The sequence below is a fragment of the Pseudomonas sp. GM79 genome (assembly GCF_000282495.1).
Lineage (GTDB): Bacteria > Pseudomonadota > Gammaproteobacteria > Pseudomonadales > Pseudomonadaceae > Aquipseudomonas.
The window spans coordinates 1-42,394 of sequence record NZ_AKJE01000027.1; the positions used below are offsets into that span (position 1 = coordinate 1).

The following is a 42,394-nucleotide window of genomic DNA, read 5'->3' on the forward strand; positions in this document are numbered from 1 at the left end:
CCAGCAAGATTGCCAGCGCCAGCTGTGCGGCGACACCAAGTCCCGAACTTGAGTATTTGAAGCTCTTGTGGATTTCTTCCACCCGACGCCAGTCGACATCGCCTCGCTGTTCGGCCTCTTTCAACCAGGCCAGTTTAGGATCAGCCGCTACCATGGAGTCGATGGTCTGGCTAACGCTCTTCTGATCGATTTGCTTGATATCGATCTTGAGACCGTTCACCGCCTTGATCACCAACGCGCCATTGGCCACCAACTCACTTTGACGCAATGTTTCATCAGTATTGCCTTTGCCCTTCATCGAGTTCCAGGCAGCATTGCTGTTGCTCTTGGTGTGGCTCTCGTCATGCAGGTCCTTGACTGCTTCAAACGTGATGGAACCACCACTGTCCAGCGTGATGTCTTTTCCGCTCTCAAGCTTGGCCACCTGATAGCGCTGATCCCCGCCGCTGACCAGCGTCAAGTTGCCGCCTGCGGCGATTTCACTGCCGATGTTTTTCACATCGGTGACTTCATCGCGTTTGGTTTTCTTCGCGCCGAAGGAGCCCTTTTTCTTCATGTCGTACAGCGAATAGTCTCTGTCTTGCGCCGCAAGAATATCGAGGTTGTCACCCGCCACCAGGTACGCCTCGTCGCCTGCGGTAATGCGACTGGAGATCACGGCGAGATTCTCACCGGCACTCAACTTCACGTTACCGCCGGCGGTGACACCCGACATAACCTGGCTGACGTGGTCTTCCTGTCTGGTGAGCTTTTTGCTCTTGGACAGGGAGTGCTCTTCATCCGCCGCCGAGCTAATGGTCATGTTGTCGGTTGCCGTCATGGCGATGTTGCGCTTGGCGTCGATCTCGCTGGCGATGACGTTGATATCACGCTTGGCATCGGCCGACAGGTCACGTCCTGCGCTGATCTGGGCGCCCAGTTGAGTGATGTCGCTGCTGTTGTGTCTGCTGTCCTTGAACACGCTGTTGGTGACCTGTGTCGAGGACACATTGAGGTCTCGCCCTGCATTCAGGCTCATGTCCCGACCACTCTGCATGACACCACCGACAATGTTGATGTCTTGACCCGCCTTCACGGTGAGGTCGTTGGCGGCCTCGATGCGAGCAGCGTTGTCGGCGTAATCGTGATGCTGGGTGCCAAAGCGGGTAGAGCTGTCCGACGATGTGATGGTCCGTTCGTTGAGCACATCACCTCTGGTCGCCGTCACACTCACATCACGACCCGCAAGAATCCCGCCCGACTTGTTGATAACGTCATTCCCCGCCAACACATCCAGACGATTACCCGCCTGAATCAACCCGCTGTTGACCAAGTCCTTGCCCGCCGTCGCCGACAGGTTATTGGTGGCGCGCAGCGTGCCGACGTTGTCGAGGTTCTGACCGGCGATCAGCGTTACGTCGTTGCCCGCAATCAGCGCACCGGTAGGGCCGAGACGGCCTTCGGCTTGTGCCAGATACAGCACCGGCACCAGCACTTTTTCGCCGTTCACTTCGTGCTCTTCGAGCCAGACGATGTCGTGGGTCAGTGCCGCGACTTGTTGCGAGGTGAGGCTGACACCCACCGACAGATTGAGGGCGTCCTTGCTGGCGATGGCGTTGTTCATCAGGTACTTGAACAGGCCTTCGTCGGTGGTCTGGCCGTTAATGTAGCGTTGGCCGGTGCGAGCGACGACTGCTTGCTGGATCAGGCGCTGTTCGTAGAGACCGTCACCCAGTCGTTTGGCGCTGGTGTCCGGGTCGTAGCCGAGGTTGCTCAGCAGGTAGTCCGAACTCATGAACTGCTTGAGGTTGGTGAGTACCGGGTTGGTTTCGATCAGGTATTTGTGGCCGTTGGCCGGCGCTTTCACGTCCGGCAGGCCGGTGACACGAGTCACGGGACGAATGCCGATCGTGGACTTGGTATCGTTGCCCAGTCCGCCTCTGCGCGGACCGGCCGACTTCACGGAAACGTCGAGTGTGCTAGCGCCGCTCGCAGTCGCCGTCGATGTGTGGCTAACCGGGTCTATGGCGGGATCACTGCTGGTGAGGATCGCCGGGGTGTTTACCAGCAAACTGCGCGGACCACCGCTGACAGCGGCGACCGCGTGTCCTTGCGTGACGACGTTTTCACTGCCCACAGTCCAACCCGGCGGCTGCAGCGTGCCCGCATCCGGCGCCAGATCACTCGTGTCCTGAGTGCTCAGACGAAACAGGCCGTTCTCCCCGGTGGGAAGGCTAAAGCCCGGTAATGTCAGCGGGTTGACTTGTTGCTGGGCGAGATCGGGCGGCAGTTGACTATTGAGCCTTATGACAGTGGTGCCGGCACCGCTTGCCTTGGTATCCGCGACTTTATTGGTGCCGCCGGTGGAACCGTAGTCCTGGTGGATGACACTGTTCTGCAGATCCTGGGTAGCCGTGATTGAAACGTTGCCGCCCGCCTGGATAACGGCATTGCGCCCGGCGGTGACGCTTCCACCATCACGCGCCGTTTCAATGTCACTGACCAGGGTGTAGTTCTGCAGGCCGGTCGGCAGTTCCACCAGGTTGTTGCGGTCGTATTGGGATTGCGGGCTGGTATCGCCGTAGGAATAACCCGAGAGGGTATTGGTCACCACCTTATTCGTCACGGTGTCCTTGACCACGACTACTTCGATCCTGCCACCCTCCCGGCCACCCTCCGGGCGGGAGCTAGACGAAGCAGTACCTAAACTAAAACCTCCAGAACCGTCGATGTAGTAGAGGTTCGGGAAATCCGGGTTGTTACGCTGGTTGTATGCCACCACCTGCGGCATGAAGCGATTGACCGTTCCGTCGGTGACCCGGCCGGACCGATAGGTACGTGTGCGCTCGATGCTGCCGCTGACCGTACCAATGTTCTTCAGGTTGTTGGCATTGATGGTGATGTTGCCGGTCGCACTGACAGTGCTTTTGCTATTGAGGAAATTGCCACCGTTGAAGACGAAGTCACCGCCTGCGGTCAACAAGGCGGATGCCGTGGTGTCGCTGTCCTGTCCGCCTTCGAAGACTTCCCGGGCGATGTAATTGACGTCGTAGTGGTCGCCACTGCAATCGCCGCACTGAACGGCCAGGAAACCGGAAACCAGAGTACGCGTCAGGGCAAAGTTCTGCGTACCGTCGTCCCCCGAAGTACGGTTGGTGAAGGACCCGGCGTTGAGTGTGAACTTGCCACCACTCTCCATAGAGCCGGAGATGTTCGACACTTGGTTGGCCTGGGCTGCTGCGCCGTATCCTTTGACGACGACATCACGCAGACCGTACAGGTCGCCATTCTGGTTGGTGAAGTTGCCAACGCCCAATGTCATGTTGGCGCCGCTGAAAATCAGCCCGCGATCATTGAGCAGCGACGGAGTATTGAGGTTGAGGTTTTGAGCGGCCCCCAGCGTTCCGTAGTTGGCTAGGCTGCCAGCTTCGACGGTCAGATCGGTGTTGGAAGTCAGGCGCCCGGCGTTGGTCAGCTGTCCGCCGATCTTGACTATGGAATCACCACCACCAGCAATGCTTGAGGCAGCACTAAGGCTCAACTGCGCCGCGGTCAGGGAAAGAGCGCCAACGCTCGACATCCGCCCGTTGCCGCTGTAACTGCCGCCCAACTGCATATCCACCACGCCATCACTGGCGATCAGGCCATCGTTGGTCCAGTTACCACCACGAGCTTGCAGGTAGTCAGAGGCCAGCAGCTTGCCACTGGCGGTCTGACTGAAATTACCGACGTTGACGTTCAAACGCCCGGCCTGGATGACGCTGGAGTTGGTCCAGGTATCGGCATTCAGATCCAGGGTGCCGGCGGTGGTGATGCCGCCTCCGGCGCCAATGACGTTGGCGGTGGAGATATCAAATCGGCCACGACCAACGTGATTGAGTTGGCCACCGGCATTCAGAAAGCTGCCAACTGCCAAGGTCAGATCGGTGTTGGCGGTCTCGAGTACGCCATTACGGTTATCCAGCAGGCCGCCGATCTGGAAGCTGGTCTTACCGGTAGTGCCCAGAGAGCGGAGCCGGCCAGTCTGGTTATCGACACTGGCAGCTTTTACCGTCAGCGTGGTGTCGCTTTCAACGATACCGGCACGGTTGCCTAGGGCGCCGCTGAGGCTGAGGTCGATGCGGTTACCGGCAATCTGACCGTTACCGTTGTCCAGACTGGTGCCGATCACGCCGGCCAGGCCCTTGGCATAGAACACGCCGTTGCGGTTGTCGAACGCGGCGGTGGTAATGCTTGCGTCGGTGGCTTGCGCCGAAATCCGCCCGCCGTTGTTGTCCAGGCCGGCCAGTGCCGACAGCGTCAGGCCCTGGGCTTGAATGATCCCGCCCTGGCGGTTGTTGTTAAGGTCGTAGCCGTTGCGCAACACGCCGACGGCTCGCGCTTCGAGGGCACCTTTGATACTCGACAGCACCCCACCGCGGTTGTCGATGTTGGCGGCTTTGACCATCACCAAGCCGTTCTCGGCAATAACTTTGCCGCTCTGGTTATCGAGGTCGCCGCTGATGTCGAGGGTCAGGCCGTTCTTGGTCTGAATCGTACCTTTGCCGTTGGCCAGGCTGGCGGCTTGCAAGTTCAGGCCGGCGTTCTGGCTGTAGATCAAACCGTTGACGTCGTTGCGTACCGCGCCGCTGGCGGTGATCTGCAAGGCGTCCTTGGCTGCGAGGGTGCCGTTGTTGCTGTTGTCCAGCGAACCGGTCAAGAGGGTCAGGGTGCTTTGACTGGCGAGTTGGCCGTTCTGGTTGGCGAGGTCGGTAACGCCCTTGATCAGCACCGGTCCGGCGCCGACCAGTTTGCCGCTGGTGTTGGTCAATGCACCGAGCAGATCCAGCGTCACCGCGCCATTACCGGCGATGCTCCCGCCCGTATTGTCCAGGCCGGTGGCCGTGGCATTGATTGCCTTTTGCGCGTTGATCGTACCGCCCGCGTTGGTCAACGCGCCGGCGGTGATGTCCAGTGCGGCGCCGCTGTCGATCAGGCCGCCCTGGTTGTTGTTGAGGGACTCACCCAGGGTCAGGGTCTGCCCTGCCGCACTGCTGAGGATGCCTTTGTTACTGTTATCCAGACTCTTTGATTTGACGCTCAGGCTGCCCTGGCTGACCAGTGCTCCGGCATTGCTGTTGAGCAAGGCGCCCTTGAGGTCCACGGCAACATCACCGTTGCTGCTCGAGAGTGTGCCGCTGTCGCGGTTATCGAGGCTATCGCCGTTGACGGTCAGGCCCTGCCAGCCGGAAATCAGCCCCTTCTGGTTGATCAGACTGGTGCCGTTGACCGTCAGTAGCTGGCTGCTGATCAGCTTGCCGGCGCTGTTATCCAGGGCACGGGTAATCACATCGAAACCGAGGTTGCTGGAGATTTCGCCGTTCCGGTTGTTGAGATCACGCAGGTGCTTGAGGGTCAGTGGTCCCTTGGCCGTGAGCAGGCCGTTGCGATTGTCCAAGTCGCCATTGGCCAATTCCACGGTGACGGCTTTGTCGCCGAGCAGGCGGCCGCCGTCCTGGGTCAGGGACGTCAGGGTCAGGTCGATGTCGCCCTTGGCCGAGACTTCGCCGTCGTTGCTAGAGTCCAGGTTGGTGGCGGTCAGGGTCAGTTTGCCCTGGCTGTTGATCAACCCGCTATCGCGGTTGTTCAGCGCCATGGCATCGAGGATGACAGCGCTGACGCCAAGCACCGTGCCGCTCTGGTTATTGAATTCGGCGCTACCGATTTTGAGTAGCTGAGCTGCGTTGATCAGGCCCTTGGCATCGTTGCGCAACACACCGTCGACGGTCAGTTCCAGATCACCGCGACTAGTCAGGCTGCCGCCGCTGTTGTTCAGGCTGGCGGCGTGCACGTCGAGGGACGCAGCGCCGATCAGGCCTTTGACGTTGTCCAGCGCGTTGGCGATGCGCAGGGTCAGGCCTTGATTACTCAGCAATTTGCCGTTGCTGTTGTCCAGGTTTTGAGAGGTCAGCGTGAAGGCTTCGGCGCTGGATATTTCACCGCCCTGGTTGTTGACGCCCTTGAGTTGTTTGAGCAGCAAGGCACCGGGAGCATTGATCAGGCCGTTCTGGTTATTCAGTTGGCCGTTGTTCAGGTCCAGGGTGAGGCTGCTGTTGCTGAACAACTTGCCACCCTGCTGATCCAGCCCGGTGACCGAAGCGGTCAAGGCGCCCTGACTGCCGATACGGCCGTCGTCCTGGTTGGTAACCTGGCCCGCTATGAGGTTCAGGGTACTGGCGCTGTTGAGTCGGCCGCCCTGGCTGTTATCGAACGCGCCGGTGGTGACCTTCACCGCGCCTTTGCCGCTGATGCTGCCTTGCTGACGGTTGTCGAGACTGGCGCTGATGAGCGTGAGCGCGCCATCGGTAACCAGTTCACCGCCCTGGTTGCTGACGCTGTCATCACTGGTGAGCATTAGATCGGCCGCGCTGGAAAGACTGCCCTGGGTATTGGTCAACTGCGTGGTTTTGACGGTCAATGCACCTTCGCTGCTGACCTGGCCCAGGCTGTTGTCCAAGGCGCCGGTCAGGTTCAAGTGCATGTTCTGCACGCTGAGCAGGTTGCCGCCGCTGTTATCCAGCGAACGTCCTTGCAGGTTCAACTGGGTCGTGGCGCTGAGCAAGCCTTTGTTGCGGTTGAGCAACTGGTCCACCGTGAGGGTCAGCGCCTGACCGGTGAAAACCTGGCCGCCGTCGCTGTTGTCGAGTTTTGTACCGGTGACCGACAAATCGGCGTTGGTGCTGACTTCACCGCCACGGTTATCGAGGTCATCGACCGTCAGGGTCATGGCTTTGGTGGAACCCAGCAGACCTTTTTCGCGGTTGTCGAGGGTGTCGGCGGTCAGCTTGAGCACACCGGTGGTGATCAATTTGCCTTTCTGGTTATTCAGGGTCTTGACCTGAACGGTGGCGTCGGCCTTGCCGGCAATGTCGCCGCCAAAGTTGTCGAGGGTGTCGGCGGTGAGCAACAGTTCACCGTCAGCGATGACCGCACCTTTCTGGTTATCCAGCGTGTGGTCAGTGGTCAGCTTCAGCCGGTCGTGACTGCTGATCAAGCCTTCAGTATTGTTGAGACTGTCGCTGTGGCTATCGAGGGATGCTGCGGAAATCACACCCTTGAGGTTGTTCAAGGCTTGGGCGATGCGCAGAGTCAGCCCCTGATCGCTCAGTAACTTGCCATTGCTGTTGTCCAGGCTCTGAGCGGTCAGTGTGAAGGCTTGAGCGCTGGAGACTTCACCGTTCTGGTTGTTGACGTCCTTGAGGTTTTTCAACATCAGCAACGGCGCATTGATCAGACCGCTCTGGTTGTTCAGTTGGCCGTTGTTCAGGTCCAGGCTCAGGCTGGTTTGGCTGAACAGCTCACCGCCCTGTTGGTTGAGCCCTGTGACCGAGGCGGTCAACGCTTGCTGGCTGGCAATTCGTCCTGTTGCGTTGTTGACCTGCTTGGCGGTGAGGTCCAGGGTGGCGCCGCTGGTGAGGCGACCGCCCTGACTGTTATCAACGTTGCCAGTGATGACGTGGGTGGCGTCTTTACCGGATATCAGGCCTTTCTGGCTGTTATCCAGGCTGACGCTGTCGAGGGTCAAGGTGTTGTCGGTGCTGATCGAGCCGCCCAGATTGAGCAAGCCGCCACGACTGGTCACGGACAACGCACCGGCACTGCCCAGGCTACCGGCACTGTTGTCGAAGCTGCCCGCATCGAGGGTCAACGTTCCTTCGCTGCTGATTAGCCCCTGACCATTCAGCAAGGCATCGTCGAGGGTAATCACCAACCCCTTGAGGCTGTCGAAGGTGCCGCTGGTGTTATCCAGAGTGGTACCGGTCAGCGTCGTCGCGCCCTTGGCGACGATCAGCCCCTTGTTCTGGTTGATCAGTTTGGCAACGACCATTTGCAGATCAATAGCGGCCAGAATTTTCCCGCCGTCACTGTTGTCCAGGCGCTGACCTTTGATGTTCAGCAACAAGCTGCTGGAGAGCTCACCTGCACGGTTGTCGATGTCGTCGACTTTAAGCGTCAGCGCTTTGGTGGTGCCGATCAGACCGCCATTGCGGTTATCGAGGGTCGCACCGGTCAGACTCAGATTGCCTTGGGCGACCAATGCTCCGCCTTGTTGTTGCAGCAGGCCAATGGTGGCGGTGAGGTCACTTTGGCTGGAGATCCGCCCCGCCGCGTTTTGCACTTCATCGGCGTTGAGGGTGACCGGGCCGATTGCACTGAGCAAGCCGCCACTGTTGTCCAGGCGAGTACCGTCATAGGCGATACCGGACTTGCCACTGATCAAGCCTTTGTCACGGTTATCCAGTTGGCCAACTTGCAGCTTCAACTGTTTGTCGGCCTGGATCACCCCGCCGCGATTGTCGGCAGAATTGCCGGTTATGGTCAGCGTGTCTTGACCGCTAACGTTGCCACCACGGTTGTCGAGGCTGCCTGTGCGCACATCGATGATGCCCTTGGCACTGATTTCACCGGTGTTCTGGTTATCCAGCAAACCGGTGATGCGCGCGGTGAGGCTGCCGTCACTGACCACACCGCCGCCGTCGCGGTTGTCGAGGCTGGCGGCTTTGAGATCCACGCTCTTGCCCGAACCCAATACACCATCGCGGTTATCCAGAGCGCCGCTGAGGTCGATGTTCAAACCCAGGTCACCCAGGACCTGACCGCTGCGGTTGTTCAGTGTGGTTGCAGTGATGTTGGCGGTTTGCCCGGCGCTCAGCGTGCCATTCTGGTTGCCCAGGGTCTGGCTGGTATTGACCGTCAGGTTGCGGCTGGCCACCACACTCTTGCCGGTGTTGTTGAGGTTCTGCGCGCTCAGGCTCACATCACCGCTGGCGTTGCGGCTGGTGTCGGCGTTGACCCCGGCCTCGATGACGCCGTTGTTGGTCAGAACACCGCCGGCGCTCAGTGTAATGCTGTCGCGGGCCGCAAAGGTTTGCTGGTTGGTCAGGTTGCCTTGGGTTTGCACGTTCAGCGCCGTACCGGCATAGACCGGGCCGCGCGCATCGATGCTGGCGGCTTTGACGTTGACTGCGCCGTTCGTGGAGGAGGTGTCGACCAGGCTCAAGTGGCCGTTGGCATCGAGCTGGATGTCGCCACCGCTGGCGATCAGTTTGCCATCGAGTTTCACCCCGACCCCGGCCTCGGTGCCCACCAGTTTGATCGCCCCGGCGTACATGCCACCCAACGCCGAAGAGTCGATGGCCAGTTGCGGTTTGGCGCTGCCGTCATCGGCACGGGCGGTGGCGTTGAGGCTGTCGGCGTTGACGTCGTTGCGGCCGGCGACGATGGTCAGGTTCCTGGCCTGAATCTCGGCGTTGATCTTGGCGCTGCGGGTGATGATTTCGAAGCGGTCGACGTTGTTGGCGTTGAGCCCGGCACCATCAATGGCAACGCTGCCCTGATCGACCTGAAAACGATCGAGACGACCGTTGTCCAGCACCGGTTTGCCGGTAGTCAACGTGACTCGTGGGGTATTGATGAAGCCGCAGCCGTTGCAGCTGATGCCGTAGGGGTTCGCCACAATGACCCGCGCCGACTGCCCCGCCACTTCGGTGTAACCGCGCAACTGGCTGGGGCTGCCGCCGACCACTTCGTTGAGGATGGTTTGCGCCGCGACCCGGTTGGTCAGGTTGGGGTTGCCGACGATGATCCCGCCCAGTTGCGTCGCGCCGGTCTGGTTGGCGACGTTGTTGAGGATCACGCCCTGGGTGCCGACGTTGTAATCGTGAAACTGGTTATGCGACAGGCCCGTGCCATTGGGCGTGGCGATGTTGACGATCGGCACCCCGTTGCCCGCCTGCCCAAGGCTGGTACCCGGCGAAGCCACCACAATCCCGTCCGCCTGGGCCCACATCGGCTGCCAGAACATGACGTTGGCCAACAGGAACGCCAATCCGCGCTTGGGCATGCCCCAGAAGTGCTCACGGTTTTTGACCGCAGCAGAGGGCTGGCCAGCGAGGAAGGCGTAGTGGCGAACGTCCATGTCAAAAGGTCTCGTTTTGATCGGCAAGAATGGAATGAACAATTCACAGACACAGCCGTCCCGACACGGCAAATGCTGGGGGCGTTTGCAGAGCGAATACGTCAAAGGGGATAAATGCGCGCTTGGGTCAGAAGGTCCCAGGCGTGGCACAAACGACCATTGCATCAGCATGCGAATGGTCTATTCGGTCCCTCGAAACGGCGAAGTGATATCAATGTGATAGCACAATGTTAAGTTGCCATCATTCTGGCGTCAATAAGCCGTTCCAGGTGTTTTTTGGTGGACGCTCTAGCGCGCGGGTTTGAGTCCATTACCTGAACTTTCCGGGTGGAGAAACCCTCCACTCAATAACGCCGTGACATTGATAAATGAGGCCCCGCTCATGAAAACCATCCTGCTGAAACTGACCCTCGCCGCCAGCCTCGCCTGTGCCCTCCCCGTTTGGGCCTGCCCGCCCGACGAAGCCACCGCCAAGCGCGAACAACTGGCCAAGGAGATCGCCAAGATCACGGAGCAGAACCCGGCCAAGGCCAAGGAAATCAATGACGAGTTGAAGAAGATGGACCTGGAGACGGCCAGTAAGGATTTGCCGGACAAGTGCCAGTTGATTGATCAGCGTCTCAAGGAGTTGCAGTCGGCGGAGAAGAAAGCCGAGAGCTGAACGGCGAGATCAAAAGATCGCAGCCTTCGGCAGCTCCTACATGGGTTTTAGCGCGCAGCTGTAAGAGCTGCTGCGATTTTTTGACGTAAAAAAACCCGGACACTGTCCGGGTTTTTTATGGGAACGCTACAGCGCTTTATTCAGCCGCTGGCGCTTCCGGCTTGCGGCGTTTCAAAGGCGCCATGCCGTCCTTGCTGACCAGCGACAGGGCGTCGGTCTTCGGGCGGTTGGCGATCTTGCGCTTGGTCGGGGCCTTGGCGCCGGTTTTCTTCTTGTCGCCTTTGGCGTCGACCTTTTTCTTCTTCACGCCAACGGCTTTGCCCGAGGCCTTGACCTTTTTCGGTCCGCCGTAGGTGCCTTTGACTTCCTTGATGGTGCGGCGCTCGAAGCTCTGCTTGAGGTAGCGCTCGATGCTCGACATCAGGTTCCAGTCGCCATGGCAGATCAGCGAGATGGCCAGGCCATCGTTGCCGGCGCGACCGGTGCGACCGATGCGGTGAACGTATTCGTCGCCGCTGCGTGGCATGTCGAAGTTGATCACCAGATCCAGGCCTTCCACGTCGAGGCCACGGGCAGCGACGTCGGTGGCCACGAGGATCTTCACGCCGCCCTGCTTCAGACGGTCGATGGCCAGTTTGCGGTCTTTCTGGTCTTTGTCACCGTGCAGCACGAACGCTTTGTATTCCTGCGCCACCAGACGGCCGTAAATACGGTCGGCCATGGCCCGGGTGTTGGTGAACACGATGGCCTTCTGATAGGTCTCGTTGGCCAGCAGCCAGTTCACGATCTGTTCTTTGTGCTGATTGTGGTCGGCGGTGATGATCTGTTGACGAGTGGTGGCGTTCAGATCGCTGACGTTGTTCAGCTGCAAGTGTTCAGGGTTGTTCAGGACCTTGGCGACCATCTCGCGCAGGCCCGAACCGCCAGTGGTGGCGGAGAACAGCATGGTCTGCTGACGGTTGGTGCACTCTTCCACCAGACGCTGCACGTCTTCGGCAAAGCCCATGTCGAGCATGCGGTCGGCTTCGTCGAGCACCAGCACTTCGACTTCTTTGAGGTCGAGGTTGCCGGCGTTCAGTTGCTCGATCATCCGGCCCGGCGTACCGATCAGGATGTCCGGCACCTTGCGCAGCATCGCGGCCTGGACCTTGAAATCTTCACCGCCGGTGATCAGGCCGGACTTGATGAAGGTGAACTGAGCGAAGCGCTCGACTTCCTTGATGGTCTGCTGGGCCAGCTCGCGGGTCGGCAGCAGGATCAGGGTCTTGATGCTGACGCGGACTTTGGCCGGGCCGATCAAGCGGTTGAGGATCGGCAAAACGAATGCAGCGGTTTTGCCGCTACCGGTTTGCGCCGTCACCCGCAGGTCACGCCCTTGGAGCGCCAGCGGAATAGCCGCTGCTTGCACAGGCGTTGGCTCGACAAATTTAAGCTCGGCCACGGCTTTGAGCAGGCGTTCGTGCAGGGCGAATTGGGAAAACACGGGTGCTACCTCGAAGAAATACAAAAAAACAGCTGCATAGGGTAACGGTTTCGAGCGCGAAGGCCGAGTTTCTTTATACAAACGGCTGCAAACAGTGGTTTTTTTGTTGCCTGTTTTGCCTCAAAACGTCATCCGGAACGTCTTAAATGCTCTAATCGCCCCGTCGCGTCCTACAGAAGAACCGTTTTCACCCATGGATATCAAACAGCTCTGGCTCAACGCCCAAGACCTCTGGGGTGCTCTCGATCAGCACCCGCTCCTGCATTCCACGCTCGCGCTGATGTTGCTGCTGGTGGTGGCGCTGGTACTCGGACGAGTGGCGCGTTACCTCATTCTTCATGCGACCAAAATCCTCGGTCGCCAGCCGTCGCTGCACTGGATCACCGATTTTCGCCATAACAAAGTGTTTCATCGCCTCGCGCAGATGACGCCTTCGCTGGTGATCCAGTTCGGTCTGCACCTGGTGCCGGAGCTGAGCAAAACCGCCCTTAACTTCCTTGGCAATGTGGCGCTGTCGTTCACCATTCTGTTCCTGGTGCTGGCCGTCAGCGCATTGCTCAATGCCCTGCTGGACATTTATGCCCGCACCGAACACGCCCGCACCCGCTCGATCAAGGGCTACGTGCAACTGGCGAAAATGGTGTTGTTCGTGTTTGGCGCGATCATCATCGTCGCCACGCTGATCGACCGGTCGCCGCTGTTGCTGCTGTCGGGTCTGGGCGCCATGTCGGCGGTGATTCTGTTGGTCTACAAAGACACCCTGCTGTCGTTCGTCGCCAGCGTGCAACTGACCAGCAACGACATGCTGCGGGTCGGCGACTGGATCGAGATGCCACAAGTCGGTGCCGACGGTGACGTGGTGGACATCACCTTGCACACGGTCAAGGTGCAGAATTTCGACAAGACGATTGTGTCGATCCCGACCTGGCGCCTGATGTCCGAGTCGTTCAAGAACTGGCGCGGCATGCAGCAGTCCGGTGGCCGCCGGATCAAGCGCAGCCTGTTCATCGACGCCAGCGGCGTGCGGTTTATTCGCGATGACGAAGAGCTGAAGCTGTCCCAGGTGCATCTGCTGACCGACTACATCAACCGCAAACAGGCGGAACTCAAGGCCTGGAACGAAGCTCAGGGCAACGTCGCAGCGATGTCGGCCAACCGTCGACGGATGACCAACATCGGCACCTTTCGCGCCTATGCGCTGGCCTATCTGAAGAGTCACACGGAAATCCAGCCGAACATGACCTGCATGGTTCGCCAGATGCAGACCACCGCTCAGGGCATTCCGCTGGAAATCTACTGCTTCACCCGCACCACCGTGTGGGCCGATTACGAGCGGATTCAGGGGGATATTTTCGATTACCTGCTGGCGGTACTGCCGGAGTTTGGTTTGAGCCTTTATCAGCAGCCGAGCGGTGGGGATTTGCGGTCGGGGTTGCTCCCGGCGGTGTTGGGCGCGAGTCACATTCCCGAGCCGGAAAAACACATCATGTAGCACCACATATCCCTTTGTGGGAGCGGGCTTGCTCGCGAAGGCGGAGTGTCAGCCGACATCTATGTTGAATGTCATACCGCATTCGCGAGCAAGCCCGCTCCCACAAGGGATTAGTGTGCAACCGCCGGCCGGCGTACACCCAACCGACTAATCCACACCGCCATCAGAATCACCGACCCACCAAACAACAACCGCCCCAGCTCTTCATGCTGATTCCAGATCAACAAGTTGATCAGCAACCCCACCGGCACATGCAGGTTGTTCATCACCGCCAACGTTCCGCCGTTCACCAGGCACGCGCCCTTGTTCCACCAGTACAGACCCAGCGCGGTCGAGACCAGGCCGAGGAACAGCAGCACGCCCCATTGCAGCGGCGCTTCGGGCAGGAAGTTCTGTTTGCCGAACAACAGAAACGCCGGCAACGCCACCGCCAACGCGCCCAGATAGAAGTAGCCGAAGCGTCGGTAATGCGGCAGATCACTCGGATGGCGGGCCACCAGATGTTTGTAGAGCACCTGCCCGGCGGCGTAGGTGAAGTTGGCGAGTTGCAGCAGCAGGAAACCCATGAAGAAATCCGGGTTGATCCGGTCATAACGAATCACCGCCGCGCCCGCCACTGCCACCAGTGCAGCAATCAAGGCCCACGGATTGAAGCGGCGGTTCAGCGCGTCTTCGATCAGGGTCACGTGCAGCGGCGTGAGGATGGTGAACAGCAACACCTCCGGCACCGTCAGTACCCGGAAGCTCAAATACAAACAGACGTAAGTCACGCCGAACTGCAACGCGCCGATCAGCAACATCCCACGCATGAACGCCGGCTCGACCTGACGCCAGCGCGTCAGCGGAATGAACACCAGCCCCGCCAGCAGCACCCGCACCAGCACCGCGAAGTAACTGTCGACATGACCGGCCAGGTATTCGCCGATCAAGCTGAAGGAAAACGCCTGGATCAGCGTGACAAAAAGTAGATAGCCCATGGTCGCCTCATTTCGAATGACGGCGACGATAGCGGGTTTTGCTCGTCATCGCGACAGTCAGCCAACACACAAAACCCTGTGGGAGCGGGCTTGCTCGCGAATGCGGTGGGTCAGGCAACATTAATGTCGACTGACATGCCCTCTTCGCGAGCAAGCCCGCTCCCACAGGGGGCTGTGTGCCCGCTTATCAAATCGCAGGCAAAAAAAAGCCCGATCTCGCTAATGCGTTCAATCGGGCTAGAGCACTCAGGAGCAACAAGTGCAAAGGGAGGTTCGATGCGCGTGCAGGCTTGAAGGGTTGCGCCAGGTCACTAGACCATCCAGCGATTATCTGGCGATTAACGGCTCAGGCGACCAGGGAAAGCTTGGCGTTGGCCTGGTTCAGGCCTTTCTCCTGGAAGTCACCGCCCAGGTTCATGCCTTCGGCGTGAATGAACGTGACGTCGTGGATGCCGATGAAGCCCATGACCTGGCGCAGGTACGGTTCCTGGTGATCCGCGGTGCTGCCGGCGTAGATCCCGCCGCGAGCGGTCAGCACATAGGCGCGCTTGCCGCTGAGCAGTCCTTGCGGGCCGGTTTCGGTGTACTTGAAGGTCACACCGGCACGCAGCACGTGGTCGAGCCAGGCTTTGAGGGTGCTCGGAATGGCGAAGTTGTACATCGGCGCAGCCATTACCAGTACGTCGGCGGCCAGCAGTTCATCAGTCAGCAGGTTGGAGCGTTCCAGCGAGGCCTGCTCGATCTCGTTGCGTTGTTCGGCAGGCTTCATCCAGCCGCCCAGCAAGTTGATGTCCAGGTGTGGCACCGGGGTTGTAGCAAGGTCACGGACGGTGATCTGGTCGGCCGGGTGTGCGGCTTTCCATTGGCTGATGAAGGTCTGGGTCAGCTGGCGGGAAACCGAGTCTTGCTGACGGGCGCTGCTTTCGATGATCAGAACGCGGGACATGGGATGTAGCCTCCATCTGAGAATGCTGTAGGTCGATGGAGTGAAGGTTAAACAGAGTCATATCGATGAAAAAGCGCAAATAACTGCTATAAATCATCGATAAATTCGTTTATAAGCGGTGCATGCCCTGTGGGAGCGGGCTTGCTCGCGAAGGCATTGTGTCAGTCGAAACCACTGCTGGCTGACACACCGCTTTCGCGAGCAAGCCCGCTCCCACAGGGTTGTAAAGTCATTTCGGGGTGCAGGTCAGGTTGATACGCATCTTGATGATGGAGCGGGTGAACTTGGCGGTGGCGTTTTTGTGTTTACCGGCAGGCACTTCGATTGTGCGGTTACGCGGCGCTTCCGGGCCATTGTTGAAAACCACCTTGCAGATCGCATCGGTGCTGCCGTAGTTGTTCACCTGAATGGAGGCGATATCGGCATCTGTATCAAAGGCGTTGTAGTCGATGCTCAAGCCGTTCAATTGCTTTTGAACGTCGATCGGATACGCAATCGCCGTCAGTGGCAGCAGCGCCAACACCGCACAACCCGCCATCACACTACAAAGTTTTTTCATTCAGCAGCCTCCAATAAGGACTGCCAGCTTAGGACAAGAGGAGCTCAACATGAAAGCGCCCCGCGTGACCCTTGATCAATGGCGAACATTGCAGGCCGTGGTCGATCACGGCGGTTTCGCCCAGGCCGCCGAAGCGCTGCACCGCTCGCAATCGTCGGTCAGCTACACCGTAGCGCGCATGCAGGACCAACTCGGTGTGCCATTGCTACGCATCGACGGCCGCAAAGCGGTGCTCACCGAAGCCGGCGGCGTGCTGCTGCGCCGTTCCCGGCAACTGGTGAAACAGGCCAGCCAACTGGAAGACCTGGCCCATCACATGGAGCAAGGCTGGGAAGCGGAAGTGCGGCTGGTGGTCGACGCAGCCTACCCCAGCGCCCGCCTCGTTCGCGCCCTGACCGCGTTCATGCCACAAAGCCGTGGCTGCCGGGTGCGCCTGCGCGAAGAAGTGTTGTCGGGTGTCGAGGAAGTGTTGCTCGAAGGCGTGGCCGATCTGGCCATCACCGGTTTCAGCATTCCCGGTTATCTGGGCGCAGAATTGAGCGACGTCGAATTTATCGCGGTCGCCCACCCCGAGCATTCCTTGCATCGCTTGAACCGCGAACTGAACTTCCAGGACCTGGAAAGCCAGATGCAAGTGGTGATCCGCGACTCCGGCCGCCAGCAACCACGAGACGTCGGCTGGCTCGGCGCCGAACAGCGCTGGACCGTCGGCAGCCTGGCCACCGCCGCGACCTTCGTCAGCAGCGGCCTGGGCTTCGCCTGGCTGCCCCGGCACATGATCGAGCGCGAACTCAAGGAAGGTACGCTCAAAGTGCTACCGTTGGACCAAGGTGGCAGCCGCAACCCGAGCTTCTATCTGTATTCAAACAAGGACAAACCCTTGGGCCCGGCGACGCAGATTCTCATCGAACTGCTGCGCACCTTTGATACCGCGCCGCTGGATGCACCTTTCGCCGCCCCTGAACAAGCCTGACATGGAGTGTACGTATGGCCTATTTCGAACATGAAGGTTGTAACCTGCACTATGAGGAATATGGCCACGGCACGCCGTTGCTATTGGTTCACGGGTTGGGCTCCAGCACCCTGGACTGGGAAATGCAGATCCCGGCGCTGTCAGCCCGCTACCGGGTGATCGTCCCGGACGTACGCGGCCACGGGCGCTCCGATAAACCCCGCGAGCGTTACAGCATCGCCGGGTTCAGCGCCGACCTGATCGCTCTCATTGAACACTTGCACCTCGGCCCGACACATTATGTAGGGCTTTCCATGGGTGGCATCATCGGCTTTCAACTGGCGGTGGATCAGCCGCAATTGCTCAAAAGTCTATGCATCGTCAATAGCCAGCCGCAAGTCAAAATGCAAAAGCCCAGTGACTATTGGTGGCTAATCAAACGCTGGAGCATGGCCCGACTGCTGAGCATGGAAACAATCGGCAAAGCCTTGGGGCGCATGCTGTTTCCCAACCCCGACCAAGCCGATTTGCGGCAAAAAATTGCCGTGCGCTGGGCAAAGAACCACAAACATGCTTATCTCGCCAGCTTCGATGCCCTCATAGGCTGGGGGGTTCAGGAACGACTTTCGCGAGTCACCTGTCCAACCCTCATCGTTAGCGCAGACCACGATTACACACCGGTCTCGGTGAAGGAAACTTACGTAAAACTGCTGCCCGATGCGCGGCTGGTGGTGATCGCCGATTCGCGCCACGCCACCCCGCTGGATCAACCCGAACGCTTCAACCAAACGCTGCTCGAGTTTCTCACCGCAGTCGACACCACCACTCAGGATCACTGACTTATGCTGAAAAAAATCGCCCTCGTCGCCGGCTCCGTTCTGTTTGCCGCCAACCTGATGGCCGCCACGCCCGCCAAGGCGCCGCACGTGCTGCTGGAAACCACCAATGGCCAGATCGAAATCGAACTGGACCCGGTCAAGGCGCCGATCAGTACCAAGAACTTCCTTGAGTACGTCGACAGCGGCTTCTACAACAACACGATTTTTCACCGTGTAATTCCTGGCTTTATGGTCCAGGGCGGCGGTTTCACTCAACAGATGCAGCAAAAAGAAACCAAGGCGCCGATCAAGAACGAATCCAAAAACGGCCTGCATAACGTGCGTGGCACGCTGTCCATGGCCCGTACTTCCGTCCCGGATTCGGCCACCAGCCAGTTCTTCATCAACGTCAAAGACAACGACTTCCTGGACCAGGGCGACGGCTATGCCGTGTTCGGTAAAGTCGTTAAAGGGATGGACGTCGTCGATGTCATCGTCAACTCCCAGACCACCACCAAAAGCGGCATGAAAGACGTGCCGGCCGACCCTGTCTTCATCAAGTCGGCCAAGCGCATCGACTGAGAGTAAGCTGGACAGGGAGTCTTGAGCGGCCGCCGGTTCTGCCGGCGCCGCTCATATCGTTTAAAGGAGAGCCCGTGCGCGGGCGGAGAACTGATGCTTTATCGTCGTTTTGAAAAACTGATCGACATTTTCCGCGATGCACCGACGGCGGCTCCGCCGGATCGGGTTCTCCCCTTCTATACCTATTACCTGAAGCAGGTCTGGCCGAGTTTCGCCGTCCTGCTGATCGTCGGCCTGTTCGGCGCGCTGATCGAAGTGGCGCTGTTCAGCTACCTGAGCCGCATCATCGACCTCGCCCAAGGCACGCCCAACGTCGATTTTTTCAAGGAACACGGCATCGAACTGGCCTGGATGGCGGTGGTGGCGTTGGTCCTGCGCCCGATATTCGTCGGCTTGCATGACTTGCTGGTACACCAGACCTTGAGCCCCAGCCTGACCAGCCTGATCCGCTGGCAAAACCACAGTTATGTGCTCAAACAGAGCCTCAATTTCTTCCAGAACGACTTCGCCGGACGCATCGCCCAACGCATCATGCAGACCGGCAACTCGTTGCGCGATTCGGCTGTGCAAGCGGTGGACGCGCTATGGCACGTGCTGATCTACGCGATCAGTTCACTGGTGCTGTTCGCCGAAGCCGACTGGCGCCTGATGATCCCGCTGCTGACCTGGATCGCCGCCTTCATCGGCGCCCTCTACTACTTCGTGCCGCGGGTCAAGGAACGCTCGGTGGTGTCCTCCGATGCGCGCTCCAAACTCATGGGACGGATCGTCGATGGCTACACCAACATCACCACCCTGAAGCTGTTCGCCCACACCAATTTCGAGCAGCAATACGCCCGCGAAGCGATCAAGGAACAAACCGAAAAAGCCCAACTGGCTGGCCGTGTGGTGACCAGCATGGACGTGGCCATCACCAGCATGAACGGCCTGCTGATCGTCAGCACCACCGGCCTCGCGCTGTGGCTGTGGACGCAGTCGTTGATCTCAGTGGGTGCAATTGCCTTGGCCACGGGTCTGGTGATCCGCATCGTCAACATGTCTGGCTGGATCATGTGGGTGGTCACGGGCATTTTCGAAAACATCGGCATGGTTCAGGACGGTTTGCAGACCATTTCCCAGCCAGTCAGCATCACCGACCACGAGCAGGCCAAGCCTTTGAAGGTGGCGCGTGGCGAGGTGCGTTTCGATCACGTCGATTTCCACTACGGCAAGAAAAGCGGGGTCATCGGCGACCTCAACCTGACGATCAAACCCGGTGAGAAAATCGGTCTGATCGGCCCGTCCGGTGCCGGCAAATCGACGTTGGTCAATCTGCTGCTGCGCCTCTATGACGTTCAGGGTGGGCGGATTCTCATCGATGGCCAGAACATCGCCGAAGTTGGCCAGGAAAGCCTGCGTGAACGCATCGGCATGATCACCCAGGACACTTCGCTGCTGCACCGCTCGATCCGCGATAATTTGCTGTACGGCAAACCCGACGCCACCGATGTCGAACTCTGGGAGGCGGTGCACAAGGCCCGGGCCGACGAGTTCATCCCGCTGTTGTCGGACTCTGAAGGCCGCACCGGTTTTGATGCTCATGTCGGGGAACGCGGTGTGAAGCTCTCCGGCGGCCAGCGTCAGCGGATTGCCATCGCCAGGGTGCTGCTCAAGGACGCGCCAATCCTGATCATGGACGAAGCCACCTCGGCTCTGGACTCGGAAGTCGAAGCGGCGATTCAGGAAAGCCTCGAAACCCTGATGCAAGGCAAGACGGTGATCGCCATCGCCCACCGCCTCTCGACCATCGCGCGAATGGACCGCTTGGTGGTGCTGGAAAACGGCAAGATCGCCGAAACCGGCAGCCACGCCGAACTGCTGGCCCATGGCGGCTTGTATGCGCGGTTGTGGCAGCACCAGACCGGCGGGTTTGTCGGGATCGATTGAGGCAACACGACCCTGTGGGAGCGGGCTTGCTCGCGAATGCGGTGGGTCAGTCAGCATCAATATCGACTGACACGCCCTCTTCGCGAGCAAGCCCGCTCCCACACTGGATCTCCAGCGCGGGTTACAGCGTCAACACCATCTCATGCCACGCCATCCCGCCATGGTCCGACGCAGAGGGCTTGATGTAGGCAAAACCAAACCCGGCATAGAGTGGAATATGCCGCTCTTTGCACATCAGGTGGATACTGGCCTTGTTCAGTGCGCGCATGCGCTGGATGAATTCACCCATCAAGCGTTTCGCCAAACCCTGCCCTTGATAATCCGGATGCACCACCACCGACATGATCACCACGTGCGGGCCAGCGGGGTCGTGGCCGATCAGCTCCTTGAACGCCTCGTCCGACATCTCCACCTCAAATGCAGCACCGGAATTGATGAAACCGGCTACGACGCCATCCACTTCGGCGACGATGAAGCCCTCGGGCCAGGTGGCAATGCGGGTGGCAATTTTCTCGCGGGTAGCGGCTTCATCGCCTTCATAGGCAACGGTTTCGATGGCATAGCAACGGTCCAGGTCAGCGGGACTGACGTGGCGGATGACGGTGTTCATGGCAGCTCGGAATCAGCGGGGAAAGGTTGGGATCATAAATCAATAAGGTGTTGATATCGATCAGAGCGGCGGATCGCCGATCCGCCGCTCAACCCGCTCATTACACTTTTAGCGGCAGCCAGATTTCCAGCACGCCAGTGTTGAGTTTGGGGTTGAAATCATCGCTGTAGCGTTCGAACTCCGGAGCGTCCGCCGCTTCATGACCGGACTTCGGCAGCCAGGTTTTCCAGATGTATTGAAAGGTCTGGGGCAAGGCATCCAGAGAGCCCTTGTGTTCGAAGACTGCATACTTCTGAGGCTGAACTTCGATCCAGCGGTACTTCTCGGGCAGGTCGTCGAGCTTGCTGATCTCGACGCCGGCGATGTATTCGAAACCACCCTTGCCATCCGCATTGCAGCAGATGCCGTAAGTTACTTCGCTTTTCTGACCGGGAATTTTGCCCATCTCGGGAATGAATTTTTCCCACAGCTTGGGAATCTGCTTTGGGGCCGTCTCTTGGGTAAATCGTCCGCCAAACCCTGCGATGAGCATGAAGTGCCCGTTTTCGAAGCGTGGTTCAGCGATTTCGACGCTTTTTTGCTCATCCATGACTCAACTCCTGGTACAAAAGGTGGGTTCGGCTGGGAGTATAGAAGCCAAACCCGATTCGCCCAGTTACAGTGCGTGCAACTGTTCGACGGCGCCTGGACCGATGAACTCGTTATAACCCGATAGGATCACATAGACCGCGAAATAGCAGAAAATCGCTGCCGATGCCATGTAGGAATAACGCAGCAATTTGTCACCGAGCAATTTGCCGCCGTGACTTGCAGCGAAGCACAGGCCGACACACCAGAGCACCCCGGCGCACAAGAAACCGCCAAGAAACAGCGCCGAGCTGACCGTGCCACCACCACCGGAACGGGCGATCAGTGTTCCGCCTACCGCGGCGAACCAGAGAATGGCACTGGGGGACGACATGGCGAGGAAAATCCCGCGAAAAAACTCCTTGCGGTGGGAGTTGTGACCGACTTCCGGGGTTTGCGCCAACAGCGCTTCATGGTGAATCGCCGAATAAATCATCTTCGCCGCGAAATACAGCAGCAGCGCCGAGCCGCCGATCCACAGCACCCAACGCACGGTTTCGTATTGCAGCAATACGGTCATCCCGGCCAATGCCAGCACGGCGTAAATCAGGTCGCCGACACACGTCCCCAGCCCCAGGGCAAAGCCTTGGAAATAGCCGCGCTGCATCGCCAGCGTAATCATCGCGATATTGGCCACACCGATGTCCAGGCACAGCGAAAGGCTCAGCAAAAAGCCGCTGGTAAATTCCATCAACCGATTTCCTTCGCAAAAATTGTTTACATAGACGCTGGACAGTCTGCCACAGCTGCCCTTACATTCCGCACAGGCCACCGCAGTGGCCAGCGTCGCTCGGACGGTTCCGGGCGCTTACGTTATCCGAGGCAACAATGGCCGAACAAGGTTCGCCGCGCCGCTTTGCGCGCATAGATCGACTCCCCCCTTACGTTTTCAACATCACTGCCGAGCTGAAGATGGCCGCCCGTCGTCGTGGCGAAGACATCATCGACTTGAGCATGGGCAACCCCGACGGCGCCACGCCGCCGCACATTGTCGAAAAACTCGTCACGGTTGCCCAGCGTGAAGACACTCACGGCTATTCCACGTCCAAAGGGATTCCGCGCCTGCGCCGGGCGATCTCCAATTGGTACAAGGATCGCTACGAAGTCGACATCGACCCGGAAACCGAAGCCATCGTCACCATCGGCTCCAAGGAAGGTCTGGCGCATTTGATGCTGGCCACCCTCGATCAGGGCGACACCGTGCTGGTGCCGAACCCCAGCTACCCGATTCACATCTACGGTGCCGTGATTGCCGGTGCCCAGGTGCGATCGGTGCCGCTGATTCCTGGCGTGGATTTCTTCGCAGAGCTGGAACGGGCGATTCGCGGCTCGATCCCGAAACCGAAAATGATGATCCTCGGCTTCCCGTCCAACCCCACCGCCCAGTGCGTGGAGCTGGATTTCTTCGAGCGGGTGATCGCCCTCGCCAAGCAGTACGATGTTTTGGTGGTGCACGACCTGGCCTACGCCGACATCGTCTACGACGGCTGGAAAGCCCCGTCGATCATGCAAGTGCCCGGCGCCAAGGACATCGCGGTGGAGTTTTTCACCCTGTCCAAGAGCTACAACATGGCCGGCTGGCGCATCGGTTTCATGGTCGGCAACCCTGAACTGGTCAACGCTCTGGCGCGGATCAAGAGCTACCACGATTACGGCACGTTCACCCCGCTGCAGGTCGCGGCCATCGCGGCGCTGGAAGGCGATCAGCAATGCGTCAAAGACATTGCCGATCAATATCGGCAGCGTCGCAACGTGCTGGTCAAAGGCCTGCATGAACTGGGCTGGATGGTCGAAAACCCGAAAGCATCGATGTATGTCTGGGCCAAGATTCCCGAGGCTTACGCACACATGGGTTCGCTGGAATTCGCCAAGAAACTGCTGGCCGAAGCCAAGGTCTGTGTCTCGCCAGGCGTGGGATTTGGCGAGTACGGGGATGATCATGTGCGCTTCGCGCTGATCGAAAACCAGGACCGGATTCGTCAGGCCGTGCGCGGGATTCGCGGGATGTTCCGGGCGGATGGGTTAGTTCAGAAAACCAACAGCTAATACAAAACAGGGATTTCGACTCATCACCCACAAAAAAACCGCATTGCTGCGGTTTTTTTGTGTTTGCCAATCGTGTCAGACGAACAACGACAACAGCAGGATGAAGCCCAGGCCCACCACGGACAGGATGGTTTCCATCGCGGTCCAGGTCTTGAAGGTTTCCGCCACGGTCATGTTGAAGTACTGCTTCACCAGCCAGAAACCGGCGTCGTTGACGTGGGACAGGATCAACGAACCGGCACCGGTGGCCAGTACCAGCAGCTCACGGTTCACGCCCGGAATCATCCCCACCACCGGCACCACGATGCCCGCGCCAGTAATGGTCGCCACGGTCGCTGAACCGGTCGCGATGCGAATCACCGCCGCCACCAGCCAGGCCAGCAGGATCGGCGAGATCTGTGCGTTCACCGCCATGTGGCCGATCACATCACCCACACCGCTGGTCACCAGCATCTGCTTGAAGCCACCACCGGCACCGATGATCAGAATGATCGCGGCGGTCGGCGCAAGGCTTGCATCGAGCCATTTCATCATTTGGCTGGAACCGATGCCCTGCTTGTAGCCGAAGGTATACAGCGACAGCAGCAATGCCAGCAGCAACGCCGAAATCGGGTGACCGATCAGGTCCATGAAAGTGCGGAAGATGTTGCCATCGGGCAGCACCACGTCGGCAAATGTCTTGAGCAGCATCAGGAACACCGGCAGCAGCACGGTCACCAGAGTGATGCCGAAGCTCGGCAGTTCAGCCGAATCCGTTTCGCGCGATAGTTGATCCACCAGCTCCTGGTTCGGATGACCGGGAATGTGCTTGGCAATGAACGTACCGAAGATCGGGCCAGCGATGATGGCCGTTGGAAGCGCAACGATCAGGCCGTACAGAATGGTTTTACCGATGTCAGCACCGAACACACCGATGGCCAGCAGCGGACCCGGGTGCGGCGGCACCAGGCCGTGTACCGCGGACAGACCAGCCAGTAGCGGGATACCGATCTTGATGATCGACACGCCAGTGCGACGGGCCACGATGAACACCAGCGGAATCAGCAGCACGAAGCCGATTTCGAAGAACAGCGGAATGCCGACCAGGAACGCGGCGAACATCATGGCCCACTGCACCTTGTCCTTGCCGAAGGCGCGGATCAACGTCTGCGCAATCTGATCCGCACCGCCTGATTCGGCCATCATTTTGCCGAGCATCGTGCCCAGCGCCAGGATGATGCCGACGAAACCGAGTACCCCACCGAAGCCATCCTGGAACGCCTTGATGATGGTGCCGATCGGCATGCCGGACGTCAGCCCGAGGAAGGCGGCGGCGATGATCAGTGCGAGGAATGGGTGCAACTTGAACTTGGTGATCAGGACGATAAGCCCGATCACTGTGACCACTGCGTCTAGCAGCAGGAATGACTCGTGGGACATGCCAAACATGGGGGGTGTCTCCGTTGTTTGTTGTTGTTATGAAAGCGGTTATTCAAAAGCCGTCAGGACAGCGCTATCTCTTGGAGCAAAACTCAACTGGCGAGTTTCAAGCCATGATCGAGCCACCATGCATGAGCCTGCTTCGCCAACTCATCGACGCTGTGGCTGGACGCATCCAGAGCCAGGGTCAGGGGCTCACCAACGGGCGATTCAAGTGTGGCGAACTGGCTGTCGATCAAGGTCGACGGCATGAAGTGGCCCGGCCGATGAGACACACGATCGGCGGCGACTTCGGGGGTCAGCTCAAGGAAAACGAAGCCCAGGCCCGGCAAGGCACTGCGCAAGCGTTCGCGGTAACTGTGTTTGAGGGCCGAACAGGTCAGCACCGGGCGCTCGCCTTTGGCATCGACGCGGCGCAGTTCATCGCACAGGCTGTCGAGCCAGCCGGCACGGTCTTCATCGTTCAGGGGGATACCCGCGCTCATCTTTTCGATATTGGCGGCAGGGTGGAAAGTGTCGCCTTCAATGGCGGTCGCGCCGCTAAGCTGGCACAGGGACTGGCTGACGCAGGTCTTGCCGCAACCGGCAACGCCCATGATGACCAGGGCGGTGATGGGATGATTCATGTAACACCTCAGCGCGCAGACAGCGCTACCTTTGCTACGTAAGACTCAAGTGCAAAAGCAGAAGTTGCCGACGCCTTCTTGTCATTTTTGTGGGTTGCAGCATGTTCGTTCTCGAGGCCAAAAAGCGAGGATCAGGCAAACCTCGTTCACGCATTTGCAGCTGCATCGAGACAGCGCTACCTTAGTGCCTTGAATTTTGTTTGGCAAGCCGTCCGATGAATACCCCTAAAAACGATAAAAATACTCGCACCACTGGCCGCCCTACCCTCAACGAAGTCGCGCGCCTGGCCGGTGTCAGCCCGATTACAGCGTCCCGCGCGCTGCGCGGCGTCAGCACGGTGGCCACCGAACTGGTGGAGAAAGTCCAGAAAGCCGCCCTCGACCTGAACTACGTGGTCAACCCCGCCGCCCGCGCCCTGGCCTCGGCCCAGAGCCATTCCGTCGTGGTTTTGGTGCCGTCATTGTCCAACCTGCTGTTCATCGACACGCTGGAAGCCATTCATCAGGTTTTGCGACCAAAGGGCTTCGAAGTGCTGATCGGCAACTTCCATTACTCACGTGATGAAGAAGAAAACCTGCTGCGCAATTACATGGCTTACCAGCCTCGCGGCCTGCTGCTGACCGGTTTCGACCGCACCGAAAGTTCGCGGCGAATGATCGAGGCCAGCAACATTCCCTGCGTCTACATGATGGAACTGGACAGCGCGGCGGGGCTCAATTGCGTCGGCTTTTCGCAAGTCGCTGCCGGCGAAACCGCTGCCGGGCATTTGCTGTCACGCGGTCGCAAACGCCTGGCCTACATCGGCGCGCAACTCGATCAACGAACGCTACTGCGTGGCGAAGGTTTCCGTCGCGCGCTGCAAAAGGCCGGTTTGTATGATCCGGCCCTGGAAGTGCTGACCCCACGAGCCTCGTCAGTGGGTCTGGGCGGCGAATTGTTCCTGCAACTGCTCGCTACCCATCCGGACGTCGATGCGATTTTCTTCGGTAACGACGACCTGGCCCAGGGCGCGTTGCTCGAAGCGTTGCGCAATGGAATCAAGATCCCCGAGCGCGTGGCGATCCTCGGCTTCAACGACCTGCCGGCATCGGAGCACATGGTGCCGCGCCTGAGCAGCATCAGCACCCCGCGCGAAGCCATTGGCCGTCGCTCCGCGGAGCTGATGCTGACCTTGCTGGCCGGCAATTCAGTGACCAAACCGGTGCAGGATATGGGGTTTGAATTGAAGGTGCGCGAGAGCACCTGATGCACGACCATTCCCATGCTCCGCGTGCTAGATTCCCGATACCTGGAACAGCAAACGGAGAAGCTCAATGGGACATACGCTGAAGATTTTGGGTCGGGCCTCGTCAATCAACGTCAGAAAAGTCCTGTGGACCTGCGACGAACTGGGCGTTTCCTACGAACGCGAAGACTGGGGCAGCGGTTTCGCATCGACCCAGAGCCCGGAATTTCTCCAGCTCAACCCCAATGCACAAGTGCCGGTCCTCATCGACGAAGCCGGCGTGCTGTGGGAGTCCAATACCATTTGCCGGTACCTGGCCGGCAAACACCAGAACACTGACCTGTTGCCCATCGAACCGGCGGCGCGCGCTCGCGTGGAGCAGTGGATGGACTGGCAAGCCACCGAACTCAACCCGTCGTGGGGCTACGCATTTTTTGCGCTGGTCAGGCAATTGCCGAACTTCCAGGACTCGCAGCGGATTGCTGATGGCGTTCGCGGCTGGAACGCGAAGATGGGCATCCTCGAACAGCAACTCGCGGCGACCGGTGCATATGTCGCCGGGCTGCAGTTCACACTGGCCGATATCCTCATCGGATTGTCGGTCAACCGCTGGCGGATGACCCCGATGGAACGCCCGAACTACCCCGCCGTCGACGCCTATTGCCAACGGCTGGCGTTGCGGCCGGGGTTCATGGAACACGCCTGTAACGGCGTGCCTTGATTTCCCCCCCGGCCCAGTTCAAGCGCGAAACCTGTGGGAGCGGGCTTGCCCGCGATAGCGGAATGTCAGTCAACGAATGTGTTGAATGTGACGCCGCCATCGCGGGCAAGCCCGCTCCCACATGGATTGCGGTCTGCAAGCATCCCTAACAACGCCTGCACCGCTGCCGAAGGTGCGTTGTCGGGCGCGACCACCAAGGCAAACTCCCGCTCGATGGCGCGGTTTCAGGTACGGATTGATCAGCGGACAAGCGTGAAAGCGGCGTTGGCTGCGGAGTTGGCGTAAGGCTTGAAATCATTCGCGAGCAAGCCCGCTCCCACAGGAGATCTCGTGTGAACACAACATTTTGCGAACACCAAAAATCAGATGTGGGAGCGGGCTTGCTCGCGAAGGCGGCAGTTCAAACACTACAGAAACATCAGACAAAAATTACAAACTCTCACTCACCTTCGTAGCCACCTCCCCCGGCACCCAGGCCTTCCACACCTGCGGCTGATCGCGCAAAAACGCTTCGGCCACCTGACGCGGTTGCTGGCGTTTTTCGCTCATCTGCCCGAGGGTCTGGTTCAGCAGATTGATCGGCAAATCGACCTTTTCGAAGAACGCCACCAGGTCCGGGTACTGCGCCTTGAACGGTGCCGACACACCGATGGCCAGGCTGGCCGGCATCGAACGTGTGCCCTTGGGGTTCGGGTTGTTGGCATCGGCCAGGGTCTTCCAGGCTTGCGCATCGAACGGCGGCTCTTCGAGTTTCACCAGCTTGAAGCGGCCCAGCAGTGGCGTCGGCGACCAGTAGTAAAACAGCACCGGTTTGCCACGGCGGATCGATGAAGCGACCTCGGCATCCAGCGCCGCGCCGGAACCGGTGCGGAAGTTGACGTAGCTCGCAGTCAGGTCATAGGCCTTGAGTTTCTGGCTGTTGACGATCTCCGACGTCCAACCGGTCGGGCTGTTGAGGAAGCGTCCGCGGCTAGGGTCTTCGGGGTCGCGGAACACGTCCTTGTAGCGCGCCAGGTCGGCGACGGATTTCAGCTCCGACGCCAAAGGTTTAATGCCGCGTTCCGGGTCGCCCTTGATCACATATTCCGGCACCCACCAACCTTCGGTGGCGCCTTTGACCGTGTCGCCCAAACCAAACACTTTGCCCTCCGATGCCGCCTTGACCCAGGCCGGACTGCGCCCCGCCCACTCTTCGCCGATCACTTGAATATCGTTCTTGGCCAACGCGGCTTCGAGGCTGACGGTACTGCCCGGCAAAGTGTCAGTCGGGTAGCCGTAACCTTTCTCGACGATCAACCGCAGGATCTCGGTGATCAGGCTGCCACTTTCCCAGGTGATGTCACCAAAGTGGATGGGCGTGGTTTTTTCTGCGGCCGGAACGTGCCCAGCCACAAGGCTCAGGGCCAGCAGCGAACTGCCGAGCAGGGTTTTGATCGATCTCATGCGGACCTCTGGGTCAGGGGTGGTCGGTTCAAGGGTTCGTTGGCGCTGTGCTGGGCGCACAGTGCCTGGGAGCGGGTCATGTAGACGCTGACCGAACGCTGGGAAATGCCCAGTTCGGCGGCGATTTGTGGGTAGGTCAGGCCATCGATTCGCGACAACAGGAAGGCTGCCCTGACCTTGCCCGGAAGGCGCGCGAGGGTCCGATCAAGGCGCGTCAGGGTCTGGGAAAACTGCGCCAGGTCTTCAGGCGATGGCCCTCCGAGCGGGTCAATCGGCGATAGCTGATCGAGGTGCTGGCGTTCCAGGTCGCGACGACGCCACAGCTGATAAATCAACCGATGGGCAATGGTGGTGAGCAAGGCGCGAGGTTCGCGAATGGGCGTCAGAGCTGGCGATTCGAGCAACTGCACGAAGGTCTCGGCAGCAATGTCTTCGACGCTGGGACTGGCCCCCAGATATCGGCGCAGCCGTGTGCACAGCCAGGCGTAGTGGGCGCGGAACAATCCGCCCACATCGTTGCGATGGGAAAGGTCGGCGCCGGACATAGAGGCTCCATGGGTTAGGGGTCGCTGAATGTCCGGTGATCCGGTGGCGCGATCCTAGCAAGGAGGCTTATTCATTAATAATACTTAAAATGAATTTTTATATTCCATAAATGAATTTAAATAAGCGGCGTCTGATACATAGCTATCGCGGGCAAGCCACGCTCCCACAAGTCCACCGAAATCCTGTGGGAGCGTGGCTTGCCCGCGATTGATGGGATTGTTGGCACAAGCCTCAAGCCTCAGCGCAACCGCCCGTACCCCAATGCTTCGGCCTCCTGCTGATAATCGAGAATGACCTGATAGTCGCTTTCGGTGGCCGGCAACACTTCTTGCAGGCCGAGGATTTCCGCGACCTCGGGCAGCTCCTTCAACGTCTGATTCATCACCCGTCGAAGCTGTTCAGCCTGCTCATCGGTGGTGCCAGCGGCTGCGATGTAGGGCAACGTCGGGCTGAACGCCGTGCGCGCCAACACGCGCAGGCCTTCGACCTCTGCCTGGGCATGCTGCGCCAGATAGGCGAAGGTCACGCTGTCGATGGCGGCCAGGTCTGCCAGGTCATCACGCAGCCAACGCAGGCTTTCGCGGTGGCTGCCGCTAATGGCGACGGTGGCAAAAAACTGCCCGTCGCGGTGCAGTGGCGCCAATCGGTGACGCAACAGGTTCATGCCACTGTTGGAGTCTTCGCCGTTGATCACACCGCGACTGCCCCGCAAGGCCGACAAGGTCCATCGCGGATCATCGGCACGCGTCAATAACAGGCTGCAATGGTTACCGCCATTGCTGTCTGGAAGTTCGTAACGAGGACGACCGATAACCCGGACACGACCGCGTAAAGCCGTCATCAAGGGATAGCCGCAAGTCTGGGTCAGCAGCAGGTGCGGGGACAGCCAGAGGTCCATCAGCGACAGCCCTTCGGCATCGAGGCGAGTGCTGCCGAGCTGTTCGAGAATCCGCACCAGCCAACGCTCGTTGGCCTGGCGAATCGACTCGGGAGCGACGTACATCAGTAGTTCAGCGAGGTGTTGTGTCATTGAATCTTCCCATGCAACAAAAATCCCCTGTGGGAGCGGGCTTGCTCGCGAAGGGGTCATATCAGTCAATATTGATGTTGAATGACACACCGCCTTCGCGAGCAAGCCCGCTCCCACAGGGGAACTCATTCGCAATCAGTGAAACGGATGCCGTGGGCTGTCGATCGCCCTCACCCCATGCTCGCGCATCAACTGAACATAACCCTGCACCAGAAACCCGCCACTGCGCGCCAGCCATTGCTCGCGGCGCGCACGATAGGCCCGTGGCAGGTCGTACCAGGGCAGGCCCGGCAAGTCGTGGTGCACCAGGTGCAAGTTGAGGTTCAGGAATAGCCAACGCCACGGCCATGCCGCTTCATTGATGACGGTGCGTTGCTCGGGTTGCACGTGGGGACGGTGTTCATAGTAGGAGCGGATCATCGCAATCGACAGCGCCGGCACGCTGATCAGCAACAGGTAATGCCAGACCGGCAGCACGCTGTAGCGGGCGATGAACGTCAGCATCAGCAGCGTCAGCGCACCGTGGGTAAGCCACATCAACCAGGCTTGGCGCTCACCCGCTTTTAGCCGTTGCAACTCTTCCCGGGCCAGCGCCAACAAGGCCAGTGGCGCACCGAGGACAAAGCGCCCGAGCACGGTTTTGTTCAGCCAGTGCAGGCCCTTTTCGAACAGAGAACTGCGCTGCCACTGTTCAGCGCTCAGGTAACGGCTTTCCGGATCGCGACCGGGAACGGTCAGGTCTTCATCGCGATGATGCAACAAATGACTGTCGCGGTACAGGGTGTAGGGATACCAGACCGCGAACGGCGCATAACCGAGGATTTTGTTCAGCGTTTGCCAACGGGTGGGATGGCCGTGCAGCAATTCGTGCTGCACCGACAACCACAACACCAACAGTGGAATCAGCAACAACGCGCTCCACCAAAGCCCCAATCGAGCGCTGCCCAGGACAATGCTGAACCAGCCGACATACACGCCGACCAACAGCAGCCAGGTCGGCCACTCGGTGCGAGCGGTCAAGCGTTGGCGCAGGGTTTCGATTTCTTCACGGTGTGCAGCATCAAAATAATGGGGCATGGCTTTGCTCAGATCGGGAACCAGTCCCCCTCTGTGCAATGGCGCAGGGATTTCTTGCAGATTATCTGGTTATTTCGATAGGCCTGAAAAACAAGGAGCCCGAGGACTCGGGCTCCGTTGACGCGGGATCAGTGGCCGAACACGCCCACCTTCTTGGCCTTCTTGTCCGCACGTTTTTCATCGGCGGTTTTAGCCGGTTTCTTCTTTGCCGCTTTCTTTGAATCCATGCCTTTGGCCATGATACATACTCCACTCATACGGGACGTATGATCAGGTATACACCTATCGCGGCGCCCGCGTTCTTTTATAATCACCCGCTTTGCGCACTGACAGTCCAGGCCCATGCCCAACACCCAGTACACCTTGCTCGACGAGCCGTTATGGCCGTTGATGAACAAGTTTTACCGCGCCCACCAATCGTCGATGAAAGCAGTCCGCGACGCTCAATTGTGGGTCGCAAAACGCGAAGAGATCATTGCGGCGTTATGTTTGCGGCCAGTGGCCGGCGGGCATTGGCTGACCGGGCTGTTCGTCGACCCGCGCTGTCGCGAGCAAGGGATCGCCGCGACGTTGATCGCCCACGCCATCAAGCACCTCGAAGAACCCGTCTGGTTGTTCTGCCATCCGGATCTGCGTGGTTTTTATGAGCGTCGAGGTTTTACCTTCGACCCGCCCCTGCCCTACGCCATGGCTGAACGGTTGAGCCGTTATGCGCGGAGCAAACCGATGATTGCGATGGGGCTGGAACCGAAGCACTAGAGACTTGTGAAGATTAAATGTGGGAGCGGGCTTGCTCGCGAAAGCAGTGTGTCAATCGACAGAGATGTCGGATGTGCCGGCCCCTTCGCGAGCAAGCCCGCTCCCACATTGGTTTTGAGGTGTTTTCGAATCAGTCGTCCGCCGCAGGATCGAGATCCGGGAACATCACCTCGGTAAAGCCGAATTTGCTGAAATCACTGATGCGCGACGGGTATAGCCGGCCGATCAGGTGATCGCATTCATGCTGCACCACCCGCGCATGAAATCCCGAGGCAATGCGTACGATCGGCTCGCCCTTGGGATCGAAGCCTTCATAACGAATCTGCTGATAACGATCCACCGCACCCCGCAGGCCCGGCACCGACAGGCAGCCTTCAAACCCCTCTTCAAGGGTCGGACTCAATGGAGTGATCAGTGGGTTGATCAGAATCGTCTGCGGCACCGCTTCGGCGTCCGGGTAGCGTTCGCTGTGTTCGAAACCAAAGATCACCAGTTGCAGGTCGACACCGATCTGCGGCGCGGCCAGGCCAACTCCGCCGACGCTTTCCATGGTCTGGAACATGTCGTCGATCAATTGCCACAACTCAGGGCTGTCGAACATTTCTGTCGGCACCGGTGGGGCAATGCGCAGCAGGCGTTCATCGCCCATTTTCAGAATTTCACGGATCATTTCAGGGCTTCGTCAGTGGTCGGCTTGATTGAGTGGTCCCGTCCCAATCCCGAAACGTGATGTTTGGGTTCTTCGGGCACTTTTTCGCCAGGTTTCTTGCCTTCGGATGACATGTGCTCGATCACTGCGTTCATTTCCGCGCCGAGCAACAGCACTGCGGCGGAAATATAGAAGTACAGCAGCAACACGATGATCGCGCCGATACTGCCATACATGGCGTTGTAATTGGCGAAAGCTTTGACATAGAGACCAAAGCCCAGCGAAGCGATGATCCAGACCACCACAGACAACACCGCACCTGGGGTGATAAAGCGAAACTCTTGTTTGACGTCAGGCATGACGTAGTAAATCAGCGCCACCGCCATCATCAACAGAACCACGATCACCGGCCAGCGAACGATGGTCCACACGGTCACGATAAAATCTTCGAGGCCCACTTGTGAGGCAATCCAACCCATCACCTGCGGCCCAAGCACCATCAGCGCGGCGGCAATCAGCAACATGCCGGCGATGCCAACGGTGTAGAAAATCGACAGCGGAAAACGTTTCCAGACCGGACGGCGTTCGACCACGTCGTACGCGGCGTTCATCGCGCTCATCATCAGCCGCACACCGGCAGATGCGGTCCACAGGGCGATCACGATACCCACCGAGAGCAAGCCGCCCTTGGATTGCTGGAGCTGGTCGATCACCGGGTTCACCTGTTCCAGCGCCTGGGGTGGCAGGACCAGTTCCGATTGCAGGCGCAGCCAGGAGAAGAAGTCCGGCAAGTGCAGAAAACCGATCAGGGCGATCAGGAACAGGATGAAAGGGAACAGCGAGAACAGCATTTGATAGGCCAGCGCCGAGGCATAGGTCGACATCTCATCGTCGATGAACTCGGTGACCGTGCGCATCATCACCCGATGCAGGGGCAAACCTTTCATGGTTGGAAAAAACATTAGCGTCTCCTTTCGCCGCAAAAAGGTTGAAGTCATGGCGACTCAGGGGCCGTTTTCTACAACAAAGTAGCCTACTTGGCGACTTTGAAACAATCACAGGGTATCTCGCCTATCCAACACAAAAACGGCCATCTTCGGATGGCCGTTTCTGTTACTCGTCAAATGCCGGATTACGCCTTATCAATGCCTTTTTTGAGAGCATCCTTGGCTTTGCCGACTGCTTGCTGGGTTTCGCCTTTCCTCTCCTGCGCCACGCCTTCGGAGCGCAGTTTTTCGTTGCCGGTGGCCTTGCCGATGCCTTGCTTGACGTTGCCGGCCGCTTCATTTGCCATGCCTTTAACTTTATCGCCAGTGCTGCCCATGGTATTTCTCCTGTGAACATTTCAATGGGGAAAGTGGTTACACAAGGATTGACCGGGGGCCTTTGCGCGGAGTTTCATTTATTTATTAACCGGACATTTCGCAGGTTAGGCTTTATGTTTGCAGCCTTTGCCCCGAGAATGCGCAACGTATTCAGGCCATGGCGCTGAAGATCCAATCCCGTAGGAACGTTATGAAACTCGATAAAAAGCAGGCCATTGCCCGCAGAAACCAGGAACTCGGCGGTGCTGTGCTTGGCGTCAACAATTGCCATTTCACCGAATTGAACCGCAACCGCAACATCTTCTGGTTCGATATTCCGGTCGCGCGCCTGGCCGTTGGTCAGTACGAATGGATTCATTTGCTGATGCACACCCCGGATACCGACGAACTGCTGCACCTTAAAGTGCCGACGGTGTTCCTGCGCGAGAAACTCGAAGGCCTGGTGGTGCGCAACCAAGGCAAACGCAAGGCAGCCCTGAGCCTGGAACTGAGCGCCGACAAGGACTCCTACCTGCAGGACATGCGTCCGGCCGGTACCAACGTCAACTTTGCGCAGTTCCGTCAGTAACAGCAAAAGCTAAAAGCTTCGCGAGCAAGCCCGCTCCCACATTTAACCGAGTTCCTTCAGAAGGAATGCGATCAAATGTGGGAGCGGGCTTGCTCGCGAAGGCGGCCTGACAGGCGCTGAAAATATCTTGGCCAGAAACAAAAAGCCCCGCATCTGCGGGGCTTTTTGTTTGGCTAGGCGCTGACTTTCTTCACGCCCAGCTTCTTCAGCTCTTCGTCGCGCAGTTCGCGGCGCAGGATCTTGCCGACGTTGGTGGTCGGCAGCGCGTCGCGAAATTCCACGGCTTTCGGCACTTTGTAGCCAGTGACGTTAGCGCGCATGTGCTCCATCACCTGATCCTTGGTCAGGGTCACACCCGGTTTGGCGACGATAAAGATCTTGATCGCCTCGCCCGACTTCTCGTCCGGCACACCAATGGCCGCGCATTGCAGCACGCCCGGCAGAGTCGCCAGCACGTCTTCAAGCTCATTGGGATACACGTTGAAACCGGACACCAGGATCATGTCTTTCTTGCGATCGACAATGCGCATGTAACCGTCAGGCTGGATCAGCGCGATGTCACCGGTCTTCAGCCAGCCTTCGCTGTCGAGTATTTCATCGGTGGCGTCCTGACGCTGCCAGTAGCCCTTCATGACTTGCGGACCTTTCACACACAGTTCACCGATGGCGCCCAACGGCTGTTCAACACCGGCATCGTCGATGACTTTGCACAGCGTCGATGGCACCGGAATACCGATGGTGCCGATCTGGATGTTCTGGCTCGGGTTCACCGTGGCCACCGGGCTGGTTTCGGTCATGCCGTAACCTTCGCAGATCGGGCAACCGGTAACCTCTTTCCAGCGTTCGGCCGCGGCCAGTTGCAAGGCCATGCCGCCGGACAGAGTGATTTTCAGGCTGGAGAAATCCAGCTTGCGGAACGCTTCGTTGTTGCACAGCGCGACGAACAGCGTGTTCAGGCCGACGAAACCACTGAACTTCCACTTCGACAGTTCCTTGACCATCGCCGTCAGGTCGCGCGGGTTGCTGATCAGGATGTTGTGGTTGCCGATCAGCATCATCGCCATGCAATGAAAGGTGAACGCATAGATGTGGTACAGCGGCAGCGGGGTGATCAGGATCTCGCAACCTTCATTGAGGTTGGAACCCATCAGCGCTTTGCACTGCAGCATGTTCGCCACCAGATTGCGATGGGTCAGCATCGCCCCCTTGGCCACGCCGGTAGTGCCACCGGTGTATTGCAGCACGGCAACGTCGCTGCTGGCCGGGTTGGCTTCCGCCACTGGCTGGCCATGGCCCTTGCGCAGCACGTCATTGAATTTGATGGCCTTGGGCAAGTGATACGCCGGAACCATCTTCTTCACGTACTTGATGACGCTGTTGACCAACAGACGCTTGAGCGGCGGCAGCAGGTCGGCCACTTCAGTGACGATCACATGCTTGACGCCGGTTTTCGGCACGACGGTCTCGGCCAGATGCGCCATGTTGGCCAGGCAGACCAGGGCTTTGGCACCGGAATCGTTGAATTGGTGTTCCATTTCCCGCGCGGTGTACAGCGGGTTGGTATTGACCACGATCAGCCCGGCGCGGATGGCACCGAAAACGGCGACCGGGTACTGCAGCACGTTGGGGAGTTGCACGGCGATTCGATCGCCTGGTTGCAAATCGGTATGCTGTTGCAGGTAAGCAGCAAAGGCACCGGACAATTCGTACAGCTCACCGTAGGTGATTGTCTTGCCCAGGTTGCTGAATGCCGGTTTGTCAGCGAAGCGTTGGCAGGATTGCTTCAACACTGCCTGAATATTCGGATACTCGTCTGGATTGATCTCGGCAGCAATTCCAGCTGGGTACTTATCCTTCCAAAAGTCTTCGATCATGGAAGCCCACTCCTCAGCAACGCGAATTCAAATACCGCATTTGGTGCGATTATTATTGGTGTGTGTTTTTGGTGAGTCTGGCTTTTAACATAGGCCGAGAAGTCACAAAGCGCGCCGAGAGTAGCAGCTTTGCCAAGGGCCGACTAGAGCCAAAATCGGCCCCTATAGTCACATTTTTGACTCTTGACTAATAAATAGTCACTTTTAGAGCAAAAATTCTATAGCGCCTTGGAAGCCTTTGAAATCGGGGCTTCAGCCCCTTAAAAGCATCGCGGGCAAGCCCGCTCCCACAAGGTCCGCGTCGTACATATTCTTTATGCACAACACTAAACTTGTGGGAGCGTGGCTTGCCCGCGACCCGCGCGAAGCGCGGCCATTCAACGATCAGGCGATCTCTCGCAACTCCCGCCGCAGAATCTTGCCCACCGGCGTCATCGGCAACGACTCTCGCAAGACGATGTGCTTGGGGACTTTGTACGCCGTGAAATTTTCCTTGCAGTAGGCCTTCAGCTCTTCAAGGCTCACCCCGGATTCACGGGCCACCACAAACAACTTCACCGCCTCCCCCGAACGCTCGTCCGGCACGCCGATCACCGCGCAGTTGGCGACTTTCGGGTGAGCCATCACCACGTCTTCGATCTCGTTCGGGTACACGTTGAAGCCCGAGACGATGATCATGTCTTTCTTGCGATCGACGATACGCACGAAACCGTCCGGGTCGATCACCGCAATGTCACCGGACTTGAACCAGCCGTCGGCGTCCAGCACTTCGGCGGTGGCTTCGGGTTTCTGCCAATAGCCCTTCATGATCTGCGGGCCCTTGATGCACAGTTCGCCACGCTCGCCCAGCGATTGCTCGACGCCTTCATCGTTGATCACTTTCAGGGCCGTGCCTGGCACCGGCAGGCCGACCGTGCCGATGCGCGACTTGTCGCCATAAGGGTTGGTGCAGGCCACCGGCGAGGTTTCGGTCAGGCCGTAACCTTCGGTGATGCGGCAACCGGTGAGCTGCTCCCAGCGCTCGGCCGTGGCCTTGACCAGCGCGGTGCCGCCGGAGTTGGTGAGTTTGAGGCTGGAGAAATCCAGGGTCTTGAAGTCGGGATGGTCCATGAGCGCGACGAACAGCGTGTTGAGCCCCAGCAGCGCCGAAAACCGCCAGTTCTTCAGTTCCTTGATGAAGTTACCAATGTCCCGTGGATTGGTGATCAGCACGTTGTGGTTGCCGGTCACCATCATGCACATGCAGTTCGCCGTGAAGGCATAGATATGGTACAGCGGCAGCGGCGCGATCATCACTTCCAGGCCTTCGCGCAGCAGTGGTTGACCGTCCGCACCAAATTGCCCCAGGCACGCCCGCGCCTGCTGCATGTTCGCTACCAGATTGCCGTGGGTCAGCATGGCGCCCTTGGCCAGCCCGGTGGTGCCGCCGGTGTATTGCAGCACGGCGATATCATCGAGGCCAACGTTCAGCGGTTTGATGCCCAGGCCCCGGCCCAGGCGCAGCGCGCTCTTGAAGGAAATAGCCTGCGGCAAGGAATAGTTCGGGACCATCTTCTTGACTTTGCTCACCAGGGTATTGACCAGCCAACCCTTGGCGGTGGGCATCAGGTCGCCCATCTTCGCTTCGATCAGGTACTGAATGTCGGTGTCGGGCAGCACTTCCTGGACCTTCTGTCCGAACACGTTCAGGTACACCAGCGCCCGGGCACCGGAGTCCTTGAACTGATGACGCATCTCCCGCGCGGTGTACAACGGGTTGGTATTGACCACGATCAGCCCGGCGCGCAAGGCACCGAACACGGCAATCGGGTAATGCAGGACGTTGGGCATCTGCACCGCGATGCGATCCCCCGGCATCAGGTCGGTGTGGGCTTGCAGGTAACCGGCGAATGCGGCGCTGTAGCGTTCCAGTTCGGCGTAGGTCAGGGTCACGCCCATGTTGCTGAACGCCGGGCGGTCGGCAAATTTCTTGCAGGAACGCTCGAACACCTCGATCACCGACTTATAGGCTCCAAGATCAATATCCAGGGGCACGCCAGCCGGGCGCTTGTCATTCCAGAAAGCAGGTTGCATTGTTCTTGTCCTCTTTACCTGAGCCTATCCGGGGCCGCTTTCTGTCCTTTCTCAAAAACAGAAAGCGAAAAACGGTGCTTCCCGGACACTAGCAGCTATAACGAATCAGGCAAATATGCGCACGGTCGTCATTGATCGCGTGAATCTTGCTGCCCCGGCGTGGCCTGATCAGACAGTAGGCGACGGGATGCGCTATACAATGCATCGAGGCTGTTTCCCACCCGGCAGCCTCATGCAGCCCAACGCAAAGGAATCGCCATGATCCACGACACTTTCTGGCTGACCGCGAGTGACCGCAGCCGCCTCTTCGTCAACCAGTGGCTGCCGGCCGCGCCGCTCAAGGCGGTGATCCTGCTGGCCCACGGCATGGCGGAACACAGCGGCCGTTACGCCCGTCTGGCGCAAGCATGCTGTGATCGGGATTACGGTGTGTATGCGCCGGATCTACGTGGACATGGCAAAACTGCCGAAAACGGCACCTTGGGCCATTTCGCCGATGATGATGGCTGGTGCAAAGTGGTCGGCGACCTGGCCAGCCTTAACCAACATATCGGCCAACAGCATCCCGGCGTGCCGATCGTATTGCTCGGCCACAGCATGGGCAGCTACATCGCCCAGGCTTATTTGCTGCACCACAGCGCCAGCCTGCACGGGGCGATTCTCAGCGGCTCGAACTTCCAGCCCGTAACGCTCTATCGCGCAGCGCGACAGATTGCTCGCCTCGAACGCCTGCGCCAAGGGCCCAAGGGTCTCAGTGCGCTGATCGAATGGCTGTCGTTCGGCTCATTCAACAAGAAATTCAAACCGGCGCGCACGCCGTTCGACTGGCTGAGCCGCGACCCGACTGAAGTCGACAAATACGCCAATGACCCGCTCTGCGGCTTTCGCTGCACCAATCAACTGTGGATCGATTTGCTCGGCGGCTTGCAGCAAATCAGCAAAGCGTCCAATCTCGCCCAGATCGATCCGGGCCTGCCGCTGCTGGTGATCGGCGGCGAATGTGATCCGGTGAGCGAAGGCAAACGTCTGAAAGATCTGGCCCACGCCCTGCGCGACGCTGGCTGCCAGAACCTGCAGCTGACTATTTACCCGCAGGCCCGGCATGAACTGTTCAATGAAATCAATCGCGATGAAGTGACTGCCGATGTGCTGAACTGGATCGCCCAGGACTTGAGCGCTCGCCGGCCACCCAGAACCGAATAGTTTTTTTGTGGATTTTTTTTTAATTCGTCACAGGAATCAAGACAGATGACCCAGGTTACCAACACGCCTTACGAAGCCCTTGAAGTCGGCCAGACCGCCAGCTACAGCAAGACCGTCGAAGAGCGCGACATTCAGTTGTTCGCCGCGATGTCCGGCGACCACAACCCGGTGCACCTGGACGCCGAGTTCGCCGCCGCCAGCATGTTCAAGGAGCGTATCGCCCACGGCATGTTCAGCGGCGCGTTGATCAGCGCGGCGGTGGCTTGCGAGTTGCCTGGGCCGGGGACGATTTATATCGGTCAGACGATGAGCTTTCAAAAGCCGGTGAAAATTGGCGACACGCTGACTGTGCGCCTGGAAATTCTCGAGAAACTGCCGAAGTTTCGTGTACGTATCGCCACTCGGGTGTTCAACCAGCGCGATGAGTTGGTCGTGGATGGCGAGGCGGAAATTCTGGCGCCGCGCAAGCAACAGACCGTGACGTTGCCGACGTTGCCGGCGATCAGCATCGGCTGACCTCACCGCTCATCTGTGGCCCGGATGGGCTTTCTGCGGGGGCTTCTTGTGGCGAGGGAGCTTGCTCCCGTTCGGCTGCGAAGCAGCCGTAAAATAGCTGCCACCGCGCCTGATCAGGTGCGTCGAGGCGTCCGATTTGGGGGCGCTTCGCCCCCCAGCGGGAGCAAGCTCCCTCGCCACAGTGGACCGCAGCGCTGCGATTATTGATGCCCCTCCTGCACCTGCACACTCGCCGTCATCCCCGCGCTCAAACTGATCCCTTCAGGCAACGTGTCGAGCTTGATCCGCACCGGAATCCGCTGCGCCAGGCGTACCCAGTTAAACGTCGGTTCCACCTCGGCCAGCAACTGCCCATCGGGCGTGGTATTGCGGTCGGTAATCCCGCGACTGATGCTTTCGACGTGCCCCTGCAACGCCTCCCCGGCGCTCATGAGCCAGACTTTGACCGGATCGCCGACGCGAATTCGCGGCAGTTTGGTTTCTTCAAAATACGCCTGCACATAAAAGGTCGAATCGTCGATCAACGCCATCACCGGTTGCCCGGCATTCACGTAATTACCCTGGGCCAGACGCAGGTTGGTGACGTGACCGCTGCGCGGCGCATGCACCTCGCTGCGAGTCAGGTTGAGTTGCGCGACCTTGGCTTCAGCCTGAGCTTCGCGCAGTTCGCCCCGGGCGATGCCGGCATTGATTTGCGCGTTCTCGCGCAGTTCGGCGCTGATCGCCTGCGGCCCGAGACTGGCTCGGCGGCTGGCTTCGTGTTCACGCAAACCGAGTTGCTGCTGACGGGTCTGCACCACCGCTTGCGCCTTCTCCAGCGCGGCTTCGAAACGATCACGGTCGATACTCAGCAACACATCGCCAGCCTTGACCTGTTGGTTATCGAAAGCCTTGAGCTCTCGCACCCAGCCAGACACGTCGGGGGCGATGACTACGACGTCGGCGCGGATCCGCGCGTCGCGAGTCCAAGGCGTCAACATGTAGTACTGCCACAGATGGAAGCCGGCAAAAATCGCCAGCGCCGTCAGGCTCAGGGTTATCGCGACACGTACGGATGTACGCATATTCAACTCCTTTATAAAGGCCCGAGGACGACGGTGATCAAGGTCAATACACAGACGTACAAGGCGCAATCAAACAATGCTTCGTGCCAGATCCAGCGACCGACCGGGGTCAGGCGCAATACCATGCGCAACGCTCCGGTCACCAGCAACGCCAGCAACACATCAATCAGAAACGGACTGAGCAGCACGCCGCCCACCGACCACTCACGCAAGCCCATGGCTCTGCTCCTGTTGGTGACACCAGGCACGCCAGCTGCTTTGCAATTGCAGCACCGCGCCCTGGGCGAGTTTCACCGCGTCGCTGGGCGGCAACGCGTACAAGGTTTTCAATAACGCTTCGCTGGGTTGCGCCAGCGCCTCGGCGCGATTTCCGGCCGGGCCTTGCCCGAGGACTTTTTCCAGTTGCTCGAGATAACGCCGCTGGGGCGCACTGACCGGCACCTGTGCGGCCGCCAGGCTCAAGCGCAAATGCAGCAACTCATCGCCGATGTCCAGGCCGAGCAAGCCGTCATCCCAGCGGCTGCGCGCCGGCTCCGGCAACTCGGGATAATGCCGCGCCAGTTGCAACAAACGGTCGGCCATGCGCCCGCCGAACCAGCTTTCGGCACCGCGCAGATTGCGTCGGGTGAGGCGCACCAGATCGGCGAGGGTCGCCGCCA

Annotated in this window: 34 protein-coding genes and 1 pseudogene; 13 read left to right on the forward strand and 22 right to left on the reverse strand. The window is 59.1% G+C overall.

Annotation, left to right across the window (positions count from 1 at the left end):
* Nucleotides 1–9,700, reverse strand: a pseudogene (locus tag PMI36_RS22700) (two-partner secretion domain-containing protein); the annotation flags it as partial.
* A 619-nt stretch (nucleotides 9,701–10,319) separates the two neighbouring features.
* On the opposite strand from PMI36_RS22700, the gene PMI36_RS22695 reads away from it, so the two are divergent.
* Nucleotides 10,320–10,598: a hypothetical protein gene (locus PMI36_RS22695; protein WP_008069088.1), complete on the forward strand. Its 279-nt coding sequence runs from the start codon at nucleotides 10,320–10,322 to the stop codon at nucleotides 10,596–10,598.
* Nucleotides 10,599–10,734: 136 nt separating this feature from the next.
* On the opposite strand, the gene PMI36_RS22690 is transcribed toward PMI36_RS22695, so the two are convergent.
* Entirely contained in the window at nucleotides 10,735–12,081 is a 1,347-nt protein-coding gene (locus tag PMI36_RS22690; RefSeq protein WP_008013572.1) for a DEAD/DEAH box helicase, read from the reverse strand.
* Nucleotides 12,082–12,274: 193 nt separating this feature from the next.
* Here PMI36_RS22690 and PMI36_RS22685 point away from each other — a divergent pair, with 193 nt between their 5' ends.
* Nucleotides 12,275–13,573 (forward strand): mechanosensitive ion channel family protein, encoded by a 1,299-nt coding sequence (locus PMI36_RS22685; protein WP_008069090.1) that lies wholly within the window; start codon nucleotides 12,275–12,277, stop codon nucleotides 13,571–13,573.
* Between the two features lie 110 nt (nucleotides 13,574–13,683).
* On the opposite strand, the gene PMI36_RS22680 is transcribed toward PMI36_RS22685, so the two are convergent.
* The 3 genes from PMI36_RS22680 to PMI36_RS22670 form a co-directional block, all read right to left on the reverse strand.
* Nucleotides 13,684–14,550 (reverse strand): carboxylate/amino acid/amine transporter, encoded by an 867-nt coding sequence (locus PMI36_RS22680; protein WP_008069092.1) that lies wholly within the window; start codon nucleotides 14,548–14,550, stop codon nucleotides 13,684–13,686.
* A gap of 346 nt (nucleotides 14,551–14,896) precedes the next feature.
* Nucleotides 14,897–15,496, reverse strand: a complete 600-nt coding sequence (locus PMI36_RS22675) for an FMN-dependent NADH-azoreductase (RefSeq protein ID WP_008069094.1) — start codon at nucleotides 15,494–15,496, stop codon at nucleotides 14,897–14,899.
* Nucleotides 15,497–15,725: 229 nt separating this feature from the next.
* Nucleotides 15,726–16,055, reverse strand: coding sequence for a hypothetical protein (locus tag PMI36_RS22670; RefSeq protein ID WP_008069096.1), 330 nt, complete (start codon nucleotides 16,053–16,055; stop codon nucleotides 15,726–15,728).
* Between the two features lie 49 nt (nucleotides 16,056–16,104).
* Here PMI36_RS22670 and PMI36_RS22665 point away from each other — a divergent pair, with 49 nt between their 5' ends.
* The 4 genes from PMI36_RS22665 to PMI36_RS22650 all read left to right on the forward strand — a co-directional run bounded on the left by PMI36_RS22665 (nucleotide 16,105) and on the right by PMI36_RS22650 (nucleotide 20,333).
* Nucleotides 16,105–17,028, forward strand: a complete 924-nt coding sequence (locus PMI36_RS22665) for a LysR family transcriptional regulator (protein WP_008069097.1) — start codon at nucleotides 16,105–16,107, stop codon at nucleotides 17,026–17,028.
* A 14-nt stretch (nucleotides 17,029–17,042) separates the two neighbouring features.
* The gene (locus PMI36_RS22660; protein WP_008069099.1) at nucleotides 17,043–17,846 is read left to right on the forward strand and encodes an alpha/beta fold hydrolase; all 804 of its coding nucleotides are present in this window, start codon (nucleotides 17,043–17,045) and stop codon (nucleotides 17,844–17,846) included.
* Between the two features lie 3 nt (nucleotides 17,847–17,849).
* Nucleotides 17,850–18,407, forward strand: a complete 558-nt coding sequence (locus PMI36_RS22655; RefSeq protein WP_007902463.1) for a peptidylprolyl isomerase A — start codon at nucleotides 17,850–17,852, stop codon at nucleotides 18,405–18,407.
* Between the two features lie 93 nt (nucleotides 18,408–18,500).
* Nucleotides 18,501–20,333 carry an ABC transporter ATP-binding protein gene (locus PMI36_RS22650; protein WP_008069101.1) on the forward strand — a complete coding sequence of 611 codons (1,833 nt, stop codon included), beginning with the start codon at nucleotides 18,501–18,503 and terminating at the stop codon, nucleotides 20,331–20,333.
* A 121-nt stretch (nucleotides 20,334–20,454) separates the two neighbouring features.
* Here PMI36_RS22650 and PMI36_RS22645 read toward each other — a convergent pair whose 3' ends face one another.
* The 3 genes from PMI36_RS22645 to PMI36_RS22635 all read right to left on the reverse strand — a co-directional run bounded on the left by PMI36_RS22645 (nucleotide 20,455) and on the right by PMI36_RS22635 (nucleotide 22,261).
* On the reverse strand, nucleotides 20,455–20,943 hold the full coding sequence (locus tag PMI36_RS22645; protein WP_008069102.1) for a GNAT family N-acetyltransferase: 489 nt from the start codon (nucleotides 20,941–20,943) through the stop codon (nucleotides 20,455–20,457).
* A gap of 100 nt (nucleotides 20,944–21,043) precedes the next feature.
* The gene (locus PMI36_RS22640) at nucleotides 21,044–21,532 is read right to left on the reverse strand and encodes a GyrI-like domain-containing protein (protein WP_008069104.1); all 489 of its coding nucleotides are present in this window, start codon (nucleotides 21,530–21,532) and stop codon (nucleotides 21,044–21,046) included.
* A 66-nt stretch (nucleotides 21,533–21,598) separates the two neighbouring features.
* The gene (locus tag PMI36_RS22635) at nucleotides 21,599–22,261 is read right to left on the reverse strand and encodes a LysE family translocator (protein WP_008069105.1); all 663 of its coding nucleotides are present in this window, start codon (nucleotides 22,259–22,261) and stop codon (nucleotides 21,599–21,601) included.
* Between the two features lie 137 nt (nucleotides 22,262–22,398).
* On the opposite strand from PMI36_RS22635, the gene alaC reads away from it, so the two are divergent.
* Nucleotides 22,399–23,616 (forward strand): alanine transaminase, encoded by a 1,218-nt coding sequence (gene alaC, locus PMI36_RS22630; protein ID WP_008069107.1) that lies wholly within the window; start codon nucleotides 22,399–22,401, stop codon nucleotides 23,614–23,616.
* 75 nt (nucleotides 23,617–23,691) lie between these two features.
* On the opposite strand, the gene PMI36_RS22625 is transcribed toward alaC, so the two are convergent.
* Both PMI36_RS22625 and PMI36_RS22620 read right to left on the reverse strand, forming a co-directional pair.
* Nucleotides 23,692–25,044, reverse strand: coding sequence for a GntP family permease (locus PMI36_RS22625; protein WP_008069109.1), 1,353 nt, complete (start codon nucleotides 25,042–25,044; stop codon nucleotides 23,692–23,694).
* Between the two features lie 83 nt (nucleotides 25,045–25,127).
* Nucleotides 25,128–25,661 carry a gluconokinase gene (locus PMI36_RS22620; protein ID WP_007902444.1) on the reverse strand — a complete coding sequence of 178 codons (534 nt, stop codon included), beginning with the start codon at nucleotides 25,659–25,661 and terminating at the stop codon, nucleotides 25,128–25,130.
* Nucleotides 25,662–25,876: 215 nt separating this feature from the next.
* Between PMI36_RS22620 and PMI36_RS22615 the strand changes: the two genes are divergently transcribed.
* A complete protein-coding gene (locus PMI36_RS22615; protein ID WP_008069112.1) occupies nucleotides 25,877–26,908 on the forward strand; it encodes a LacI family DNA-binding transcriptional regulator in 1,032 nt (343 codons plus the stop codon).
* 67 nt (nucleotides 26,909–26,975) lie between these two features.
* Nucleotides 26,976–27,608 (forward strand): glutathione S-transferase family protein, encoded by a 633-nt coding sequence (locus tag PMI36_RS22610; RefSeq protein WP_008069115.1) that lies wholly within the window; start codon nucleotides 26,976–26,978, stop codon nucleotides 27,606–27,608.
* A gap of 429 nt (nucleotides 27,609–28,037) precedes the next feature.
* On the opposite strand, the gene PMI36_RS22605 is transcribed toward PMI36_RS22610, so the two are convergent.
* The 4 genes from PMI36_RS22605 to PMI36_RS22590 form a co-directional block, all read right to left on the reverse strand.
* A complete protein-coding gene (locus PMI36_RS22605) occupies nucleotides 28,038–29,051 on the reverse strand; it encodes an ABC transporter substrate-binding protein (protein WP_008069117.1) in 1,014 nt (337 codons plus the stop codon).
* Nucleotides 29,048–29,596 (reverse strand): sigma-70 family RNA polymerase sigma factor, encoded by a 549-nt coding sequence (locus PMI36_RS22600; protein ID WP_008069119.1) that lies wholly within the window; start codon nucleotides 29,594–29,596, stop codon nucleotides 29,048–29,050. The genes PMI36_RS22605 and PMI36_RS22600 overlap by 4 nt, the downstream gene beginning before the upstream one ends.
* A gap of 239 nt (nucleotides 29,597–29,835) precedes the next feature.
* Nucleotides 29,836–30,627, reverse strand: coding sequence for a phosphate/phosphite/phosphonate ABC transporter substrate-binding protein (locus PMI36_RS22595; RefSeq protein ID WP_008069121.1), 792 nt, complete (start codon nucleotides 30,625–30,627; stop codon nucleotides 29,836–29,838).
* A gap of 135 nt (nucleotides 30,628–30,762) precedes the next feature.
* Nucleotides 30,763–31,704, reverse strand: a complete 942-nt coding sequence (locus PMI36_RS22590) for a fatty acid desaturase (RefSeq protein WP_008069128.1) — start codon at nucleotides 31,702–31,704, stop codon at nucleotides 30,763–30,765.
* 342 nt (nucleotides 31,705–32,046) lie between these two features.
* Here PMI36_RS22590 and PMI36_RS22585 point away from each other — a divergent pair, with 342 nt between their 5' ends.
* Nucleotides 32,047–32,463, forward strand: coding sequence for a GNAT family N-acetyltransferase (locus PMI36_RS22585; RefSeq protein ID WP_008069130.1), 417 nt, complete (start codon nucleotides 32,047–32,049; stop codon nucleotides 32,461–32,463).
* Nucleotides 32,464–32,593: 130 nt separating this feature from the next.
* Here PMI36_RS22585 and def read toward each other — a convergent pair whose 3' ends face one another.
* The 3 genes from def to PMI36_RS22570 form a co-directional block, all read right to left on the reverse strand.
* Complete coding sequence (def, locus tag PMI36_RS22580; protein WP_008069131.1) at nucleotides 32,594–33,133, reverse strand: peptide deformylase; 540 nt, start codon at nucleotides 33,131–33,133, stop codon at nucleotides 32,594–32,596.
* Nucleotides 33,130–34,074, reverse strand: coding sequence for a YihY/virulence factor BrkB family protein (locus tag PMI36_RS22575; protein WP_008069132.1), 945 nt, complete (start codon nucleotides 34,072–34,074; stop codon nucleotides 33,130–33,132). Before PMI36_RS22575 ends, def begins: the two co-directional genes overlap by 4 nt.
* A gap of 170 nt (nucleotides 34,075–34,244) precedes the next feature.
* Nucleotides 34,245–34,436 (reverse strand): CsbD family protein, encoded by a 192-nt coding sequence (locus PMI36_RS22570; RefSeq protein WP_008069133.1) that lies wholly within the window; start codon nucleotides 34,434–34,436, stop codon nucleotides 34,245–34,247.
* A 191-nt stretch (nucleotides 34,437–34,627) separates the two neighbouring features.
* Here PMI36_RS22570 and PMI36_RS22565 point away from each other — a divergent pair, with 191 nt between their 5' ends.
* Nucleotides 34,628–35,005, forward strand: coding sequence for a hypothetical protein (locus PMI36_RS22565; RefSeq protein WP_008069134.1), 378 nt, complete (start codon nucleotides 34,628–34,630; stop codon nucleotides 35,003–35,005).
* 173 nt (nucleotides 35,006–35,178) lie between these two features.
* Here the strand turns inward: PMI36_RS22565 and fadD1 are convergent, their stop codons facing one another.
* Together fadD1 and fadD2 are read right to left on the reverse strand one after the other, a co-directional pair.
* Nucleotides 35,179–36,879 (reverse strand): long-chain-fatty-acid--CoA ligase FadD1, encoded by a 1,701-nt coding sequence (fadD1, locus tag PMI36_RS22560; protein ID WP_008069135.1) that lies wholly within the window; start codon nucleotides 36,877–36,879, stop codon nucleotides 35,179–35,181.
* Between the two features lie 384 nt (nucleotides 36,880–37,263).
* Nucleotides 37,264–38,952: a long-chain-fatty-acid--CoA ligase FadD2 gene (gene fadD2 / locus PMI36_RS22555; protein ID WP_008069137.1), complete on the reverse strand. Its 1,689-nt coding sequence runs from the start codon at nucleotides 38,950–38,952 to the stop codon at nucleotides 37,264–37,266.
* Nucleotides 38,953–39,210: 258 nt separating this feature from the next.
* Here fadD2 and PMI36_RS22550 point away from each other — a divergent pair, with 258 nt between their 5' ends.
* Both PMI36_RS22550 and PMI36_RS22545 read left to right on the forward strand, forming a co-directional pair.
* Nucleotides 39,211–40,155, forward strand: coding sequence for an alpha/beta hydrolase (locus PMI36_RS22550; RefSeq protein WP_008069139.1), 945 nt, complete (start codon nucleotides 39,211–39,213; stop codon nucleotides 40,153–40,155).
* Nucleotides 40,156–40,200: 45 nt separating this feature from the next.
* On the forward strand, nucleotides 40,201–40,671 hold the full coding sequence (locus tag PMI36_RS22545) for a MaoC family dehydratase (RefSeq protein WP_007902410.1): 471 nt from the start codon (nucleotides 40,201–40,203) through the stop codon (nucleotides 40,669–40,671).
* A gap of 200 nt (nucleotides 40,672–40,871) precedes the next feature.
* Here PMI36_RS22545 and PMI36_RS22540 read toward each other — a convergent pair whose 3' ends face one another.
* The 3 genes from PMI36_RS22540 to PMI36_RS22530 all read right to left on the reverse strand — a co-directional run.
* Nucleotides 40,872–41,735 (reverse strand): efflux RND transporter periplasmic adaptor subunit, encoded by an 864-nt coding sequence (locus PMI36_RS22540; RefSeq protein WP_008069141.1) that lies wholly within the window; start codon nucleotides 41,733–41,735, stop codon nucleotides 40,872–40,874.
* Nucleotides 41,736–41,746: 11 nt separating this feature from the next.
* The gene (locus tag PMI36_RS22535; RefSeq protein WP_008069143.1) at nucleotides 41,747–41,953 is read right to left on the reverse strand and encodes a DUF1656 domain-containing protein; all 207 of its coding nucleotides are present in this window, start codon (nucleotides 41,951–41,953) and stop codon (nucleotides 41,747–41,749) included.
* Nucleotides 41,940–42,394: FUSC family protein (locus PMI36_RS22530; RefSeq protein ID WP_008069145.1), on the reverse strand; the 455-nt coding region annotated here is incomplete at its 5' end. The genes PMI36_RS22530 and PMI36_RS22535, both read right to left, overlap by 14 nt.

Coding starts and splice junctions, on each gene's coding strand:
- PMI36_RS22695 (WP_008069088.1), top strand. CDS start 10,320: ATGAAAACCATCCTGCTGAAACTGACCCTCGCCGCCAGCCTCGCCTGT.
- PMI36_RS22685 (WP_008069090.1), top strand. CDS start 12,275: ATGGATATCAAACAGCTCTGGCTCAACGCCCAAGACCTCTGGGGTGCT.
- PMI36_RS22680 (WP_008069092.1), bottom strand. CDS start 14,550: ATGGGCTATCTACTTTTTGTCACGCTGATCCAGGCGTTTTCCTTCAGC.
- PMI36_RS22675 (WP_008069094.1), bottom strand. CDS start 15,496: ATGTCCCGCGTTCTGATCATCGAAAGCAGCGCCCGTCAGCAAGACTCG.
- PMI36_RS22670 (WP_008069096.1), bottom strand. CDS start 16,055: ATGAAAAAACTTTGTAGTGTGATGGCGGGTTGTGCGGTGTTGGCGCTG.
- PMI36_RS22665 (WP_008069097.1), top strand. CDS start 16,105: ATGAAAGCGCCCCGCGTGACCCTTGATCAATGGCGAACATTGCAGGCC.
- PMI36_RS22660 (WP_008069099.1), top strand. CDS start 17,043: ATGGCCTATTTCGAACATGAAGGTTGTAACCTGCACTATGAGGAATAT.
- PMI36_RS22655 (WP_007902463.1), top strand. CDS start 17,850: ATGCTGAAAAAAATCGCCCTCGTCGCCGGCTCCGTTCTGTTTGCCGCC.
- PMI36_RS22650 (WP_008069101.1), top strand. CDS start 18,501: ATGCTTTATCGTCGTTTTGAAAAACTGATCGACATTTTCCGCGATGCA.
- PMI36_RS22645 (WP_008069102.1), bottom strand. CDS start 20,943: ATGAACACCGTCATCCGCCACGTCAGTCCCGCTGACCTGGACCGTTGC.
- PMI36_RS22640 (WP_008069104.1), bottom strand. CDS start 21,532: ATGGATGAGCAAAAAAGCGTCGAAATCGCTGAACCACGCTTCGAAAAC.
- PMI36_RS22635 (WP_008069105.1), bottom strand. CDS start 22,261: ATGGAATTTACCAGCGGCTTTTTGCTGAGCCTTTCGCTGTGCCTGGAC.
- alaC (WP_008069107.1), top strand. CDS start 22,399: ATGGCCGAACAAGGTTCGCCGCGCCGCTTTGCGCGCATAGATCGACTC.
- PMI36_RS22625 (WP_008069109.1), bottom strand. CDS start 25,044: ATGTTTGGCATGTCCCACGAGTCATTCCTGCTGCTAGACGCAGTGGTC.
- PMI36_RS22620 (WP_007902444.1), bottom strand. CDS start 25,661: ATGAATCATCCCATCACCGCCCTGGTCATCATGGGCGTTGCCGGTTGC.
- PMI36_RS22615 (WP_008069112.1), top strand. CDS start 25,877: ATGAATACCCCTAAAAACGATAAAAATACTCGCACCACTGGCCGCCCT.
- PMI36_RS22610 (WP_008069115.1), top strand. CDS start 26,976: ATGGGACATACGCTGAAGATTTTGGGTCGGGCCTCGTCAATCAACGTC.
- PMI36_RS22605 (WP_008069117.1), bottom strand. CDS start 29,051: ATGAGATCGATCAAAACCCTGCTCGGCAGTTCGCTGCTGGCCCTGAGC.
- PMI36_RS22600 (WP_008069119.1), bottom strand. CDS start 29,596: ATGTCCGGCGCCGACCTTTCCCATCGCAACGATGTGGGCGGATTGTTC.
- PMI36_RS22595 (WP_008069121.1), bottom strand. CDS start 30,627: ATGACACAACACCTCGCTGAACTACTGATGTACGTCGCTCCCGAGTCG.
- PMI36_RS22590 (WP_008069128.1), bottom strand. CDS start 31,704: ATGCCCCATTATTTTGATGCTGCACACCGTGAAGAAATCGAAACCCTG.
- PMI36_RS22585 (WP_008069130.1), top strand. CDS start 32,047: ATGCCCAACACCCAGTACACCTTGCTCGACGAGCCGTTATGGCCGTTG.
- def (WP_008069131.1), bottom strand. CDS start 33,133: ATGATCCGTGAAATTCTGAAAATGGGCGATGAACGCCTGCTGCGCATT.
- PMI36_RS22575 (WP_008069132.1), bottom strand. CDS start 34,074: ATGTTTTTTCCAACCATGAAAGGTTTGCCCCTGCATCGGGTGATGATG.
- PMI36_RS22570 (WP_008069133.1), bottom strand. CDS start 34,436: ATGGGCAGCACTGGCGATAAAGTTAAAGGCATGGCAAATGAAGCGGCC.
- PMI36_RS22565 (WP_008069134.1), top strand. CDS start 34,628: ATGAAACTCGATAAAAAGCAGGCCATTGCCCGCAGAAACCAGGAACTC.
- fadD1 (WP_008069135.1), bottom strand. CDS start 36,879: ATGATCGAAGACTTTTGGAAGGATAAGTACCCAGCTGGAATTGCTGCC.
- fadD2 (WP_008069137.1), bottom strand. CDS start 38,952: ATGCAACCTGCTTTCTGGAATGACAAGCGCCCGGCTGGCGTGCCCCTG.
- PMI36_RS22550 (WP_008069139.1), top strand. CDS start 39,211: ATGATCCACGACACTTTCTGGCTGACCGCGAGTGACCGCAGCCGCCTC.
- PMI36_RS22545 (WP_007902410.1), top strand. CDS start 40,201: ATGACCCAGGTTACCAACACGCCTTACGAAGCCCTTGAAGTCGGCCAG.
- PMI36_RS22540 (WP_008069141.1), bottom strand. CDS start 41,735: ATGCGTACATCCGTACGTGTCGCGATAACCCTGAGCCTGACGGCGCTG.
- PMI36_RS22535 (WP_008069143.1), bottom strand. CDS start 41,953: ATGGGCTTGCGTGAGTGGTCGGTGGGCGGCGTGCTGCTCAGTCCGTTT.